Here is a 44,707-nt window from a genome sequence, read left to right as displayed (position 1 = left end):
ACCTCAACCGCCGCCTTAAAGTGCTACTTAAAGCGGCAAGCGGTGCCCGCCCAGGCGGCCTTCGGCGAAGGCATACGCCGTGAATTGCGCAAGATGGGATACCGCAAGCTCTCTGCGCGACCACGCCACCAAGCCCAGGCTGAGGGCGCGATCGAGACTTTTAAAACGTATGGCCCGCCCCGTCTGCAAGCGATTTCTGCGATCCGATCTGATCAGTCTACGCCAACGTATCCGTGTGTGGATGGCCCCTAGCTTGCAAGTAAAAACGTGGCGTATTGGCGACATAGTCGCTTGCACTCGTGTGTCCGGCCTTTAACGCGGCATGGTAGCCGCTGGCCCTGATGGGTGTCCGCGTGTTGGGGCCTCATCGGTCTCGCGGGTTCGAGGACCCCGGATACGTTCCAGGCTGCTCCCAACTCGTCGGCAATGCCGCTCACTCCATCACGCCTGTTCTTCTCGCAAGCATCCTTGTTCCGGCCGCCCTAGCTCATGCTGCAGCTGCGGCGGCTGGATGGTAGACGTCTCCCTTTGTCATAAGGGCCCATGCGATGCGAGCCATCTTGTTTGCCAGGGCAACGGCAACTTTGAGCCGGGCATAACGGCTTAGTAGCGCCTGGACCCAGCCGTTTGCCTTTATTTCCTTGGAGCCCTGCAGCGCAGATTGTGCGCCAATAATCAGCAGGCTTCGAACGTAACCGTCGCCCTGATGCGTAATCCGGCCTAAACGCTGTCTGCCACCAGTCGAATTTTGGCGCGGAACCAAGCCGAGCCAGGCCGAGAACTCCCGGCCAGAGCGGAACACGGAGGGGTCGGCTACCGTTGCAACGATGGCGCTCGCAATCAACGGCCCCACTCCAGGGATTTTGGCCAGACGTTGGCTCATCTTACTTGCCCGATGCCAAGCCAGGATCTCGGCATCGATCTGCGTTATCCGTTTCTCAAGTTCATCGATCTGTTCGGCGAGGAGCACTAGAATTTTGCGGCCGGGCTCGGGGACCGTATCCGTTTCCAGATGAGCCCGCAGCCGTCTCAGATGGCAGATCCCCTGCGCTTCGGCGATACCAAATTCTGCCAGAAGCCCGCGCAGGGAGTTGGCAGCTTGAGTCCGCTGCCGGACTAACAGATCACGCGTACGATGCATGACAAGAACGGCCTGCTGTTCCTGGCTCTTGATCGCTACGAACCGCATTGTCGGACGAGTCACCGCTTCGCAGATCGCCGCAGCATCCGCCGCATCATTCTTTCCGCGCTTGACATAGGCCTTGACGTAGTGCGCCGGCATAAGACGCACCTCGTGGCCGAATGCTTTGAGCTCGCGCGCCCAGTAGTGGGCGGTCGCGCAAGCCTCCATGCCAATCAGGCACGGGGGCAGTTTTGCAAAAAACCTGATCATCTGAGCGCGGCGTAGCTTTTGGCGTAGGCCAAGCTGGCCGTCAGGTCCGACGCCGTGAAGCTGGAAAACATGCTTGGCAAGATCAATTCCGAGTGTAGTGATCTGCATGGCGAATTTCTCCTCCTGGGGTTCACGACAATCCTCTCTTGGCACACTGATGCCGAGCGGGGCCATCCACCCCATCGGTCTCGGGACAACGCCCCGGCCAAGATGGAGATCCGCACGTCCTGGTCCTCATAAAAACCGCGGCGTCGAGCGCCATTTTTAAAAGCAGGTTTCCAGAACGCCGATCGACTGTCAGGCCATCTCGCATTTACCACCCGCAGACCCCATCAACCGTCCGCGCCGGGTGAGCGCGGCTGGCTAATTCCGCGATTATGATACCGCAGCACTTGTGAGCTCGAACTTCCGCCCGGTTCGAAGCACCGCGCAGATGATCCGCGCCAATTTAGCGGCCAGCGCCACTACTACGGTGTTTACGTGCGCCCGCGCGAGCAGATCGCGCAGCCAGCCGCCCATCGGCGTTTCACCCTTTGATAGCGACGGCAAGGCTGCGCGTGCGCCGTGGATCAGCATTTTGCGCAAGTATCTGTTCCCACGCTTACTGATCCCAAGAAGCTTTGGCTTGCCGCCGGTCGTCATCTGCTTTGGTACCAGCCCCAGCCAGGCGGCTAGGTCGCGTCCACGCTGGAAGGTCTGGGCGTTGCCGATGGAAGCCGCCAGCGCCGTCGCGTTCAGGGGACCGATACCCGGTATTGTGGTCAACAGGCGGGCGGTCTCGTCCGTGCGAGCCTGGGCCGCAAACTCCGCATCGAAGGCTTCGATCCGGCGGTCCAACTCGGTCCACTCGAGATGGAGATCGTTGACCAGCAGCCGAGTCCTTGGGCTGATCGCCATAGGGTCTCCGGCCAGCAGCGGCGTGAGGTGTAGTTCCAGCTTGCGCCGTCCCTGCGGCAAAATGATGCCACGCTCCAGTAGGATAGCGCGGAGCTGGTTTATCAGGGCCGTTCGTTCGCCGACCAGACGATCACGGGCGCGGTGAAGGCTCTGCATGTCGAGCTGCGTCTCACTCTTCAGCGTGACGAACCGCATGGTCGGCCGCGTTGCCGCCTCCGCAATCGCCTCGGCATCCCGGTCGTCATTCTTCTGAGCCTTGACGTAGGGTCGGACATACTCTGGCGACATCAGCCGAACCTCGTGACCGTGATCACGCAGTATTCGTCCAAGATGGTGCGCACCACAGCAGGCCTCCAGTGCCATCACGCAGCTCGGGATGCTCGCTGCAAGCTTCAGGACGCCATCACGGTGGAGGCGACGCTTCAGGACGACACGCCCGGTGGTATCCAACCCCACGACACTGCAGCTGTTCTTGCCCAGGTCGATTCCCAACACGGCAATCTGCATCAGACCGACTCCTGTTTCTCCCGTTGCCCTGCTAACTTATCTCTGAACCTGCGCAGTTGGAGAGATGAGGGGCGGGCCATCCCATAAAAACCTCCCAACCCGTCTGGACGAAATCGCGCGCGAAAAGGGAATTGAACGTAGCGACGTAGAGGTTTGGTTCGCTGATGAAGCTAGAATCGGGCAAAAGAACAAGATCACTCGGCGATGGGCGAGGCTTGCCCAAGGTTCCATCCGGCTATGCCGGATGGAAAGGCAAGACGAGGGAAGACAAGGCACTCGACCCTCTGCCCCGCATGACCAGCGCACGGCCTGGACCTACATTTTCGGCGCTATCTGCCCGAAGAAAGGGACCGCGGCAGCGCTCGTTCTACCTTGGTGCGACACCGAAGCCATGGACCTGCATCTGAAGGTCATTTCGGAGAGCGTCACACCAGGCCGGCATGCCGCCCTCCTACTTGATCAGGCCGGCAGGCATATGTCGCCCAGGCTGAATGTCCCGGAGAACATCACGATCGTGCCGCTGCCACCGAAATGCCCCGAGCTGAACCCGCAAGAGAACATTTGGCAGTTCATGCGCGACAACTGGTTATCCAATCGCGTGTTTTCTTCATACGAGAACATCGTCGACCATTGCTGCTACGCCTGGAACAAACTCGCTGATCAACCCTGGACGATCATCTCAATCGGATCCCGGGACTGGGCATAGCGGTCATGATCAACGAGACTTGGTATAATCCCGCCCACCCTTGTCGCCGACATAAGTCGCGTGAGCAGCTATTGCGAGCGCCGCTACCTTCGGAGGGCATTACTCTACCAGCCGGACTCCGTTTGCAGCAAACGGTGTCGGTGTCGGCGTCGGCTCTTGCCATACAGTAATCAGGCGTGCGACCCCCTCACATCGCGCGATTCACGGCTGGGGCGAAAGTGGATCGCATCTTCCAGTCAGAGCTCATGGACCTTCTCGATGCCAGATGAGACCCTCGCGCGCGCGATCGGCCCAACCTCCGGTCATCGGTGATGTAGTATCTCCACCAACCATCGAGACCGCAGTTAGATGCAAGAGGTAGCTGTACGGGTTGCGGCTGCTGCGCGAGCCGTCTTCTGCAAACGGTGATCGCCCATCTGAGCAAGTTACACCCTAAGCGACGTCAGGCATCGGGAGACAATAAAGCATTGCCGACGGAAACGGGCACACTTTCACGCGGATGGCCGGGAGGGGAGGGTGCAGACGCTGTGAGCAATTTTCCCAGGACGCGGAGGGGCAGCGACACCAACCGTTTGCTGCAAACTTGAACGGCATGTCCAGTAAGTGACTAAGCGATCCTCCGCTGATCGGCAGCCTTTGCGCCGGCGTCTTCTTCCGCGGCTGGAGGGCCAGGTGTGGGCTAGCTTGGTCGATTTCTAGTCGCGCGTACAAAATCGATCACTTCTAGACTAAGAGGGCAGGGGCCAGCTGGGCCACGGACGGACATGCTCGACGCACCCTGACTCAGCGATCGTAGAGCTCGCTTCAGGTGTACGGCTAAGAGATCCTAATAAGTGTTTGACCATCGGTATTTCGGATGTTAAGCGTTGAACATCGATGTTGGTGCGGATTAGCGCGCATTAGCGCCTATGGCCCATTTCAAGGGAGGCTCCGCATGGTGCAGGAGAAATGAAACTATCCCGGCTGAAGGAACGCCTTAGCCACGGGGCCGATGTCTGCCAGATCACTCAACAGAAAATCGTTGCCCTCGAAAATGCTCCTCAAGATAGGAAGCGTCTCAAGCAGTTTCCGACGGTAGAAGCGGCGGTGCTGCTCGGTGTCTCCGAAAGCTACTTGAGACAAATTACTAAAGACGGGGGGGAATTCACATGCGGAACGGTTGTAGGTAACAATTATCGCCGAACATTTACGCTCCAGGAACTTCATTGGATTCTCGACGGCCTCCATGAAAAAACACGCGATGAGCGATACCGGCGCCGGCGCAATCCAACAGAGAAGCTTCAAGTCGTGGCGGTCGCCAACTTCAAGGGGGGAGCTGCCAAGACCACGACGGCGGTCCATCTCGCGCAGTACATGGCGTTGCGAGGCTACCGGGTTCTGGCTGTCGATCTCGATAGTCAGGCGTCTCTAACGAGCTTGTTTGGTCTACAACCGGATACCGACGTCGAACCAGAAGAGACGCTCTATCCTGTCTTCCGTGGCGAAACCCAAAGTCTCGAACGCTGCATACGGCAAACATACTGGCCACGTCTTGATCTCGTTCCGTCCAATCTTAGCCTGTCCCAGGCTGAATTCGAAATGCCGGTCAGGGCGCAACGAGAAAAGAACTTCGCATTTTGGCTTGTCCTACGGGACGCGATCCAAAAGTCAGCAACGAATTACGATCTGGTTATTCTGGATTGCCCACCGTCACTCGGCTTTATGTCTATAAATGCTATCTTCGCTGCGACCGGTGTAATTGTGCCGGTTCCACCCTCAATGATCGACTTTGCTAGTACAGGCCAATTTTTCCGAATGTGCTCCCAAGTCCTCGAGCAAGTGGAAGAGGTAGATGCGAACGGCAAGGAGATCGACTTCTTCAAGATTCTCATTGCCAAACACAACGTCACTGACCAGAATCAAAAGCAGATCATCCACCTAATGGGCGCCAACTTTGGCGACATGCTGTTGCAGAACCCGATGGCCGTGACAACGGCTTTGGACGGCGCCGGACTGAGGAAGCGCACCTACTATGAGATCGACGATCAGGTGGGAACTCGGCAAAGTTACATGCGCGGTCTGGCATTCCTTAATTCGGTGAATGCCGAAATAGAGGGTGTTATGCTGAAAGCATGGGGTCGACAGGAAGCCGTGCGGGCCCTACCGACCTCTAACGCTGCGTGAGGGGGTTGGAATGAAGCGTGCATTTGACCTCAGTGCCATCACTGCTGACTTGCCGGCCTTCCCAAAGGAAGGTGAGGCCCCCCGAGAAACGGCGCGGTCAAATTCGCCGGCCGTACCGATCGCCAGAGCGATCGAGACGCAGCACCGTAATGCAATTGCGGAGCTGAAGGCGCTAGAGGCCGCTATCGAACGGCGGAAGGACGAGGGCCTTGTAATCGAGGAAATTGACGCGACGCTCGCGGAGCCCTCCCCATACTGGGATCGCAACCTCCGCTTCCTTGAGGATAAGAGTTTCACGGAGTTCGTCGAAGAGATTCGTCGCAATGGCCAACAATCGCCGGCGTTGCTGCGTCCACATCCAACTGAAGGGGGACGGTTCGAAGTCTGCTTCGGGCATCGGCGCCTTTTTGCCTGTAGAAGCCTAGGAACACCTCTTCGGGCTGTAGTACAGGTTCTCTCCGAGGCCCAGATGGCCAGCGCGGCCTACAGCGAGAACGCACATCGAGAAAGCGTCTCGACGCTCGAACAGTCCCGTGCCTTAGCAAAATATGTTGAACGTGGCGTCTTTTCTAGCAAGCAGGCACTCGCAGATGCACTTAACGTCTCGCGATCTCACGTCAGCAATCTCACGTCTTTCGCCGAGATTCCCGATCGGGTACTCGAAGCCCTTGGTGATTGGCGCAAGTGCACGTTCCGTGACGCGAGCAACCTCTTGAGGATGATTCGAGATCCGGACAGAAACGGGCAGCTGAATGAAGTAGCAGAACGCCTGATCGCGGGGGATTCACAACTCGGATTCCACGTTCGCTTGGCGGTGCTTCTTGGGCAAAAAGCAGCGACACCATCGACTGAAGATTGCCGAGACGAAAGCGGACGACTGGTCGCGGAGCGCAAGCGTCGCAAACATTCGACAGCGATATCCTTCTCTGTTCGCCATGGCGAGGGTTTCGCGGATTTCGTCTGGGGGAAAATGCCCTCGTTGGTGGAGGAGTTTAATCGCAGTATCGCCCCAAAGCCGAAAGCAAGGAATTCTTAGGGAATTATTCGCGGAGATCGTCGCGGCTCGTGGCCTTGCAAGCTAAGCTATCTGTGGCGCGAGTTCCATCGTCAGGTCGATCCAGTGTGCAGATTGAACGAACCCGCTAGCGCGGGAGTAAGAGAAGGCGTGGCCTGAGGATAACGCGGCCATGTCGTGCGCTCTCTAGAAGCCATGAGACGGCGCAGGAGCGGAGCGCCAGCTTGTCACAGCAGCACACGATCGGCTAACCGCGGTCGCCCGACGACGATATGTTCGGGAGCTACCGGCAAGAACAGGGGAGGGGACAAGGCGGGATCCCTGCGTCGCCAATTAGCCGGGTGTCTGGCAGATTGGTTGGATCGCCGCGCTAGGATGCAGACAATTAAGTCCCCGGGGCCTAACCTACCGCTTCGAATTTCTAGCTTGCGGCGAGGTCCCGGCGGGCACCGACGCTTGCCGCGGTGGAGTTTCCCGAATCCAGTTCTCGGTCCTAGATCCCATAATTCTTGAGACCTTAGCGGCTTCGTTTGATGCGCTTGAGGCCTTGACTTGTAAGGCCGGCGGCGGCCTGAGGCGGCTGGTAATCTGCACAAACTCCCAAGGGTAGGCATCAATTCCAGGAGCCCCGAGGCCGCTAACGGCGGCCTGCACTGCAAATCCAGTGGCGATCGGGCGTCTGAGGTGCTGCATGGGACCATCTGAGGGCCTGCATGTGCAGATTATCAGCCGAACATCAGCGTCGGCTTTGTGCAGATTGTCAGCCTACGTGCGAGTGAGGCGCTTCTGCGGCATTGGAGGCGGAGAGGGGTGAAGCGTCAGTCCGGTCTCTGTGAGTTCGAGGTTCGCCTCCCGGTAAACGGAATGTGCCGCGATCAGACTTTCCCGAAAATGCGGCTTGAAGTTCTTCATCAGGGCTGCCCCATTACCCAACTGTGCCTTGAGGGCGACCCAGCCAATCTTGGTCTCCCCCTTTAAGGCGGGGAGCCGCCAAGCGAGCCAGGTGTAAATGTCGAGCGCTGACGGGGAGTCCCGAAGGTCAACGATAGCCGCAGGATCGAGAACGACGGGGTTGCGAAGAAGCTGCTCATAGTAGCCCTGTGAAAGTGTCACCGATTCGATGAAGCGTTTATTTCCCCGCCCGTAACTGTATTCGGCTGACTCGACTACGGGTTGGTTGAGGTAGAGGCCACGGCCGCCGCTCTCGAGCGAGAAAGAGATCGTGCAGACTGCCAGCCGTTCAGTCTGTTCCTGGAGTAGCCGCATGGCTTCGGAGCCGTGGGGCAAGCCCATGCGGCGGAGGGCATCGGTGATGGATTTGCCAATGTGGACGGTTCGGCTGTTATTCCGGATTGCCTCCGACTGCCAGTCTAGCAGGACCAACCGGGCGTAGGAACCGAAGGGTACGCCAATTGGTACGGCTTCCCCGCCTTCGGCAAGCCGCCGGGTACCAGGCGAAACCGTCAGCGTCGCGTAATCAGTCTGGACGGTCCAACGCTTCATCGAATCTTTCAAGTCACGTCGCGGAAGGCCTGCGTGGGCCCAAGCTGCGTAAGCATACGAACGTAGTTCGTCAGCTGGGAGATTGTCCCCAAGCTGTAATTCCAGAGCCTTCTCCGCTCGAACAGCAGCAGACTTGATAGTCCTAGCACCCCGTCTGCCAGAGAGGATGTCGATCGGAGAGTTGCGACCAGGTTCCCGAATGTGATTAGAAGCGACCTTCAGGAGGTCGCGGCTCGTGTGCGCCTCCACGAGTTCATGTACAGATCGGCCGGCGAAGAGATCGATCTGATCAGCCTTTGGCTTTGTCATCAGCACCATCCTGAGTGACATGTGTTTGACCTGAAGCAGCCTGTCTATGTGCAGATTACCAGCCGTCAGCCCGTGCAGATTGTCAGCCGAGTTCTAGTAAAGGTTTTTTTGGAGTAGTTAGTAAGTAGGCTGACAATCTGCTGGGGAAACCATCCCGTAGACTTCTGATTTTGCAGCAAAGTGCAAATCGATTCGGCTGACAAACTCCTGTGTATTTTGGCCGTTGGGCTGGTAATCTGCTCAAAACCGGCTGACAAGATGCACGCAGGATTTTTAGTGATTCAAGCTGCGCTTGTCAGGTGACATGCCCGAATCGGGCGGCTGAGAATCTGCACAATCGTTGAGGCTGGTAATCTGCACTCGGCGCCCAGCTGTGCGGCTCGCAGGGATCGGCGCGGAGGAAGCCGCCGGTCAAGCGACCGAGGCTGACAATCTGCACAACCCTGGATGCAATGCCGCGGCTGGTAGTCTGCACAAAAGCGGTAACGATATCCGGCTTGCATTCTGCACAGCTGGTCATCGCACCACCGCAAGGAAGCCTTCACGCATAAGAGTAAGCTCATAGCCGGGCGATGAGGGTTGAGTACGTCTACCCTATAGGCCGTTATGGACCTGGTCTGGCTTCGTGGCACGGCTGCGGCTCGCCGCCCTGCGCCAGGACGCAATTGTCGGGGATGTCGACCTGCCCGCGGCCGGTGGCTTCGACCGGGCGTTGTTGCAGAAACTGGCCGCCCGCTATTGGATCGACCGCAAACAGATGTGCTGGTGATCGGCCCGGCCGGGGTTGGCAAGTCATGAATCGCTTATGCGCTCGGCCACAAGGCATGACGCAACAACAGATCGGTCGTCTACCATCGGAAGCCGAGGCTACTAGAGCCACTTCGTTTCGTGACCGGCGCGACCCCGGTCAGGTTCTGAGAGCATGATAGTTTCGTGCGCGGATGGCTTGATGCTTGATGAGCCTCCGTGAGCAGCGTGGCGAGGACGATCCTTCCTACCCCCGGCAAGGAGCGCGGGATTGGCGCGTCGCGCTGCTCGGCCTCTTGCCCCGGCTCTGACCCCGATCTGGCGAGCTGGCCGACCAAGATATCAATGGGCCGCTTAACGCTCTTGATTTGGCGGTTCACAAGGTTCGGCCGCTCAGCGACCGCGGCGATGTGAGTTCGGGCCGCGTTTGCTGTGGTGAGCTGCATTTGCGCCGCGTCGGCTAGACTAAAACCTAACCGATATCCCGAACCGAATTTTGAAACGAGCAAACCCGACCTAGCGTGACCCGCAGGCCGACCATAGCAGCGGCAGGTCAGCGATCAGAGTATCGGCATGGCGTGTTTCGGCCAGCCCCTCTAAGGTTAGAATTGGCCTGTGGCCGCAACTTCTGCAGACGGCTTTGACTGCGTGGTTTGTCCCGGTAAAGCCACGGGGCATTTGGAGTGACATTCCGGAGTAAATGGAGCGGGTCGCCGGAATCGAACCGACGCCCTCGGCCTGGAAGACTATTGCAATGCACTTTGCTAAACCCGCTCAGTAGGCATACCTTACGCGATTAGACGTCTTTGGAAAGCTGACGTTCGGGATATTGCCCTTAGACCCAACCATTGAAGCCCGACCTATGACTGGGCCGTGCCTCTCACGGAACCAACCCAAGGTGACGTTCAGCAGAAAGGGCTCTGCTGACCGTTTTGACGTTGCAGATGGCGCGACAGCGGCAGCTGGTGGCTGAGGTGGTTCGTCAGGTTTCGGGTGATACGTTGTCAAGACGATCAGCACGTCGCGATGGCTGCGGGTTAAGTTGCCGACTCGAAATTCGTTCCAAACGGCCAAAGGCTCCTCAGCCTCGTGCGCGGCGTTAAAGCGGTCAGTCCCGGCGATAGGCATGGCTCATCCTCCGTCACAAGCCTATTTGGGTTAACTTGAGGGCTCGGCCTCGGGCTTAATCGCCTCAATGAAGGACAGCCTCCTCTACTGCACGTTCGAGCTGGGCGCCGATGGGAACCTCAACCGCCACGACGTCGCTGCGATCATGGGCGAGGTTCTAGGCCGGGGCTGAGGGCGATATACGTTTGGTAGACGCGCACGGCTTCCTTGGGAATCCGTTAACGCCGCGTGCCGTCCTCGGCCGAGAGGCGTGAACGCGAACTGGCGATTTCGAGGAGCGTTTTTCGGATGTCCAAGTCTAATATCAGCAGAGGCGGCGAAGAGGATCATCTGGCCGCCGCCGCTCTCGGATGGATTGGACTGGTTCGCCGAGATCGGAAAGGTCGCCCGGACCACGCGGCAGCGGCGTTCTAGCCTCGGTCAACTCGGCGCAAGTCTAAGTTTGTCGCCGCTCAATCAACCTCACCCTTTGGGCGGACGTGCAGGTTGCGCAGGCGATAGACTGTGCGCAAGCGACCGTCCAGACCCTGAAAGGGAAACGGTGCCTCACCCATGAAGAGCCCCCCGGGAACTACGCGCGAGGAGAGAGTCCCAATATCGTCCACCAAGATTTTATTAGAATAGACGAAGGCGGAAGTGGTCGTCAGCCACTCAGAAACCTCAAACGGGCCTCGGAAATAGAAACAACGCGCATTGATGTCGGCTGGTTCAAAGAAAAATAACCTCGAGCCATCGGTTATCTGACTACTGCAGGTCGTCTGTATAAATTTGAGGGAAGTTGCGGTCCAATAGCCAGGCGATGACTGCCGGTCAGCGCATCCGCTACTCGCGGATGCGGCTATCAGGCCAGCGTAAAGCAACATTCTCCAGGCTATCACGTTCTCGTCCTTGCCGCACCAGTCGAACTTGCCATCATAACAGGCGGCAGTGGGTTGAGCAAAAACCGGGCGCGGGGTCAAAGTTTCGTGCTCGCAAGCAGTGGATCATAGCTTTCCGGTCTCTCAGGCGGATAATGAGGGCGGCGGATCGCGGCGAAAGCAACACTCGGCTAGAATTGCGTCTATGACCTGCCTCTGATTGAGCGTCTCAGCCGTAAAGATGGCAAACGGTCGCCCCCGGAGACCGCCTAACGTGATACCCGGACAGGAGGCCAACGTCGCCGCGATGAAAATGTTGCCCTGGCGGTTCTCGAGCACTGGCGCTCCACCGAGCGCTCCGCCCTTGGATCCCGATCACGACGAGCGTCTCGACAAGCTGTCGCTGATCATCATCGCGCGAGGTGATTGCGACGCTCGCGGGATGGAGCGCGCCCGGCGTATTGCGACCGAGAGTGGACAAAGGCTCGATCGCGTCCTGATCAAGCTTGGCCTTGCTACGGAACGCGGACTCGTGGACGCCTATGCGGAGCTGCTCGACATCCGTGTCGCGGAAACCGCCCGCTTCCCTTCGGAACCGCTGTTCAAGGAACGCTTGAGCAGCCGCTTCCTACGCTATGTCCGAGCTATTCCAATTGCCGTAGAGGCGGATCACGTCACGCTCGCCGTCTCCGACCCGCTCGATCGCTTCACATCGGCGACGATCTCCGCCGCTGTTGGCCTGCCGGTGGTGCTGGAGGTGGCGGTCCCGATCGAATTAGAAGCGGCGTTCGACCGCATCTATCCGAATGTCGCCCCGGATGGCGAGGGCGCACCGAGCGACCCCGACGGCGATAATATAGAAGAGGATGCGGAGCGACTCAAAGATTTGGCGAGCGAAGCGCCGGTCATCCGCCTCGTTAGTCAGATCATTTCCCGGGCGGTCGAGGAGCGGGCTTCTGACATTCATTTCGAACCGTTCGAGGATCGCCTACGGGTCCGCTATCGGCATGACGGTGTCTTGCACGAAGTGGATTCACATCCGGCCCGGTTGACTCCGGCGATCATCTCCCGCGTCAAGATCATGTCGCGGCTTGATATCGCCGAGCGCCGGCTGCCCCAAGACGGTCGCATCAAGCTCGCCGTGCGCGGACAGGATATCGATCTCCGCGTATCCACCATCCCCTCGTTGCACGGCGAGAATGTTGTTCTGCGCATCCTGGATCGCGGCACGGTTTCGTTGAATTATGAAGCCCTGGGGCTCGCACCGGCTGTCGTCAGCCGGTTGAGCAAAGCACTGCACCTTCCGAATGGGATTGTGTTAGTGACGGGACCAACCGGCAGCGGAAAAACGACCACACTTTATACGGGAATCATCGAGCTCAACGCGATCATGCGTAAAATCGCCACGGTCGAAGATCCGATCGAGTATCAGATACCGGGCATCACGCAGACCCAGATCAAGCCGCTGATTGGACTGACCTTCGCGCATGTCCTACGCTCCATTCTGCGGCAGGATCCGAATGTCATCATGATCGGTGAGATCCGGGATCTTGAAACGGCGCAGATCGCCGTAAACGGCGCGCTGACCGGCCGACTGGTCTTGTCCACGCTGCATACGAATTCCGCAGCCTCCAGCATCACCCGCCTGCGCGACATGGGTCTGGAAGACTATCTCATCACTGCCGTGCTGCGGGGCGTTCTAGCACAACGCCTGGTACGCAGGCTGTGTGAGGCGTGCCGAACCAGGGTGATGGCACCGCGCGAACTTGTAGATCGCTTCGATCTGGAACGACGTTGTGGTAGCAAGGCAGTTTGGTTATGGCGGGCTGTTGGCTGTCCCCATTGTCGGGAAACGGGTTATCGCGGTCGGCTCGCGGTGGCCGAATTCCTATCGCCCGACGCGAATATAGAGGCGATGATCTTTGCGCGCGCGGACCAATCCGAGATCGAGCGAGCAGCGGTCGCAGCTGGCATGGTGACGATGCTGGAGGCCGGACTTGCTGCGGCTCTGATCGGCACCACGACGATAGAGGAAGTGGTCCGGACGTTGAGCGGCGACGGATGAGGAGGGCAGGGCTTGATCTACGGCATCCTCTCCTGGAACTCTGACATCGTCGGATGCGATACTTTAGACGCACCGACCTTGAACAAGCGCTGAGGATGCCAGCCTACCGTTATGTCGCGATCGATCCCGCCGGGAAAACAGCGCGCGGCGTGATCGAGGCGGCAGACAAAGAAGCCGTCATTCAGCAGCTTTGGCGCGACGGGCACCTTCCCGTTCGGACGGAGTTAGACCGGGGTGAATCCTTTTGGGGTCGCCTAAGCTTCGAGTTTGTCCGCGGGAGCTTCCGGCGGCAGGAAGTCGCCAATCTGACGCGTGAATTGTCGATCATGCTCGGCGCGGGCCAGGATCTGGATCGCGCGCTGAGATTTATGACCGAAACGGCGGTCAACAAACGCGTCATGGATGGGCTCGAGAAGCTTCGGGATGCAGTGCGGGATGGATCTTCACTCGCCGTCGCTATGGGCCGCCAACCGCGCAGCTTTCCGCGTCTTTACGTCGGGATGGTCCGCGCGGGCGAGGCAGGCGGGACCCTTGCGGCGACGCTTGAACGTCTGGCGGTCGTCTTGGAGCGCGAGCGTGGTCTTGCTTCCTCGATTCGGTCCGCGATGATCTACCCTGCTCTGCTGTTGGTCGCTATGACAGGGTCCGTAGCCTTTCTCTTGACCTCGGTCTTGCCGGAATTCGTACCGCTCTTCGCGCAGAACGGCGCCCGGCTTCCAGCATCAACGCAGTTCCTGATTGCCGCGGGCCACGCCGTTTCGGCATACGGCCTCTATGCGTTGCTGGCGCTGGCGACACTTGGCCTATTGTTGCGCCAAGCATTGACGCGACCGGGTCCGCGCTTCCTGGCCGACAGTCTAGTGTTGCGGCTGCCGATTGTGGGCGCCGTGGCGCGTGAGGTTTTAGCCGCTCGATTCAGCCGGACCTTCGGCACATTGATGCTTAACGGCGTACCGTTGATCGCCGCGCTCGGCATCGTCCGAGAAGCAATTGGCAACACTGCGGCGGTGGCAGCCGTGGACGCTGCGACGATAAATGCCAAGAGCGGCGCCGGCCTGTCGCGTCCCTTGGCGGAGGCGGGCATCTTCCCGCCGCGCATGATCTATCTTCTGCGTCTCGGCGAGGAAACCGCTCAGCTTGGCCAGCTGGCGCTGCGCGCAGCCGACATACATGAGGAGGAAACGCGCCTTAAAATTCAACGCCTAGTCTCGCTCTTGGTCCCAGGCATCACGATCGTGATGGGCGCAGCGGTGGCCGGCATCGTATCCTCCCTCGTCCTGGCGATGCTGAGCCTGAACAACCTTGCAGGTTGAGAGTCGAGGGTGGTTGCGGCGCCCAGGCGAGGCGGGCTTCACGCTAATCGAGGTTCTCGTCGTCATAGCCATTCTTGGCCTCGCCATCGGAATTCTCGTTTCGCGCGGACCTACCCGCAGCGTTGGCTTCGATTTGCGAAGTTCCGCCGCGGATGTCGCCGAAACGCTTAACCGCGCCCGTTCACAGTCCATCGCGACGGATCGCGTGACAAGTTTCCGAATCGGTTCCGCAGGCCGGTCCTACGGCATCGACAACGCGGCAACGATAAGTCCGCCGCAGGAGGTCGTGTTGGCGATGACGACGGTCGGTACCACGAGACCTCGGACCATCGCTATGATCCGATTCGCGCCAGATGGCAGCTCCTCTGGCGGGCAGGTGCTGCTGGTGGCAGGCGCGAGTCGGATGCGGGTGATTGTCGATTGGCTAACTGGCCGAGTGAGCCTCGCCAATGCGCCATAACAGCGAGACGGGCTTTACTCTGCTTGAGGTGCTCGTGGCCCTGATCATCGCCACTCTCGCACTCACCGCTCTATTCTCCGGCGCCGTCACTGGCATGCGGTCAGCGAGCCTTGCTGCTCACTACATACAAGCGGTCTCCCGCGCACGGTCTCACCTTGCTGTGCTCGGTGTTGGCAGCCCGCTAGTAACCAGCACGACGCAAGGTGTTGATGGTAGCGGGTTTCACTGGCGGATCAGCATTCGCCCAGAGGAAACCACGAGCATCGCCATCCGAACCGGCGGGTTGGGCCGAGCCAGCAAAGCATCGCGTATCGCGATCTACGAGATCAATGTGAGCATAGCCTGGTCGATGGATGGCGGCCTGCGACAGGTTGCTTTGCATTCCCAGAAAATCGGCCCAACTCCGCGGTTATCCCCGTGACAGACCGCACACGGAAATGCGTCTTCACCCACAGTGCCTGGAAGCAGTGTGGCTTCACGCTACTTGAGGTGCTGGCCTCGCTTGTCGTACTCGCTTTGCTCGTCTTAGGGTTGGCCCAGGGGATGCGCTTCGGCGTTGCAGCTTATGATCGGCAAACACGGCTCACCTACCGCCAAGCCGACCTAGACGCGGTAGACCGCACTTTGCGTCAGCTGATTGAGCAGATCAATCCCGGAACCGCACATGATGCGCCAGCGATCGCCGGAACACCCGACAGCTTCGAATTTACCTCAGAGCTGCCAGAGGCGGCGGCCGCATGGGGCAGCCGGGACGCGGAGGTCAGGTTGCTGGTTGACGGGACTAATCGCCTGCTGATGCGCTGGTCGCCCTATACTCATGCCCTGCCCAACACGCCGCCGGCGGTTGTCGACACTGTACTGCTCGAGCAGGTCGACCATGTCGTCTTTAGCTATTGGTCGCGGTCCGGAGAGGCAGGTTGGCGCGGCCGTTGGGACAAAGCGGAGGTGCCTGCCCTCGTCAGGATTCGGATCGTCTTTCGTGCCGGCAGCGGCAGAGCCTGGCCGGATATCGTCGCGGCGACCCAGCGGGGCCGCCCGTGAGTGCATCTAGACGGCATGACGGCGCGTAAATAAATACCTTGCCTCTTAAGCTGATTGGGGAGGAAGGAGGTCCGACTCTGTAGGAAAGACTTTGTAAAATATGGCCGACACGATCTTCACATGGTGGGCGCAGCAGATGCGGAGCCTCGTGCCTGCGCCTCTCGCCAGCCGTGGAGGATGGCGTTCGGTGGTGATTCTTGAGCCCACGGAGGAGCCTGAGGCGACTTCGTTTGGGGCCGGCGGATTCAGGCTCAGCCTCAGGCGGCGCGGCCGCGAGACAGGGATTGGATACTTCGCCTGCTCTCCTGAAGGTCTCGCCGCGGCCCGGCGTGCTTGCGGCACGACAAGGCGGCGCCGGAACATACTGCTTCGCCTTCCGAACGGTCGGATCTTAGAACATCGTCTCACCGTCCCCGCGACGGCCGAGGCTCATATCGGGCGAGTACTCGCGTATGAGATCGATCGTGTGACGCCTTTTTCCGAGAGCGAAGTCTTTTGGGATTGGGTTATCGAGCATCGCGACCGCAACCGCTCCCGGCTGTTGGTGAGGCTGTTTCTGATTCCCCGCGCCGCTCTGATCGTGCTGCGGACCGAGCTCGAGAAGGCGAGGTTGCATTTGGCCGCGGTAGAAGGCCATGGCTTCTACGGCGACCTCCGTCGCCTCCCTCTCTCCGTCAGGACGCCGGCACGACAGAGGCTAGAGCGCCCTGTGCTGCGGTGCACTGTCGGTGCCTGCGCTGCTCTGGTGATTGTCGCGCTCGTCTTGCCTTTTGTTCGGCAGCAATTGCGCCTCGATCGACTCGATCAGCGTGTTGCGGAGCTGCAGCCAAAGGTCTCGGAAGTGCGGCTGCTCCGCAAGCGAATCGCTGGCCAAGCCGCGGGAAGTGAGGTTTTCGAAGCGGAAGAGGCGGAAGTCGGCAGGCCGCTCGATGCGATTGCGACTATCACCAAAGTTCTACCGGACAACACATTTTTGACTGCGCTTAATTTGTCGCAGAGAAGCTTGGGTCTGACTGGTCAGTCCGGTGATGCCGCCGCTCTTATTGCTGCACTGTCGCGCGATACCGAGATTCACACACCAAGTTTTGCAGCACCGGTGATGACGGCCCCAAGTGGGAGTGGGAGCCTGTTCGTCATCCGTGCAGAGCTCGTACCCCAACAGTGAAGACCGCGGTCAAATGATCGACCTGCTGCCGACAGGACGGCGCGGCCAGTTCCTGGCAATCAGCGTGACGATCCTGCTGCTTGCCACCGCATGGTTTGGCATAGCAGTTCCCTTAATCAGCTGGTACGATAGCCGGGCTCAAGCCCTGATGCAGCAGGCAATGCTGGAACAGCATATGGAGATGATCGTGCGGGCTGTGCCAACCCTGCTCGACGAAGCGCGGGCGGCGCGTGGCGCTTCATCGCCGCGAGGTATCGTTTTCGATGCATCAAGCGACGCCGTCGCCGGTGCGACGCTGCAGCAGACAATTCAGCGATTTGCGCACACGGCCGGATTAACCTTGGCGAGCGTGGAGACACTAGCGGCTGCTCAGCGTGCTGCCTTCCGCCGCATCGCGCTGAGGGTTAGTTTCACCGCATCATGGCCGTCGCTCATACGCTTCCTCCAGGAACTGAACACGGCCGAACCGCGCGTTCTGGTCGATGATCTGCAGCTTGATGCGGCGCCGGTCATCGGCCAGTTCCATGGTGTCCCGCTCAGTGTCAGCCTTACCATCCTTGCTTTCCGGGCGGGAACCTCATCGTGACCCGACGCGTGATCGTCGGATTTGGTGCTGTAGCAATTGCCTTGGGCGGCGTTATCGCGATCGAGCTGGGGCCGGCGCCATATTTGGCCCGTTCTTGGCCGCATCGGGTCCCCTTCGAGCATCTGGCCATTGCGGGAACGCTGGGCGCGGCTGCAGATCAGACTCAGGCTTTGGTTTCGACCTCGCTCGGCCGCCCACTTTTTGAGCCCTCCCGGAGGCCGCCTGAATCCGATGTGCGGAAGGAATCGCACTCGGGCATTCCGCGCCTCTCCGGAATTGTCATTACGCCCATAGGTCGATCAGCCATCTTCGAGTCTAAAGACAACCTTGAGACGGTTGTCTCGGCCGGGGCTCATCTCGACGGGTTTCTGGTGCAGTCGATCGGTGACGGCAGCGTGCTCCTGATCGGGCCTAGCGGACCACGGATAATCGAACCCACTTTCAAGTCCAATGCCCCATCGACGGGCACCACGGCCGTGTCACCTTCAGGGTCCTTGGCCTCAATACCGTCGACATCCCAGGCGCCCTCGCCATTCGCTAGTTTGAGAGGCCTGACAGGCAGGCCCCTTGGACTGATTGCCCACCCTGACGAAGTCGAAGTCCCCTCGGGGAATCAGCTCGAGGTAGCACCACGCATGCCGGATCAATCTGGACTTGGAGCTTCACCTTGAGACGTCTGGCTGCAATCGCCTCCGCCTTCTTTGTCGCTGGGTGTACAGCGCAGGCCGATCTTCCTCCCCAGAGGCTGGCGCGCCCGGTGCTCGCCTCCGGCAGTCGGTTCGATCCGCGGGTGAATGGCGCGTTGGGAGCGACCGATCTTCCTCCAACGCCCGGCGTTTCCTACGCGACGCCGGCCGCCGTGACTTTGCCGGCAAATGCGCCGGGTGCGACGGGTGGCGATGTTTCTCTCAATTTTACTGATACTGATATCCGCCAGATAGTTGCTCAGATTCTCGGTTCAATCCTGAAACTTAACTACTCCATCGATCCGGCAGTCCACGGCAGCGGAACCTTGCATACCGTCACTCCTGTCGCTCGAATCCAACTCCCGCAAATCTTGCAGGCGCTTTTGGCGCAGAACGGTGCGGCACTCGTGCAATCCGGCAGCTTCTACCAGGTCGTGCCCACCAAGGTCGCCGCCGCCACGACCTCGCTCTCTGCAGGTGACGCCATGGCGGGCGGCGGGGTGCTGCCTCTCAGATACGCCTCGGCGCCGGACCTAGCACGAGTTCTGCAACCTTTCGTAGGGCAGGATGCAAAGGTCGTCGCGGACCCGAGCAGCAACAGCCTGCTGATCAGCGGCAGTTCTGAGGCGCGAGAGACGCTCGGTGCGTTGGCGAAGGCCTTCGACATCGACGAGCTTGCGGGCCAATCGTATATCCTGTTGCCCGCCCCGCAAGGTTCCACCAATGATTTCGCGATCTCATTTCAGGACGCCTTGCGCGCTCGCGGAAGTGGCCTCGCAAATGTCGTCCGCGTTGTGCCGATGGAACGCATCGGATCTGTTTTGGTGGTGGCATCGCAACCTCAACTTATCGAGGAAGCGAGGCGGGTTTATGATCTGATTGAACGACAGCAGCGGCTCACGGTGAGAAGTTGGCATGTCTTTTACCTGCAGGATACCAAAGCGAATGATGCCGCCTACGTCTTGCAACAGGCTTTCACACCGAACAATGTGACAGCCGTTCCCAGTGAGAACACGCCGAACCAGGACGCAAGTGGCTCAGGCGCTTCAGCACATGCGGGAGTTGGCACGGGCACAGGTTCCGGGAGCGGCGGGGGCGCGGGGACGACCAGTAACGGTTTGAATGGCCTTGCAGGCTCTTCGGGAATCGGAGGCGGCAATCCCCTGACGGCGGGAGGCGGGGGCGGCATCATGGGATCCTCGGGCGCCAGTCCGACAGACAGCGGTTCCTCGAGCAACGGGGGCGGTACGCCGACGGCAACTGCGTCAAATCCGCTGCTCGGCGGCCTTGATTCCGGCGGCGGCACAACCGACACGAACACGCTGCGGATCATCCCAGACACGCAGAACAACTCGGTTTTCACCTATGCGACTCAGCAGGAAGAAGAGGCGATTGATGCGATGTTGCACAAGATCGACATTCTTCCGCTGCAGGTCCGCATCGACGCGACGATCGCTGAAGTGACACTAAACAACCAGCTACAGTACGGCACGCAGTTCTTCTTCAGATCGGGCGGAGTGAACGCGATACTCGACACTACTGCCGCGACCGAGCCGCTGGGTGCCATCCCGCGGAATACCATATTGGCTACAACATTTCCCGGCTTCATCTTGGCCGGCAACGGTGGTGGCGGCGCGCCAATCGCACTACAGGCGCTGCAAGCGGTCACCACCGTTCACGTCCTGTCATCTCCCGAGTTGCTGGTCCTCGATAACCAAACCGCCCATCTTCAGGTCGGCGATTTAGTGCCCTACCTAACCTCAAGCTCCCAAAGTACGCTTGCGAACTCCTCTGTCATCAACAGCGTGAATTATCAGCCGACGGGCGTAATCATGAATGTGACCCCCCGCGTCAACAGTGGTGGGCTTGTGACGTTGGACATCTCGCAGGAGGTGAGTGCCATCAATACCGCTATCCCGACCTCCGCCACGGGCATCATGTCACCGACTTTCTCTGAGAGGAATGTGACGTCGCGAGTTGTGGTGCAGGATGGGCAGACCGTTGGCCTGGCGGGCCTTATCACCGACAACCTGAGCAAGAGCAGCTCGGGCATCCCGTTCCTGAAGGACATCCCTATCTTGGGGCTTTTAGCAGGCACTCAGAACAACCAACGAACCAGGACGGAGCTTCTCGTCCTGATCACTCCACATGTGCTCTACGATCAGCAGGATGCCCAGGCGCTCACGGCCGATCTGCAAGACCAACTGCGCGACGCGGCAGGCGTTCCCGCTGAGCTGAACGGTCTAGACACCCCGGGACTCGACGATCCGCAGCAGCGCATCCGTCGAGCGCTGAGAACGGGGCCGTGACTAAAATCGACATCGTTCCGCGATCGCAGCGAGGCTTCGCTCTTCTCATCGTTCTCTGGACGATGGTCCTGCTGTCACTTCTATTTTCGCGAATTGTCGGGCAGGGGCGTAGCGAGATGGAGATCGCCAGTAATCTTCGCAATGCGGCGGCTCTCGGGGCCGAAGTAGACGGCATCGTATATCGGGCGATCTTTGACCTTTTGAGTCCGGCGGCGGCGGTTATGCCCACCGCCAGCATAACATACCGGCTGAAGCTGCCGGACGGCTTGGCGACGGTCGAGATCACCGACCTCGGTGGCAGGGTGAATCCCAATATCGCCTCGCCGGCGCTGATGTCGGCCCTCCTACAACAAGTAGGTGCTCAGCAAATGGATGCGGCGTCGGTTGCCGAAGCAATCTTGGACTGGCGATCACCCGATACCCAAGGTCGATTCGAGGCTCCTGCCTATCAGCAAGCCGGTCTCACCTATGCCCCTGCCGGAGCGCCTTTCGCCAGCATCGACGAGCTCGGTTTAGTTCTAGGTATGACGCCTGATCTGCTCGAGAAGTTAGCGCCTCATCTTTCTCTCTACAATCGCGACAATCCAAGTTTCGATCTGGCCGATCCCGTCGTGAGGCACGCACTAACGGCTTTGGGCAGTTCGGAAGGAAATCAGCAAAGGCGGCCTCCCCGTGATGTCACCATTGTCGCGGCCATTTTGCGTAAGGACGGAACGCGAAGCGAACGGAGATCCGACGTTGAACTCCATATCTCCTCCGTGCCGGAAGGGTTCCGCATTCTCACCTGGGAGGATTGAGCGTTTGATCACGAGAACGTGATAATTGTTTAAAAGTATTAGGGGTTTGGTGATGCATCCGAAATCCACCGATCTTGGTAAACGGTGGTGAGCCTAAATGAAATGCACGCACAGTGAAGGGTTGAAGATGGCAAACCTATCGCAGAACGACGAACTTGAAGGCATTCCAAGACGCCGCGGGCTTTTGAAAGGTCTGGGGCTTGGCATCGCTGGCACTGCTGCGCTCGCCGCCGCCGGAACCGCGGGTCTGGGCTTCGGCGTCACGCCGGCCCACGCGGATGCCGCAACGGATGCCGAGGTTTTTAATTTCGCGCTGAACCTCGAGTATCTCGAAGCAGAGTACTACCTTCGCGCCGTCACTGGTAATGGAATCCCGGCCAGCAGCGGCGGTACTGGCGCTGTTACTGGAGGCTCGCTCGTCCCATTCGAGAATACGGCGATCGCGTACCTCGCGCAGAAGATCGCCGTGGATGAACTTGCCCATGTTAACTTTATTCGATCAGTGCTTGGCGCGTCCGCCGTCGCCGAACCGGCCATCGATCTCGTGAACAGCTTCACCGAGCTCGCCGTTGCCGCGGGCCTAATCGTCTCGGGGCAGACGTTCAACCCCTTCGGGAGCGAGGTAGACTTTCTACTTGGCGCTTACGTCTTCGAGGACGTCGGCGTAACAGCCTATGCCGGTGCCGCTGCGTTGCTGACGCCAGCAACTATCCCGTATGCGGCGAGTGTGTTGGCCGTGGAAGCCTATCACGCCGGTGCCATCCGTCAGCGTCTAGCTGAAATCGGCGGATCGGCAGCGACCAACCAAATATCGGCACTACGCCAGACGCTCAGCGGCGTCGGTGATAACGGTCTAAATTATCAAAATAACATGTTCAACGTGACCAACGTTGACTCTCAGGGCCAAGCTTACCGCCGTACGCCGCAGCAGGTCTTGAGTATCGTATACGGCGGAGGCACGTCTAGCGGCCTCTTCTTCCCGAACGGCGTGAATGGTGCGATTACATCTACAGCAGCTGCCTAGCCCAGGGGTGCATGGTCGGTGGCGAGTAAGGACTTGCCACCGATTCAATGGGGCAAAGCAATGACGTCGATATGATCTGTTCCTCTGGCTTCATAGACAGAGAGGATGTTGCCGATATCTTGTGTGGGCGGCCCTATTGAACCGTCCGGTTCGATTACAGCGATTTTGTATCCAAAAGCCACTATCCACATGAGATATTCGGTCCCCTCGATGCCAGAAATGCCGGGCATCATAGCCGGGCTTAGCTCACTCACGATGATGGGCCGACAGCGATTGATGGTCTTTGACGCGCCAAGCAGGGCATTATATTCTGCGCCCTCAACGTCGACCTTGATAAGATCAATCATCGCCGCCTCGGGTACGATAGTGTCGACCGCTAGGCACGGAACCGATTCGGCTGCCAGCATAGCCTCGAGGTCTCGCGGCAAATCAGAGGTCGTTCCATTCGAGTGCGAGGTGTTGAGCACCAAAGTGCCGGTTCCACGACCGGCTGCCGTCTGGCAAATCGTTATATTTTCAAAGCCATTCTCGCGGCGGCTCGCTTCAATAAGTCGCGCATTTCGAGGATTGGGTTCGATCGCCAGGACGTGGCCAGCTGGACGAACGAGGGCCGCCGACAGGAGAGTGAAATATCCGATATTGGCTCCGATATCGATGACCTGCATGCCCTCTTTCAGAACACTCCGGAATACGGCTGTCACGTCAAGCTCATAGTTGCTGTCGCGGACGTACCGCCCTACGGCTGCATCATCGCGCGCGGAGTAAATCCGGAAGCCAGGCACTTGCGCCAGCGTGACGTCGCCTAAGCTTGAGTTCCCGATGAGGCTACGTCGAGTGAACTCAAGACTGTTGAGATAACTGGCAACGACACCAGCAAGATCCTGACCGACACTCATCGTGTGGCCAATCCATTCTTCCTTGTTAGGATGGCGCCCAAGTAACAACCGGAAGCAGGCTCGAATATCCGCCTCTGTTGCCGACTGATCAAAAACTCTCTCGCCGGGCAGTGTCAACTGATTATGACGATTGCCGGATGGTCTGGGCCAACGCATTTGGACAGCCATCCTCCCGGATTTGTGTGAACCAAGTATTGGAACCATAACGGTTCGAGCAGTCCCCGTCGAGAGCGGGTCGTCTGGCGCTGTTGCAGGTCGATCCGCCAGAAGGCAAGATTGCCTCAGAGCTGAGGCGTCGAGACATTAGGCGTCGGAGGAACATGCATCATGACACTTGTCTCCTACGCCCAAAACTTCGAGGATATCCTGCTGTGGCGTGCCTTAAGGCACGTCGAGAAGGGGTTCTACATCGATGTCGGTGCAGCGCATCCGGACATCGATTCCGTAACTCGCAGCTTCTATGATCGGGGCTGGAGCGGCATCAATATCGAACCGACGCCTGAGTTTAGCGCCCGACTAGTCGCCGCCCGACCGCGAGATGTAAATCTGAAGGTGGCGCTGGGTGCGGAGGCCGGCTTGGCGGAGCTTTTTGTAGCCGAAGGAACTGGCCTGTCGACGCTCGATCCGGCTGGGGTCGGATCAATCGAAGAGCATGGCTTTCCGGTACGGCGCGAGCAGGTAACTCGGGAGACACTTGCCGAAATTTGCCGCTGTCATGCGCCGCCTGTCATCCATTTCCTTAAGATTGATGTAGAGGGGACCGAGCGCGCTGTCATTGCAGGTGCCGACCTCAAAGACTACCGGCCATGGATCATTCTTGTGGAAGCAACAGCACCGATGTCTGCCGTCGCTTCGCACGGCCAATGGGAGCCGATGCTTCAGGCAGCGGGATACCACTTCGTCTGGTTCGATGGGCTCAATCGATTTTATGTTTCCGACGAAAAATTAGCGGAACTCTCGCACGCATTCCTTGTTCCCCCGAATGTCTTCGACGATTTCATTCGCGCAGCAGATAGCGAATGGGCTCGACGAATCCACGACGCAGAGACACGCGCCGCAGCCCTTCTAAAACGCGCTGTTGCGGCGGAGCAACAGATCGCGATAGAGGCTGCCAGGGCCGCGGTCGCAATATCAAGCCTGAGCCAAGCAAGGAAACTGGAGGAGGACCTAATCTATCTACGCAAGCATGTTGAGGAGGCCGAGCGCGATCGAATTGCAGCAGAGGTGCGCGCGCAGGAACAGGAGAAGAATGCGGTTGAGCAGTCCATCCGCGCGACCGCGGAAATGGAACGCGCGGCGTTACTTGAGGGAAGCCAGCGCGAGGCAAGGGAGGCATTCGATGCGATTATCCGAAGCACGTCCTGGCGTGTCACAGCGCCGCTCAGGCGACTTCGCGCAAAGAGAGCGATGTCCGGGCCCACGCTGGCGCCGCTCGCGTTGCCGCCTCAGAAGCAACCGCTCGCCCCAGTCCTTCCATCACTCATGCAGCCCATCACTTTCCGGCCACTACCGCCTCGGGCAGCACGTGGCGTGAGCGGCCAGAATCGGCGCGTCGTCCATCAGTTTCATGCCGGATCTGCCGTTTCCGACGCGGTTACCAATTCTCTTTTGTTGACCCGGCGGCTGCTTCGGTCGCTAGGCTATGTCAGCGATATATTTGTTGAGCACCGCGATGAGAGACTTTCTGATGAACTTCGCCTGCTCGATGAGTTACCGAAACATGATCGCTACGTGCTTATTGCCCACCATTCTATGGGTTATGACGGATTTCACCGGGTGGCGACGCTGCCCTGCCCCAAGATTCTTATGTATCACAACATAACCCCTCCGGATCTTCTGGCAGGCGACGCATACCTACAACGCTACGCCGAGCTTGGCCGGCTGCAGCTTGCGGAGTGGAGGGGTCATGTTGTCGCGGCGCTCGCCGATAGTGAATTCAACGCATTAGAGCTACGGCAGCTAGGCTTCGATCCCGTGCAGGTTTGCTGTCTTCTTTTCGACCCGGTCGCGCTGCTGGCGCGAGCGGTCGCAGAGGAGCGGGCCGAGGAAGAAGAACCTTTTACCATCCTCTTTGTCGGACGCGTTTGCCGATCGAAGGGACAGATCGAGCTGGTAGAGGCGTACGCGGCCTTCCGCGCCGAATATGGGACGCCATCGCGCCTCGTCCTCATCGGCCGCCATGGCGGCGACGAGGACGGCTATTTTCTGGAGATCAGGGAGCGTATCGCCGACTTGGGCCTCGAGGACAGTGTTCTGATGACGGGTCTTGTCTCGGATGCGGTCCTCCATAGCTGGTACGCCAAAGCCGATATTTACCTTTCCCTAAGTCGTCACGAGGGCTTCGGCGTGCCGCTGGTTGAGGCCATGGCTCATCGGGTTCCAGTGCTCGCACTTGCATCGGGTGCTGTCGCCCATACGCTTGTCGGCAGTCAGGGCCTTTTCAGGGAGGAAGATCCGGAGGCGATAAGTAAACGCTTATTGGCGGCTGCCAGAGACGAGGCCTTGAGGCGTTCGATCCTCGTCGCACAAGGCTGCATAATCGAGCGTTTTTCGCTCGAAAAGCAGCAGCCGGTGCTTCTGCAGGCCTTAGGCGCCGCGGGCGCTGCTCCTCCGATCCCCTCCGAGACGCGCGAACTGCTTTGCGCGACAATGCAATTTACGGTCATGGGCCATGTCAACGGCAACTACAGTTTGGCAGCCATCAATCGAAGCCTCGCCCTTTGTCTCGAGGCATCCTGCCTGGGCTCGGCTAGACTTGTGCCCGTCGAGGAAGAAGCAACGGATCGGCGCCTCAACATTCCAGACAGCCAAAGATGCGCGATCGAGGCCCTAATTGCGCGTCAACGACCGGGCACCGGTCCCGAAGTCGTTATCAGCCAGCATTACCCGGTGCATGTGCCGGCGGACAAAGGTGATCTTGCTCTAGCCTATGTTTTCTGGGAAGAGTCTATCATCCCTCGCAACATCATTGAGACCCTCAACAACGATTTTCGCGGCGTTCTGTCGCCGTCTCGTTTCGTAACAAAAGTCTTAATCGATTCCGGCCTAACGCTTCCAATCCATTATGTGGGCTTCACGCCCAATCTCGGTGCCTTTCGAACCATTGCCGATCAGAGGCGACGTTCGGTTCGGGAGGCCCGCCCGCTTACCTTCCTTCACGTGTCTTCGGCCTTCCCTCGCAAGGGCATTGACCTCCTTCTAGAAGCTTATCGGCGCGCGTTCCGTGCGACCGATGATGTTCGACTCATCATCAAATGCTTTCCCAATCCGCACAACAATGTCGAACGCCAGGTTGCGGCGCTACGCGCCGCCGACCCTGAAGCACCGGCGATCATCCTCATCGACCGTGAGATGACCGAAAGCGAACTACTTGAGCTCTACCGCGATGCGGACGTGATGGTCCTGCCAACTCGAGGCGAGGGGTTAAATCTGCCGGCGGCGGAGGCTCTTGCATCAGGCCTTTCGCTTATCGTGACGGGCTATGGCGGACACATGGATTTCTGTTGCAACGAAGCGGTGCGACTGCTGGAATATGATTTTTCTTCCTCCGAAAGCCATCTGTCGAGCGCCGGCTCCGTTTGGGTCGAACCCCATTTAGACGATTTGACGGATGCGCTGCGGACGGCGTCCGTTACCCGCCCGCCGGCGGAGCCAAGGAAGGGCATCGGAGAAGTCGCAGATTTTGCGAGCAGAGTCACAAACGCGGCGGCCGATATACTTCTGACACCACCGTCGCCCGGCCTGCGGGTCGGCTGGATTTCGTCCTGGGACGTGCGATGTGGCATCGCGGAATACTCACGGCATCTGATCGCGGCTCTCCCAGTCAGTGCTGTCACTGAGTCTGTCACGATTTTCGCCGACGACAGGACTGCACCACAGGGCCATCTAGACAGCCGGATCAAGGTCTTGCCGTGCTGGGAGCTAGGCCTGGACAAAGGCGTATTCGCTCTCTCACATGCGGTGGCGGCGATCGATCCGCAGGTTCTTGTCATCCAACATCAGCCCGGGCTCGTTCCTTGGGGCCGCCTTGCAGAGTTTCTCGGATCCTCGGCGATCAGAGCGAGGAGTGTTGTCATTGTTCTCCATTCGACAAGGCGGTTGACCGATCTATCCCCTGCGGAACGACGCCCAGTGCTCTCATCTTTGAGCGAGGTAGGGCGCATCCTGGTGCACACCGTGGACGATCTCAACCGGCTGAAGGCTTTTGACCTGACGGAGAACGTGGCGTTGCTGCCGCATGGGGCCGACGTCAGCGCCGCGCCGCTCGTCGCGCCACGACATCTGAAACGTGACTCGTTTCCACTGATCGGATGCTACGGCTTCTTTCTACCTGAGAAGGGGATCAGGCAGCTCGTCGCGGCCGTCGCGCAGGTTAGACAGCACTACCCGAGTGTGCGGCTTCGCTTGGTGAATGCCCGGTACGATATCGACACTTCACTCGAAGAGATCGCGTGCTGTCGAGAACTCGCATCGAAGGCTGGGGTGGCTGACGCCATTGAATGGCACACAGAGTTCCTGCCTCAAGCACAGTCACTCGCTTTGCTTGCTGATTGTGACGTCGTTGCTCTTCCCTATCAAACTTCGAAAGAGTCGTCCAGTGCGGCGCTTCGCTCCGCTCTTACTGCCGGTCGACCAGTCGTCGTCACGCCGATTCTAATTTTTGATGAGGCTTGGGGCGCTGTTCAATATTGCAAAAGTATCAACTCTAGCGACATCGCTGAAACATTGCTCGAGCTTCTCGGGGACCCTGAGCGGCGGGCTGAGCTCCAGCTCGCGGGTCGGGGGTGGCTTGAGCAAAGAGCTTGGGCGGAGGTCTCGCGGCGGATGCATGATTTGCTTGTGGGTCTGCATGTTCAAGAAGCGGCAAGAAGTCGGTGAGGAGGCGCGAATGAGGACCCGGAGACTTGTTACAAGCAAGACGCTGACAAGAGGCCGCCCTGAACGCCGGTCAGCGAACCGGATCGGATGTCCGGGTTTCAGCTGCCCAGGTGTGTGGTCGCTCGGAGATCGAATTAATGGCGTTTTCCTTCGTGATACCATTTAGGGTGTCTTGTATCTCTACGGCGGTGGCTCATCTGCGAGGCAGAGTAACGCAGCGGGATCACGATCCTATTGCTGCATATAGCCCACGGCCGCCGCGATCAGTAGTGGTCATGGATGAGAGCGCTGCTGATGCACTTCTGCTAAAGAGGCTGGAAGACCTCCTCGTCCATCAAGGTGAGGGAGACGCCAGAGAGACGGCCATCCCCACGCAGAACCAGAAGGTAACCCCAACTGACCTCAGCGTGCGGGCGGAGCAGGGTTCGCGTGTTATAGACCTTTTCGATGACGATGCCGTCGCTCGAGCGGTCGGATGGCCTGTCACGCGCATCTCCCTTGCCCAAACTAGACCGGAGCCGGTTGTCGACAGAGAATCGGCTATCCATTTCGTGATCACGTTGCTGCGGCGCAGGCCAGATCTACGGCGTTGTTTCCCGCAGGCTTTGTCTGGAGGCATGAACGGAGGCTTCGCACGCTGGCTGACAGGCGAAGGTGCTGATTCTTTTTTTAAACCCGGCTCACCGGCGAAGAGCCTGATTCGCACGGCCTTCCAAACTTCGCCAGAACGCCGCGGACTACAGGTTGCAGTCTATGACGAGAAGTTGCGGCAGTCTTGTCCCTTGTTTCTGCTGCCGTCGGGTCGACGGTGGCTGATCGCAACATTGTTCGGAGCTGTCGATGAGCACCTGGTCACTTTGGACGAGGTTTGGTGGACACTTCTAAGTGTCTCTGAGCAACCTTTCGATCAGCTATCCCTAATTTGGCTTGTGACACCGGAGTGGCAGAAGCGCTTTCCTTCTGGCGGAAGCAGTCTCCACCGACGGGCATTCGCAAGCTGGTTACATTATAATTATTCGGTCGATCCGTCTGAGACCAGGGGTTGGTCGACGGCGGCGATGGAAGCGCGGCCCGAGAAGGCCGTGGACGGCGCTTCGACCGCCCTTTCGGCCCGTACGCTACCGGGGCGCGGAGTCAACGTCTTGGGCCACTTCTGCTATCCATCTGGTCTCAGAACTTCGCTACAGAACCTCGTCGCAAGCCTCAATACCTGCGGAGTAGAGACAGCGCTAAGAAACGTGCCCGCGGCCATTTCAACAGATGAACCCGACTTTGATTCGTTTCTAGACACGGAGCGGTTCGATATTTCGATCATCCATGTGCAACCGGCACCATTTTTCGTACAGGCCTACGCGCGTGCCGGACTGCGCGAGCGAACGCCTCGAACATATCGGATCGGGTACTGGTACTGGGAATCATTAGACATCCCCCCAGATTGGAGTTCCGCGTTCGCGCAATGTGACGAGATTTGGACTGCAAGCCAGTTCGTTGCCGACGCGCTGAGCGCATCGTGGGCTAGTCCGGTCAAAGTTCTGCCCCCGGGATATGAATTGCCCGAATTCACGCGAAGGTCACGCGCCGACTTCAAACTTCCCGAGAACACGTTCATCTTTTGCTTTGCTTTTCATATGACCAGCGCAATGGAGCGCAAAAATCCTCTGGCTGTGATCAAGGCGTTTCGGCAGGCATTCGCTCCGGACGATGATGTGGTTCTAGTGATTAAGACGACCTTTGGCGACCGGCATCCAGCAGATCTCACGCTACTAAGGGAACACGCTGCCGGTTACCCTATCCGTATCATCGATTCTACGATGAGCCAGTCTGAGATCCTGAGTATCATCGCAGCATCGGATGCCTATGTGTCCCTGCACCGAAGCGAGGGCTTCGGGCTGTCGATGCTTGAGGCAATGTTGCTCGGCAAGCCTGTGATTGCGACGAGGTATTCTGGCAACCTTGAATTCATGGATGCCTCGAACAGTCTTCTGGTCGATTTCGAAATGACTAGGTTGAAGGAGGATCTTCCGAACTATCCACGGGGTTTGCAATGGGCTGATCCGGCGACTGGGCATGCCGCTCGGCTGATGCAGTTCGTGTTCAAGAATCGTGCCGAGGCGCGCGAACTGGGCCTGAAAGGGCGGAGAGACGTCCTCGCTAAGATGACTTATGAAATTGCGGGGCGCCGGATGGAAAAGCGGCTGGCTGAGATCGCGCTCATGAAATCAGCGAATGTCCAGGCGAGCTTTTAGCGGATCGGCGACATTTATGGCGTTCGGCAGGTTATTGGATGGCTTAAGCGCGTATGCACACAGTTGATCGTGGTAAGATCAGGTCAGAAGTGCCCCGTGGATTTATCGCTCCGGAGATTCCATATGGTTGGGTCGTCCAACCGACACGCAGATCAAATGCGCGGCATCGTGCTTGAGTGGAGGCAGGATCTTTTATGGCCAAGGCAAAATATCTGAGCCTTTTAAAGCAAATGTCGGAGACGTAGAGTTGACTGCTGGGAACGACTCCCTTGCGCATCTCCTCAATAAGCTGGAGGAGAAAGACGAAGCATATCGACTGCTCGTTGATGCCCATGGCCGCTTGCTGCACGTGCGGGCGAACCGGTACGCTCGGCTTGAGACGAGACTTCATACTAAGCTGCGGCTAATGGAGGAAGAGCGCACCAGTACTAGGGCGAGCTTGGCGCGCTTGGCGGACGAGCTTTCGGAGGTAAGATCGGATTTGATGGAAGCTGAGATTGGATCGAAACGAACCGCAGGAGAGTTGGCGGATCTGCGAAAGCAGCTTGCCCTTGCGGACGCTCGTATCAATGGTCTTTTGTCATCCAAAAGTTGGAAAATGACCGCGCCGTTACGCGGCGGAACACTGTTGTTCGTGGCGTTCCGAGCGATTGTGCGCAGGCTCTGCCAGCGCTGTTTGCAGTTTGTTAAGGTCGTGGTTCTGCGACTGCACTCGCTTAGGAAGCCTGCGGCAATGCCGCGCGACAGCAGCTCAGCGGTTGAACGCTTTGAAGATGGGGCTGGCCAAAGGCCGCCGTCTGGGGATCGACGTGAGTGATTTTGCCGGAGCGACTATGAACGTGAATTTCGAGCGGAAGGAGCTCGGCGTGGAAAATGGCTCTTATGACATATTTATTGACTGGTCCCTTTCTGACGTCAGAACTGAGGATCTCTCTTTCCAGATTGAGCATTTCAGGAGAGAAAGCGGCTTCGCTCTTAACGATGACTGCCTCACCATTGCAATGCCGGAACCTCGCCACGATCTTGAGCAACAGGTAGCTTGCGGAGCGTGGTGGTATGCGATCGCTAGGGCCGCGACGCGGCGGCGTCATCTTTTCGTTGTCATGGGCAAGCTTATCCCTCGATGTGAAATTGTGCCGTCCCTTCTTCAAGCGCTTTACGCCGACCCAATGCTGGCGACGGCGCAGCCGAGGTTCTCTGACGCGATGACGGATCGCATCTGGCCGCTTTCCGGGGGCGCCAACGCGGTTGGACATGAATGTCATTTGGGGCGTTCGGCGCTCAGTTCGCTACCGCCCCTCCTGCTAACAGCCGAATTGCTGGCGGCATGCTTTCTCTTGCGCGGTGAGGTTATCGCGACCGTGGCGCCTTCACATAGGATGCTGAGCTCGGCTGCAGCAATTTGCTACACCCTTTGCCAAGTACGGCGACGCGGCTTTCGAAATATTGTAGCCAATCATGTCGTGGTGAGTACGCCGCTGACCGTTCAGGAGATTTACCCGGTCTTATCTGAGGACGATACAAAGACAGTTGTCGAGACCTATCCCGACTGGCTGCGAGCCATTGGCGAATACAGACAGTTTCCTCAACTCCGTTTGGAGCCACTTCTTGAGGCCGCATTTCCAAACGGTGGAATCGAGCGTGACCTCCTACTCGATTGTCGAGGTCTGGTTCCTTTCAACAACGGCACTACTCAGTGCATTCTGGGCTTTCTGAGGGGGATAGATGAGTTGAGATGTGATTGGAACATCGACATTGTCTGCCATCCTGATGCTGCTAAATATCATCGACTCCAAGAACGGTTCCCACGCTTTCGGCGCTGGACCAATCATGTTCGGGGCTATTATGCTGCCGTCTACAAGCCCGACCAGCCCTGGTCGGTTACGGACCTGGTTGATCTACACAACCATGGCTACCTCATTGGGTTCAACATACTGGATACGATATCCTGGGATTGTGTCTATCCCTCTCCGAGAGAGCTAGATGCCGTTTGGCGTCTAACGGCGCGGTATTCGGACCTGCTGACATACATCTCTGCGTATTCGCGAGATCGTTTTAGGGCTCGCTTTCAAGTCTCGACAGGAGTGCGAGATGAAGTCATTTACCTCAGTCTCAAGGCGAGCGAACTGGTAAATCCCGCCTATAGCACAGCGGCCACCGGGGAGCATGTGCTCATCTTCGGCAATCTTTACGATCACAAGGCAATTGGAGTAACAGTGGGCATTCTGGCGACATCGCTGCCAGATTGCCTATTGATTGCCCTAGGTGGTGATCCATCGGACAGTTCCAATCTTCTAGTCATGGCCGGAGGTATGGCATCGCGCGATGAAGTTCATCGGCTACTGGCAAGCGCTCGAGCCATTGTATTCCCGTCCTTCTACGAAGGATTTGGTCTGCCCGTCGTCGAAGGTCTCGCGTATGGCCGATCGGTGCTTGTCCGACGGTCACTGCTCTGGACTGAGATCGCGTCACATGCGCGTCTGTCCGGGCGCCTGATTGAATTCGACGACAATGCTGATCTCGTCGAGAAATTGCGGCGGATTATGGAGGGGAGTAATGACACGCCCACCGTACCTTTCGGAGGTAATCTTGCCGTCGGCGTTGAGCCACCAACGTGGCGCGACGTAGGTAAGAAATTGATCGGACTTCTCGAGGAACGCCTGCAATCCAAAGACATACGGCACTGGGCTGCGAGAGACGAGACCTTAAGCATGATCGCGCAATGACTGGTTCTAGAATGGAGGTCGTCACTCTTCTGGCCGACCAAGGCGGTGAGACGTCAAATTTGGCCGAGAAGGTTCTGGCAAGGCTTTTTGCGCATCAGATGCCCGAGGTGCTCCATGAGTTGGTCAAGGTCGGCAGCAGCGGCGGCTACGCCGGACGGTTCTCAGCCTGGGACAGAGGTGTGGCGCAGTTTGGGAAAGAACTCGAAAGGTTTGACTTCGTCAACCTAGTGACGCCAGAGTTTCGTTGGCTAAAAACAGAGTCGCTTAGCAGGCTCGACGGTGATGTTTTGAGCCTCGTCAGAAGAAGAGCAGTTGCTCTGGGCGAATTAGGCGTGCATGACGACCCGGTTGGCCACGGCCAACTGACTCGCTGCTGGCTAAGATCATCGTTTCTTCTGATGCCACCGGCAGAACTTCGGCTACTACGGACGCTTGAGAGCGTCCAGTGCAGTGGACTATACGGTGCCTCGAAGCCGCCCGAAGGTCTTGCGTGCAGTCACGATCCGGATGACTTGACCTTGTCGAACGAGCGACTTCTTTCAAGCAGACTGCTCTCGCAGGGGTGCAGTATTGTTGATGTGATCTGGCTTGCGGCACGCGCGGAGAGCTTCATGGAGCTCGAAAGACCTCTTGGTGTTATCCCGAGTTGCCACGTGCAGCTTTCGACTCGCGATTTGGGCAAGGTATCTCTTTAGCTAGCCGCGAGGTGCATTAGCAGTCACGAACTTGAAGGACTCCGCGAGCTATGTCTTTCTCACCGCACTTATCGAAATTCTCAATAACAAGAGAGGTTCCCCGGCGCTGCCGGTCTCGACTTCCCGCTTGGGGGCAGCACCCGCGGCGGCAAGGCATGGAGATGAGGGCCAAGCACAATGGGGCGAGATAACGACTTGACACACGAGATCCTTAGCTTCACCCCTGATGGCCGCAGTCTTCCTGAAGCGACTTGCGACGACGCAAGTATGATCGATGCGATCCCACATTCTCGCGGCTCCTTGCCAGAGGGGGAGGGCCACACGGACGGCGAGGGCGGCTTCACGCTGCTGGAAGTCCTAGTTGTCATCGTGATCATCGGCCTTCTCGTCGGCTTTGTCGCGCCGGCCGTGCTGCACCAGCTCGGCGGCGCACGGATCTCGATCGCGAAGCAGTCGATCACACGCATTGGTACGGTGCTCGACATGTACAAACTCGATGTCGGCGACTATCCCAGCACTTCCGACGGGCTCCGAGCGCTGATCGACAGGCCCAGCGACGCGCAGAACTGGAATGGGCCTTATCTCAAAAGCGATTCGGGCGCACTCGATCCTTGGAACCATCCCTTTGTCTATCGCTACCCATCAGATCGCAGCGGGCATGACTACGATGTCTGCTCGCATGGTCCGAGCGCGAACAGCGATAGTGCCTCGGATAGCGGGATGATTTGCAATCAATGAGCCGCGGTTTCTGACGTTAGTATAGCGGGAGACACACCCCGGTTTGAAGTCGAAAGCTTGCTTGTTAGGACAGACGGCTTGCGCAGAGCAGTGCACTGCCGCTATCGCGCGGGCCCTGCTCAGGGAGCTCTCGCTTCTTCGTGCGATCCGAAAGTGCTAGTTCGAGGACGAGTGTTCCCTTTTGTCCATCACTGGTCTACGACGCGTGTTATAAAAACCGTCCCTGGTCTCGGCAGTTCTGCTCTGAAACCGGGGTGTTGCCACTCACTTAAGCGCCGCCTTAGACTAGGTTGTCTATCCCAATGCGTCTCGTATCTCCGGCCCGGATGTCTGTACGGGGTGGGAGCCATATCAAATTGATGACGTTAAGCGGCAGGACATCATAACCCACTCCTTTCCCGTCTGGCTGCTGATGCTGTTGCTTGGACCCATCATCGGCAGTTTCCTTGGCGTGCTCATCCGCCGCCTGCCGCGTGGTCGCCCGGTGGCTTTGGCGCGCTCCGCCTGCGAAAGCTGCGGGACCGTGTTGACGGCATGGGACTTAGTGCCGCTGGTGAATTATGGTCTGCAGCGCGGACGTTGCCGGCACTGCGGGGCGGCAATCGGCCGATTTCACCCGGCGATCGAACTCGCAGCGATCGGTGTTGCGCTCTGGGCCATGACAATTGATAACGGAGATTGGCTTATCGCGGATTGCGTGCTCGGCTGGGTTCTGCTGGCGCTCGCGGTGTGCGACTGGCGGAGTTACAGCTTGCCGGATGCGCTGACGCTGCCGCTCATCCTGCTCGGTCTTGCCGCGACCTGGTATTTGCGTCCAGGGGAGCTGACGACGCATGCGCTCGCAGCCGCGCTTGCTTACATGGCATTTCGCGCATTGTCCTGGCTATATCGCGGGCTGCGTGGACGCGACGGCCTCGGTCAGGGCGATGCGAAGCTGCTAGCGGCGGCGGGCGCTTGGGTCGGGCTTGTGGCGCTCGGCGACGTCGTTCTCGTGGCGGCGACGATCGGGCTTCTGCTCGCGGTTATCCTCGCGTTGCGTGCGGGCCGCCCGCTATCGGGCCAGACCGTTCTGCCCTTCGGCCCCTGCCTCGCATTTGCCACCTGGGTCGTCTGGCTCTACATGCCGGCTTGATGAGTTTAAATTGTCATTGTGATGGTTTGTCGCTTTCGAAGAGAAGACGAGCCGCGCGCAGCACCTCGCGCCGGTACCCCTCGCCGAGCATAGTGGTATGGGAGTGGTAGTAGCCCACCGCACGTAGCAAATCGCCATGTGCCTGATCGAGATAGGTCCTCAGGATCGCACCGGCGGCGGCGATGTTGAAGCAAGGCCGGCTGATGAGACGGTTGCGGACGACGACAGCGGGCAGCGTCGTGTAGGCTTCCAACGCCGGAATCCAGATCGTGTTCACCTGCATTACGCCAAGATCAGCAGTGCCGTTTGTGTCCGGGCGCACCATGCCGGCGCTGCCGCCTTCCACGGCCTGGATCGAGGGCAGGACGCGCGGCGGCAGCGCGTAAATATGGGCGACTAGCGCCATACAGGCGAGATAGGGGATCGACATTCAAAGTCCCGAGGTCCGCGGCACTAGATGCGGGGTGCGGCCCTTCCTAAACAGCTTGCTACGCGCAACGATAGCGAGATAGAAGAACGAGTATCTGAACGCTTCATTTTCAAGCGAAAATTGTGGCTCCGCGTTCTCCCTCCCCAAGTTCTTGGATTGCAACGCCAAACCAGACTGCTCGGGCCTCAGTCCACGCGGTCATTCTGGCTTTAGAAACAACCGCGGCGGGGCAGATGTGAGGAGTCCTAAGGCAGATTCGTGACGAAGCACAAATAAATCTCACTTAGTGAACGTGCCTACAGGTTGCGCCGAATAAAGGAAATGTCTCTTCCGTCGTCCAGGCCTGACTTTGAGCCTGTGTTCCGGCACCGACAACCGTTGCCGGCTTGTAGTCGCCGGTGGGCGACTCGCTAATTCAAAGAGCCTGTCTACGAGACATAACTTGGTTTAGATCGCGTAGCCATGGCAAGAAGTAGATCCGCTCGCTCTGCATTCCACGGACTGGACCATCCCGATCTTGCGGTTGGCCTCTCACGGACATACCAGTGGGCGGCCATTCAAGCTAGGACAGGACACTGTCTGCCGGAGCGGGACCCCGGCGTGAGGGCCGATCATCAAAGTTACCATCCGATAGCTGACTAGTAGAATGATCCTCCACAAATTTATGGTTGTTGCAAGCCACTATGCTTCGATCTTGAGCCTCAATCGCTCTACAGTTTCTACGGCTCCCGTGATCGTGATTTCGTCACCGTGCGGGTGAGCCGCTACCGGGGAGACTCAAATAGCCGCAAAGCCTGGACAAGCAGATGGTAGCGATGGGGGTGGATCCGCGCAGAAACATCCGTCTCTCCGAGGTGATGCTGTGGGCTTGGACCGGCCGGGTAACCGCGTCGGGGGTGTACCAGTCTTGGACATCCGTCCCCAGACTGGCCGCAGATCAGCTTTCAGGACTCGTTTTTATTGCCCCGAGGACAGCACACGAGCTGATAGTCGCATTTTATTGGTCGGTGCGGGTTTGTCGGCCTGGATCATATGGCAGATTGGCGCTGGTAAGCGCTGGGCGAGAAGCAGCCTGTGCCTGAGACTGGCGGCTGATGTATTGTGGGCGGCGACGCCGGCGTACAACAACATTTGTGACTACATCTTCGCGATGTTCGATCTCGGACCCCAGGTCGTAGCGACCCACCTTGCGTATTCTTGCCCTCGCGGGTTATGGTTCGAGGAGAGCCTAATGGCCCGTGATGATCGCCAAAGAAAACGCGCGATCGGTCTGAGGCAAGAATTGTGATCAATACGAGGGCTCAGCGGGTGTTGAGCGTTCGATGCATCTCGGGCCATTCTTGATGCATGGACTCGCCACTCTGATGCCTGAGTTCCGTCCCGCGACTAGACTGGCAGTCTGTATTGAGGCCGTCGCTGTGTCGCGCGACCGCACAGCGTTTACGGTTCTCTTCCGATACTATACACCTCGCTTGAAGACTTACTTCGGTCGGAGAGGGTTGACACCGACCGCAGCCGACGACCTGGCGCAGGAGACCATGCTCAGGCTCTGGGACAAGGCCCATTACTTTGACCCCGAGAAGGGCCATCCCTCTGCGTGGGTATTTACAATCGCTCGCAACTTACTCGTCTCGGGATTTCGAAAACCGCGCCTTCGTGTTGTGGACGCCGATGTATCAGCATTTGAGGATCCCAATCCCCGGCCTGACGAGCAGCTAGCTATGAACGAGTCTGACGTAGAATTGCGACAGGCGATGTCGGCGCTGCCCGAGATGCTTGTCGATCTGCTGGAAGCGTCGCTCCTTGACGGGAAATCGCATCAGCAGATCGCGCAGCAGCAAAATTTGCCTCTCGGAACGGTCAAATCACACCTTAGGCGAACTTTAAAGCGGCTTCGCCTCGTATTACCTCAAGAGCCATGACAGCAGATACCGGAATGCAGCCGCAAAGACATCCTTGCGATGCGACGCTGCTCGCTTATGCTACGGGCACTCTTGGAAAAGCGCACCGGTTGATCGTCGAGATCCACGCGAAAAGCTGCTCAATTTGCCAGGAAGCAATCCGCGCCGCTGAGCGGGTGGGTGGACTTCTGCTGGAAGAATTGCCGCCTACCTCAATGACGCCGGGCGCGCTTGAACTTTGTCTGGCTCAGCTGGAAACTAACGAGCGCTTACCATCCTCGCGTGGAGCGACTCGCTCGACATCGCATGACGAAGCTTGGTCAGCGCTCATGAAGGGAGGCTTTGTGCTTCCGCCGGAACTACAGAACCTCCGGCCTGGACGACTTCGCAGGCTTGCGCCGGGCATTCTCCATGCCACGCTTTTCAGCGACCGCGACGGTGGGTTGCACTTCATTCGCGTTTCGCCGGATTTCGCAATTCCGCGGCATAGTCATCCAGCTGGCCTGGAGCTCACTTGCGTGTTGGCAGGGGCGTTCCACGATGAGAGCGGCCGATATCAGGCCGGGGACGTAAGTGAGCAGCCGGACTGCGACGGATTGGACCACGCGCATTTGGTTAAAGCTGACCCACGAGACGGCTGTATCTGCATTTTGGCGGCGACTGGACGCCTTCGCTTCGCGGGCTTCTTACCTCGCATACTGCAACCAATCCTCCCCTTCTAAGAGTTCATTCCGATTCTGATAGGCAACGTCCTATGCGCCGGATCAGGATGATGGCTGAGGCTGCGTAGAGGAAGGCTTCTGCGGAGGAGATGAGCCGTTCAACGTCGCGGTAGAAGCGGCGGTTGCGGCCGAGCCAAGCCAAGAACCGCTCGACATGCGCTGATCGCGACCCGGCGGTTTAGTCTGCTGCACTGGAAGCGAGACAAGCGGATGGGCCGCTTGCAGCGTCCTTGGAGGCGATCATGGCACACTATGTCGGGCTCGACGTTTCTGACAGAGACACCGCTATTCACGTCATCGACGAGACCGGAAAAATGGTCTGGCGGGGCAAGCGGGCCAGCGAGCCGGAGGTGATTGCCGCTGCCCTGCGGCGACACGCTCCGCACCTCGAGCGGGTCGGGCTCGAAACCGGACAGTTGGCACCCGGCTGTACCATTCTCTGAAGGACCTTGGTTTTCCGATTATCTGCCTCGATGCCCGTCATGCACGGGCGGCGACGGCCCTGCAGCGAAACAAAACCGATGCCCGCGACGCCGAGACATTGGCGCAGCGATGAATCCGCCTTAGCGCCTTACAAGCTGTTCGATCGTCGCGAGAGCAATAGTTAGCCACTACCCGAGACGCCCTCGGCAGGCAAGCTGACCTTATTGGCGATTGAATCTCGTAGATAACATTCAGTTGTGCCGCTCAATTGCTCGCTTGCGACGCTGGCCACTGCGATAAACTGCGTCGCCGGCATGGCACACCTCTCCAGCGACAAGCGACGGATGCTCGACGCCCGACAAAAGTATCGACGCCGTTCTCGAACGCCAGAGGCCTGAAAGCCTTACCAACTATCGTCTCGCAACTCACGGGCTAACTACGCTAAAACGCTACCATCTACTTCGTCCCGTCAACACGCGATAAACACCCTTCTCCCGTTTTGGCGGAGGTGCGAGAGGAGTGGCCCTGCGGTCTTCGTCGATCCATTAGCGGCGGGCGCGGCGGCTGGTGTCTGCTGCGCATTTAGCCCGGGTGGACTGACGGACTTGGCCCTTCGACCGCACCCGCATTCGGCCCGCCATCGGTCCCGCCATCCCGCTACAATGTTCAGACGGCTTTTTGCAGTCTTGCGGCTGCCTTGCTCGGGATTGGGATATTGGCCTGCATACGCATCTGGCCGAGAGCCAGACCCAGGCGGCGGCAAGCCAGCGCCGCTTTGGCCGTAGCTTGACGACGCAATTATCCGAGCTTGGATGGCTTGGGCCCCGTTTCTGCGGAGCGCACGGCGTTTGGCTGGACGCGGATGACAGGCGCCTGTTGGCGGATGCGGGGGCCGCCATTGCGCATAACCCATGCAGCAATCTGCGCCTCGGTTCAGGGATCGCCGATTTGCGGGCGATGCTGGCGGCCGGGATCGCCGTCGGCATCGGGACGGATGCCAGCAATACCTCCTACGGGCAAAACATGTTCGAGGCGACTCGGCTCGCGGCCTACCTCTCACGGATTAAACATGCGGACACCGGGGCATGGGTTTCGGCCCTGGAGGCGCTGCGGCTTGCGACTGTCGGGAGTGCCGCCGCGCTTGGCTTCTACGACATCGGCCGCATCGCGCCGTCCTATCGCGCCGACATCGTGTTCCTATCGGGCGCGAGCCAGACCTACGCCCCCCTGCGCAACCCCATCAGGCAAATCGTTTTTGCGGAGACTGGGGCCGCCGTGACCGATGTCATGATCGATGGACGAATGATCCTGGAGCGGGGTCGACTAACAAGGATCGACGAGGCGCGTTTGCGGCGACAAGCGCAGACCGCAGCCGCCCGGCTCGACACTGCCACGCTACCCGCCCGGCGCTTGGCTGAGGATGTCTCCGGCCATGTCGAGGAATTTAGCCGTGGCTTGAGACAAAATCGCGCCTGACCCAAGCCTCGGACCACGTTGGCGCTCCGGCCGCTCTACTGACAGCGTCATCGATAGGATAGGCACGGCAGCGCAATCGACTATTCGCAGCGTGCGCCATCAGGCCTCGATCCGATATGCGTTCGGATCTTCTGCACATCCACCGGCGCCATAGGACTGACAACCACCGTTGTCAGTTTTCCTTAGCTAGTGGATAGAACCTGACGGAAGATTCCCATTAGGGATTCCTTGATCGGACGGGACGTGCGAATCTAGCGCGATGCGTACAGGTATCGTCGTTGAGGTTAGCCCGGCTGATCAGGTCCGGCTGCAAGCAGTGGTGACCGATCGGAATAGCCCACAGAAACATGTTTGGCGGGCGCAGATCGTTCTTCTGACGGCAAAGGGTCATGGTACCGCTGAGATCATGAGGCGGACAAGCAAGGCCAAGACGGCTGTTTGGCGGTGGCAGGAACGGTTTATGCAGGCGGGTGGGACGGGCTCCTGCGGGACAAGACACGGCCGTCGCGCATCCCGTCTCTTGGATCGGATGTGGCCGATCGAGTTGTGGCTCTGACACTGTCGACGCCACCCGGCGAGGTCACGCATTGGACGGGGCGGGCGATGGCAAAGGTCGCCCAGATCAGTCTCAGCGCAACGCAGCGCATCTGGCGCACTCACGGCCTGCAGCCGCATCGGATCCACCAATTCAAACTGTCCAATGATCCGCACTTCGCCGCCAAGCTGCGCGACATTGTCGGGCTCTATGTCGATCCACCCGCTCACGCCGTCGTCCTCTCCGTTGACGAAAAGAGCCAAATCCAAGCGCTCGACCGCACTCAGCCCGGGTTGCCCCTGAAGAAGGGACGCTGCGGCACTATGAGCCATGACTACATCAGGAACGGCACCACCACGTTGTTCGCCGCGCTGAACGTGCTGGAAGGCCGCGTCATCGGCCGCTGCATGCAGCATCATCGGCACCAGGAGTTCATTCGCTTCCTTAACGCCGTTGAGGCTGAGATTCCCGCGGGCAAGCAGGTCCACGCCATCATGGATAACTACGGAACTCACAAGCACCCAAAGGTCATTGCGTGGCTGGAGCGGCATCCGCGTTGGATATTCCATTTCACTCCCACCTCGGCCTCGTGGCTCAATGCCGTCGAGGGGTTCTTCGCCAAGCTTGCCAAGCAGCGGCTCAAGCGCGGCGTGTTCCACTCCCTCGTCTCACTTCAAGCCGCCATCAACCGCTTCGTCGCCGATAACAATGCCGATCCACGGCCCTTCCACTGGACAAAAGAGCCGGAGAAAATCATTTCTGCCGTCAGGCGCGGGCATCAAGTGTTAGATTCAATCCACTAGTTCGGCACCTATTTGAATCTCTCGCGAAGGGGCTTCGCCATGGGTGATTTGCTTTTGCTATCCGATGCGCAGATGCGCCGGATCGAGGGCTATTTCCAGCTTTCGCATGAGGTCGCGCGGGTGGATGACCGTCGGATCGTCAACGTGATTGTCTTTGGCGCTGTTCGTTAACAAGCTCATGTCATCGCCGTCCTCTGTCTGCGACCGCCGCATTGCGTGCAAGTCCTCCGAAGGCGTCGAGCATCCGGTCGCGCCAAGCGAAGATGGGATCATCGCTTTCGAGAGGCTCGATTGCACTTATGCAGCGCACCCACATGAACATGCCGAAGACGCAGTAATCGGCGTAAGCAGGCGCTGCGCCGCTGATGAATTCCCGATTCCTTAGGGTCCGGCGAACCGGTGTAAGCACCTGCTTTAGTGCCGCGAGGTGAGCCGGTTTGTCAGCTACGACGTCTTCGAGACTCTTACCGAAGGCCTTTTCGCGCGAGCTCCGAAAATAGTCACGGTCCCTTTCGTGAATATGCGTGTGGATATCCATGAGGATGATCTGTGCGAGACTTGGCAATAGTGCCGTATCCGCCCAGGTGTTGATGAATTCGGCAAGGGGGATGCTGTTCACCCCGCCAAAAAGTGAAATCCTAGCGGGGAAGCGCTCCTCGAGATAGAGCGCGATGCGCCAGGAGTCGCTGACGACCTCGCCGCTAACAGTCTGATTGCCTGCCACTCGGTCACCCAGGGCACTTTGATCGTGGATTAGAACCGGGACGGTTCGGCTGCCTGAAAAAGCGATTAGCTCCTTCTCGGTAAACAGCCAAGGGATCGTCTCGGCTTCCAAACCCTTGTGGGCCAACGCCATGCGAATCTTCCAGCAATGCGGACTGAAGCGCACGGCGCGGTCAGCAGCAGCCAGTTCGTAAAGTGTGAGTTTCTCTGTGCCTGTCACCTTTGTCTCTCCTCGAACGGTCGGAATTGTTCCGATACCGCGTCTTCCGTGGGCGCGGATCGGAACATCCTTATCCGGCCCGAAGGCAGTACCTCCCGTTTTCGAGAAGTCAATGCACAACCGTTTTGCCGGGGGCATCGTTTGCAGCATCTGCCGTCTCGCACGTATGCATGATAGGACAGGTTCGTGCATCGCGTACTCCGCGATTCGCGTGAGTTCGCGAAGATGACCGAGTGTGATCGCGGTGCTGGCCTGAGTGACCGGTTTAGAGCGATCGCCGGCAGTTCGTGGACGCCCTCGACCATAGCGCGGACCTCGGCCATTGCTCCTAGCGCCTTGTGGGCGCGTTCGGGTAAGACGCGTGCGAGCACGCTGTCGGCCCATCGCGTGACGACGGGACATCGATGCGCGTGAGGCGGAATGGTGCTGAACGTTCCCGATGCCGGCAGAGACGGTTCCAAAGGCCCATCACCAGAGCGCCAATCAACTCGTTGACTGCATCGAGCGTGTCGAAACGCCGGCAGCTTGCCGCCCCATAGGGTCGAAGCCATCTCCATCGGAGCCGGTTCGGTTATGGGCGTAGCGATGGCGCCGAGGAAGCGGGTCCGCACCACGCGGAATGGCACGGGCATTGTTAGCGGTGTAGTAAGGCGCGCACCTCGTCGTTGGTCGCGGCGGGCAGTTCGGCCATGTCAATCCTTCTGATCGACCAAGACCCAGGAGGTTCACCAAATCTAGCCAAAGAGTCCGATTCAGCGGTAGAATCCTTTCGATTGGGCGTAGGGGGCGGCGACATATGACACCCTCGATCCGGTGCGGGCGACCGGCCCTACCGGAAGTCGCGGCTGGCTGGCAGCAATCCACTCTATGCTTTGGGGAAAACCGCTTCCAGATTATGGCCGTCGGGGTCCAAGACGAAAGCTGCAAAGTATCCTTCTTCATACTCCGGTCGGAAGCCCGGTGCTCCGTTGTCTTTGCCTCCATTTTCCAAGGCCTTGGAGTGAAAGTTTAGAACGGATTGCTCGCTTCCAGTAGTGAAGGCGATATGGACTGCCTTGGAGATCGGCGCGGCGTCGTTTGCCTGCCTTATCTCAAACATGTCATGCACGCTATCTCCAAATCCCACCACCACTCCCTCAATTTCGAACACGATCTTGTACTCTAAAGCGCGGAATATAGCTTCGTAGAACTTGCGGCTTTCACGAAGACTAGAGACCTTGATTTGAACGTGATCAAACATACCCATGTTGCGCCTCCAATCACTTCGCAAAAAGACATTTAATGTGCCATGAGAAGATTGTGTTCGGCAATTGCAAACTTAGATCAGACTAATTTCGCTTGTCTCGCGTACAAATTGTAGAATGGGATCGCGGCATCAAGTTGCCTGTATTTCCTCCGGTCGTGAATGGGGTTGATGGCCGGGTCATACCGACCGCCCTTCCGCAGAAAGTGGCGCCAGTAAATTGGCGATGAGCTCGACGTCTGACAGCTC

The 44,707-nt window shown here is 58.7% G+C and carries 31 protein-coding genes and 4 pseudogenes; 27 read left to right on the top strand and 8 right to left on the bottom strand.

The features are described from left to right. Positions 1-252, top strand: a 252-nt coding sequence (locus tag GSQ92_RS26745; protein ID WP_174247848.1) for a winged helix-turn-helix domain-containing protein, incomplete at its 5' end; no start/stop codon positions are given. Between the two features lie 235 nt (positions 253-487). Here GSQ92_RS26745 and GSQ92_RS26740 read toward each other — a convergent pair. Both GSQ92_RS26740 and GSQ92_RS26735 read right to left on the bottom strand, forming a co-directional pair. Further along, the gene (locus tag GSQ92_RS26740; protein ID WP_159014598.1) at positions 488-1,501 is read right to left on the bottom strand and encodes an IS110 family transposase; all 1,014 of its coding nucleotides are present in this window, start codon (positions 1,499-1,501) and stop codon (positions 488-490) included. Positions 1,502-1,768: 267 nt separating this feature from the next. Beyond that, the gene (locus GSQ92_RS26735; RefSeq protein ID WP_159014597.1) at positions 1,769-2,797 is read right to left on the bottom strand and encodes an IS110 family transposase; all 1,029 of its coding nucleotides are present in this window, start codon (positions 2,795-2,797) and stop codon (positions 1,769-1,771) included. Positions 2,798-2,882: 85 nt separating this feature from the next. On the opposite strand from GSQ92_RS26735, the pseudogene GSQ92_RS26730 reads away from it, so the two are divergent. The 3 genes and pseudogenes from GSQ92_RS26730 to GSQ92_RS26720 form a co-directional block, all read left to right on the top strand. Further along, positions 2,883-3,503: pseudogene (locus GSQ92_RS26730) on the top strand (IS630 family transposase); the annotation flags it as partial. A 948-nt stretch (positions 3,504-4,451) separates the two neighbouring features. Continuing rightward, entirely contained in the window at positions 4,452-5,666 is a 1,215-nt protein-coding gene (gene repA, locus GSQ92_RS26725) for a plasmid partitioning protein RepA (RefSeq protein WP_158805299.1), read from the top strand. Positions 5,667-5,676: 10 nt separating this feature from the next. Beyond that, positions 5,677-6,702: a ParB/RepB/Spo0J family partition protein gene (locus GSQ92_RS26720; protein ID WP_158805300.1), complete on the top strand. Its 1,026-nt coding sequence runs from the start codon at positions 5,677-5,679 to the stop codon at positions 6,700-6,702. A gap of 744 nt (positions 6,703-7,446) precedes the next feature. Here GSQ92_RS26720 and GSQ92_RS26715 read toward each other — a convergent pair. Then, entirely contained in the window at positions 7,447-8,184 is a 738-nt protein-coding gene (locus tag GSQ92_RS26715) for a replication protein RepA (protein ID WP_159014595.1), read from the bottom strand. A 934-nt stretch (positions 8,185-9,118) separates the two neighbouring features. On the opposite strand from GSQ92_RS26715, the gene GSQ92_RS26710 reads away from it, so the two are divergent. The 11 genes from GSQ92_RS26710 to GSQ92_RS26660 all read left to right on the top strand — a co-directional run bounded on the left by GSQ92_RS26710 (position 9,119) and on the right by GSQ92_RS26660 (position 22,671). Continuing rightward, positions 9,119-9,262: a hypothetical protein gene (locus GSQ92_RS26710; RefSeq protein WP_158801553.1), complete on the top strand. Its 144-nt coding sequence runs from the start codon at positions 9,119-9,121 to the stop codon at positions 9,260-9,262. A gap of 2,327 nt (positions 9,263-11,589) precedes the next feature. Continuing rightward, positions 11,590-13,290, top strand: coding sequence for a GspE/PulE family protein (locus GSQ92_RS26705; protein ID WP_254066709.1), 1,701 nt, complete (start codon positions 11,590-11,592; stop codon positions 13,288-13,290). 95 nt (positions 13,291-13,385) lie between these two features. Further along, positions 13,386-14,603 (top strand): type II secretion system F family protein, encoded by a 1,218-nt coding sequence (locus GSQ92_RS26700; RefSeq protein ID WP_158801555.1) that lies wholly within the window; start codon positions 13,386-13,388, stop codon positions 14,601-14,603. Between the two features lie 13 nt (positions 14,604-14,616). Further along, entirely contained in the window at positions 14,617-15,063 is a 447-nt protein-coding gene (locus GSQ92_RS26695) for a GspH/FimT family pseudopilin (protein ID WP_159014594.1), read from the top strand. Further along, positions 15,053-15,484 (top strand): prepilin-type N-terminal cleavage/methylation domain-containing protein, encoded by a 432-nt coding sequence (locus GSQ92_RS26690; protein WP_159014593.1) that lies wholly within the window; start codon positions 15,053-15,055, stop codon positions 15,482-15,484. The genes GSQ92_RS26695 and GSQ92_RS26690 overlap by 11 nt, the downstream gene beginning before the upstream one ends. After that, positions 15,481-16,104 (top strand): prepilin-type N-terminal cleavage/methylation domain-containing protein, encoded by a 624-nt coding sequence (locus tag GSQ92_RS26685; RefSeq protein WP_158801558.1) that lies wholly within the window; start codon positions 15,481-15,483, stop codon positions 16,102-16,104. Before GSQ92_RS26690 ends, GSQ92_RS26685 begins: the two co-directional genes overlap by 4 nt. Before the next feature lie 745 nt (positions 16,105-16,849). Then, a complete protein-coding gene (locus GSQ92_RS26680; RefSeq protein ID WP_159014592.1) occupies positions 16,850-17,269 on the top strand; it encodes a PilN domain-containing protein in 420 nt (139 codons plus the stop codon). 13 nt (positions 17,270-17,282) lie between these two features. Further along, the gene (gene gspM, locus GSQ92_RS26675) at positions 17,283-17,855 is read left to right on the top strand and encodes a type II secretion system protein GspM (RefSeq protein ID WP_158801560.1); all 573 of its coding nucleotides are present in this window, start codon (positions 17,283-17,285) and stop codon (positions 17,853-17,855) included. Positions 17,856-18,522: 667 nt separating this feature from the next. Continuing rightward, complete coding sequence (gspD, locus tag GSQ92_RS26670) at positions 18,523-20,850, top strand: type II secretion system secretin GspD (RefSeq protein WP_174247847.1); 2,328 nt, start codon at positions 18,523-18,525, stop codon at positions 20,848-20,850. Then, positions 20,847-21,647, top strand: coding sequence for a general secretion pathway protein GspK (locus GSQ92_RS26665; RefSeq protein WP_158801561.1), 801 nt, complete (start codon positions 20,847-20,849; stop codon positions 21,645-21,647). Before gspD ends, GSQ92_RS26665 begins: the two co-directional genes overlap by 4 nt. 97 nt (positions 21,648-21,744) lie before the next feature. Continuing rightward, the gene (locus GSQ92_RS26660; protein ID WP_216849910.1) at positions 21,745-22,671 is read left to right on the top strand and encodes a ferritin-like domain-containing protein; all 927 of its coding nucleotides are present in this window, start codon (positions 21,745-21,747) and stop codon (positions 22,669-22,671) included. A gap of 44 nt (positions 22,672-22,715) precedes the next feature. On the opposite strand, the gene GSQ92_RS26655 is transcribed toward GSQ92_RS26660, so the two are convergent. Beyond that, positions 22,716-23,723 carry an FkbM family methyltransferase gene (locus GSQ92_RS26655; RefSeq protein WP_159014591.1) on the bottom strand — a complete coding sequence of 336 codons (1,008 nt, stop codon included), beginning with the start codon at positions 23,721-23,723 and terminating at the stop codon, positions 22,716-22,718. A 171-nt stretch (positions 23,724-23,894) separates the two neighbouring features. Here GSQ92_RS26655 and GSQ92_RS26650 point away from each other — a divergent pair, with 171 nt between their 5' ends. The 6 genes from GSQ92_RS26650 to GSQ92_RS26625 all read left to right on the top strand — a co-directional run bounded on the left by GSQ92_RS26650 (position 23,895) and on the right by GSQ92_RS26625 (position 35,982). Next, complete coding sequence (locus tag GSQ92_RS26650; protein WP_159014590.1) at positions 23,895-28,445, top strand: FkbM family methyltransferase; 4,551 nt, start codon at positions 23,895-23,897, stop codon at positions 28,443-28,445. 275 nt (positions 28,446-28,720) lie between these two features. Further along, positions 28,721-30,691, top strand: a complete 1,971-nt coding sequence (locus tag GSQ92_RS26645) for a glycosyltransferase family 4 protein (RefSeq protein ID WP_159014589.1) — start codon at positions 28,721-28,723, stop codon at positions 30,689-30,691. A 758-nt stretch (positions 30,692-31,449) separates the two neighbouring features. After that, complete coding sequence (locus tag GSQ92_RS26640; protein WP_216849911.1) at positions 31,450-33,417, top strand: glycosyltransferase; 1,968 nt, start codon at positions 31,450-31,452, stop codon at positions 33,415-33,417. Between the two features lie 11 nt (positions 33,418-33,428). Next, entirely contained in the window at positions 33,429-34,112 is a 684-nt protein-coding gene (locus GSQ92_RS26635; protein ID WP_159014588.1) for a hypothetical protein, read from the top strand. 267 nt (positions 34,113-34,379) lie between these two features. Further along, positions 34,380-34,850: a type II secretion system major pseudopilin GspG gene (gene gspG, locus GSQ92_RS26630; RefSeq protein ID WP_174247846.1), complete on the top strand. Its 471-nt coding sequence runs from the start codon at positions 34,380-34,382 to the stop codon at positions 34,848-34,850. A gap of 412 nt (positions 34,851-35,262) precedes the next feature. Next, entirely contained in the window at positions 35,263-35,982 is a 720-nt protein-coding gene (locus GSQ92_RS26625) for an A24 family peptidase (protein WP_158801566.1), read from the top strand. 13 nt (positions 35,983-35,995) lie between these two features. Here GSQ92_RS26625 and GSQ92_RS26620 read toward each other — a convergent pair whose 3' ends face one another. Further along, a complete protein-coding gene (locus tag GSQ92_RS26620; RefSeq protein ID WP_158801567.1) occupies positions 35,996-36,412 on the bottom strand; it encodes a lytic transglycosylase domain-containing protein in 417 nt (138 codons plus the stop codon). Between the two features lie 1,322 nt (positions 36,413-37,734). Here GSQ92_RS26620 and GSQ92_RS26615 point away from each other — a divergent pair. Further along, on the top strand, positions 37,735-38,334 hold the full coding sequence (locus GSQ92_RS26615) for a sigma-70 family RNA polymerase sigma factor (RefSeq protein WP_371418606.1): 600 nt from the start codon (positions 37,735-37,737) through the stop codon (positions 38,332-38,334). Further along, entirely contained in the window at positions 38,331-39,035 is a 705-nt protein-coding gene (locus GSQ92_RS31975; RefSeq protein WP_371418605.1) for a ChrR family anti-sigma-E factor, read from the top strand. Before GSQ92_RS26615 ends, GSQ92_RS31975 begins: the two co-directional genes overlap by 4 nt. A 4-nt stretch (positions 39,036-39,039) precedes the next feature. Here GSQ92_RS31975 and GSQ92_RS31250 read toward each other — a convergent pair. Beyond that, a pseudogene (locus tag GSQ92_RS31250) lies at positions 39,040-39,189 on the bottom strand (IS5/IS1182 family transposase); the annotation flags it as partial. Between the two features lie 88 nt (positions 39,190-39,277). Between GSQ92_RS31250 and GSQ92_RS26605 the strand changes: the two are divergent. The 4 genes and pseudogenes from GSQ92_RS26605 to GSQ92_RS31485 all read left to right on the top strand — a co-directional run. Continuing rightward, positions 39,278-39,585, top strand: a pseudogene (locus tag GSQ92_RS26605) (transposase); the annotation flags it as partial. Between the two features lie 500 nt (positions 39,586-40,085). Further along, a complete protein-coding gene (locus GSQ92_RS26600; RefSeq protein WP_159014606.1) occupies positions 40,086-40,934 on the top strand; it encodes an amidohydrolase family protein in 849 nt (282 codons plus the stop codon). A 259-nt stretch (positions 40,935-41,193) separates the two neighbouring features. Beyond that, positions 41,194-42,272, top strand: a pseudogene (locus tag GSQ92_RS26595) (IS630 family transposase). 39 nt (positions 42,273-42,311) lie between these two features. Then, the gene (locus tag GSQ92_RS31485) at positions 42,312-42,443 is read left to right on the top strand and encodes a hypothetical protein (protein ID WP_256367138.1); all 132 of its coding nucleotides are present in this window, start codon (positions 42,312-42,314) and stop codon (positions 42,441-42,443) included. A 10-nt stretch (positions 42,444-42,453) separates the two neighbouring features. Here the strand turns inward: GSQ92_RS31485 and GSQ92_RS26590 are convergent, their stop codons facing one another. Both GSQ92_RS26590 and GSQ92_RS26580 read right to left on the bottom strand, forming a co-directional pair. Further along, positions 42,454-43,365: a glutathione S-transferase family protein gene (locus tag GSQ92_RS26590; protein WP_254066707.1), complete on the bottom strand. Its 912-nt coding sequence runs from the start codon at positions 43,363-43,365 to the stop codon at positions 42,454-42,456. Positions 43,366-44,080: 715 nt separating this feature from the next. Beyond that, a complete protein-coding gene (locus GSQ92_RS26580) occupies positions 44,081-44,461 on the bottom strand; it encodes a VOC family protein (RefSeq protein WP_216856987.1) in 381 nt (126 codons plus the stop codon). Positions 44,462-44,707: the final 246 nt, after the last annotated feature.

The sequence above is a fragment of the Acidisoma sp. S159 genome (assembly GCF_009766125.1).
GTDB lineage: Bacteria > Pseudomonadota > Alphaproteobacteria > Acetobacterales > Acetobacteraceae > Acidisoma.
The sequence above is the reverse complement of the archived record's forward strand: the minus strand, read 5'-3'. Positions and strand labels throughout refer to the sequence as shown.

Bases quoted from the DNA above. Each gene is read 5' to 3' on its own strand.
- GSQ92_RS26620 (WP_158801567.1), bottom strand. From the start codon at position 36,412: ATGTCGATCCCCTATCTCGCCTGTATGGCGCTAGTCGCCCATATTTAC.
- GSQ92_RS31485 (WP_256367138.1), top strand. From the start codon at position 42,312: ATGGGTGATTTGCTTTTGCTATCCGATGCGCAGATGCGCCGGATCGAG.
- GSQ92_RS26615 (WP_371418606.1), top strand. From the start codon at position 37,735: ATGCATCTCGGGCCATTCTTGATGCATGGACTCGCCACTCTGATGCCT.
- repA (WP_158805299.1), top strand. From the start codon at position 4,452: ATGAAACTATCCCGGCTGAAGGAACGCCTTAGCCACGGGGCCGATGTC.
- GSQ92_RS26700 (WP_158801555.1), top strand. From the start codon at position 13,386: ATGCCAGCCTACCGTTATGTCGCGATCGATCCCGCCGGGAAAACAGCG.
- GSQ92_RS31975 (WP_371418605.1), top strand. From the start codon at position 38,331: ATGACAGCAGATACCGGAATGCAGCCGCAAAGACATCCTTGCGATGCG.
- GSQ92_RS26580 (WP_216856987.1), bottom strand. From the start codon at position 44,461: ATGGGTATGTTTGATCACGTTCAAATCAAGGTCTCTAGTCTTCGTGAA.
- GSQ92_RS26660 (WP_216849910.1), top strand. From the start codon at position 21,745: ATGAAATGCACGCACAGTGAAGGGTTGAAGATGGCAAACCTATCGCAG.
- GSQ92_RS26650 (WP_159014590.1), top strand. From the start codon at position 23,895: ATGACACTTGTCTCCTACGCCCAAAACTTCGAGGATATCCTGCTGTGG.
- GSQ92_RS26715 (WP_159014595.1), bottom strand. From the start codon at position 8,184: ATGAAGCGTTGGACCGTCCAGACTGATTACGCGACGCTGACGGTTTCG.
- GSQ92_RS26625 (WP_158801566.1), top strand. From the start codon at position 35,263: ATGCTGTTGCTTGGACCCATCATCGGCAGTTTCCTTGGCGTGCTCATC.
- GSQ92_RS26735 (WP_159014597.1), bottom strand. From the start codon at position 2,797: ATGCAGATTGCCGTGTTGGGAATCGACCTGGGCAAGAACAGCTGCAGT.
- GSQ92_RS26645 (WP_159014589.1), top strand. From the start codon at position 28,721: ATGGATGAGAGCGCTGCTGATGCACTTCTGCTAAAGAGGCTGGAAGAC.
- GSQ92_RS26740 (WP_159014598.1), bottom strand. From the start codon at position 1,501: ATGCAGATCACTACACTCGGAATTGATCTTGCCAAGCATGTTTTCCAG.
- gspG (WP_174247846.1), top strand. From the start codon at position 34,380: ATGATCGATGCGATCCCACATTCTCGCGGCTCCTTGCCAGAGGGGGAG.
- GSQ92_RS26720 (WP_158805300.1), top strand. From the start codon at position 5,677: ATGAAGCGTGCATTTGACCTCAGTGCCATCACTGCTGACTTGCCGGCC.
- gspM (WP_158801560.1), top strand. From the start codon at position 17,283: ATGATCGACCTGCTGCCGACAGGACGGCGCGGCCAGTTCCTGGCAATC.
- GSQ92_RS26655 (WP_159014591.1), bottom strand. From the start codon at position 23,723: ATGCGTTGGCCCAGACCATCCGGCAATCGTCATAATCAGTTGACACTG.
- GSQ92_RS26635 (WP_159014588.1), top strand. From the start codon at position 33,429: ATGGAGGTCGTCACTCTTCTGGCCGACCAAGGCGGTGAGACGTCAAAT.
- GSQ92_RS26590 (WP_254066707.1), bottom strand. From the start codon at position 43,365: ATGCTGCAAACGATGCCCCCGGCAAAACGGTTGTGCATTGACTTCTCG.
- GSQ92_RS26690 (WP_159014593.1), top strand. From the start codon at position 15,053: ATGCGCCATAACAGCGAGACGGGCTTTACTCTGCTTGAGGTGCTCGTG.